This is a genomic window from Bacillus sp. P4_E1, from assembly GCF_056401715.1.
The window spans coordinates 171,624-229,294 of sequence record NZ_JBFUIV010000005.1; the positions used below are offsets into that span (position 1 = coordinate 171,624).

General features: G+C 35.2%; 54 protein-coding genes, 3 other RNA genes and 2 riboswitches (2 of these 59 cut by a window edge). Of the genes, 49 read left to right on the plus strand and 8 right to left on the minus strand.

All coding sequences use genetic code 11. From position 1 onward, the window contains the following. The 11 genes from AC1DS7_RS09360 to AC1DS7_RS09410 all read left to right on the plus strand — a co-directional run. Positions 1-957: the 3' portion of a biotin--[acetyl-CoA-carboxylase] ligase gene (locus tag AC1DS7_RS09360; protein WP_002086594.1), read on the plus strand. Its footprint begins 24 nt before the window's first position; the window shows 957 of its 981 coding nt (coding positions 25-981); the start codon falls outside the window, past its left edge; the stop codon is at positions 955-957. A gap of 342 nt (positions 958-1,299) precedes the next feature. Beyond that, on the plus strand, positions 1,300-2,136 hold the full coding sequence (gene panB / locus AC1DS7_RS09365; RefSeq protein WP_002011854.1) for a 3-methyl-2-oxobutanoate hydroxymethyltransferase: 837 nt from the start codon (positions 1,300-1,302) through the stop codon (positions 2,134-2,136). Next, entirely contained in the window at positions 2,136-2,984 is an 849-nt protein-coding gene (gene panC / locus AC1DS7_RS09370) for a pantoate--beta-alanine ligase (protein WP_016101475.1), read from the plus strand. The genes panB and panC overlap by 1 nt, the downstream gene beginning before the upstream one ends. Positions 2,985-2,996: 12 nt before the next feature. Next, entirely contained in the window at positions 2,997-3,380 is a 384-nt protein-coding gene (gene panD / locus AC1DS7_RS09375) for an aspartate 1-decarboxylase (protein WP_000490176.1), read from the plus strand. Positions 3,381-3,510: 130 nt separating this feature from the next. Next, positions 3,511-6,315 (plus strand): ATP-dependent DNA helicase DinG, encoded by a 2,805-nt coding sequence (dinG, locus tag AC1DS7_RS09380; RefSeq protein ID WP_002166066.1) that lies wholly within the window; start codon positions 3,511-3,513, stop codon positions 6,313-6,315. Between the two features lie 250 nt (positions 6,316-6,565). Next, on the plus strand, positions 6,566-6,736 hold the full coding sequence (locus tag AC1DS7_RS09385) for a YpmA family protein (protein WP_002086589.1): 171 nt from the start codon (positions 6,566-6,568) through the stop codon (positions 6,734-6,736). A gap of 7 nt (positions 6,737-6,743) precedes the next feature. After that, positions 6,744-7,247 (plus strand): cell wall elongation regulator TseB-like domain-containing protein, encoded by a 504-nt coding sequence (locus AC1DS7_RS09390; protein WP_002141044.1) that lies wholly within the window; start codon positions 6,744-6,746, stop codon positions 7,245-7,247. An 18-nt stretch (positions 7,248-7,265) separates the two neighbouring features. Next, positions 7,266-8,453, plus strand: coding sequence for an aspartate transaminase AspB (gene aspB / locus AC1DS7_RS09395; RefSeq protein WP_002011860.1), 1,188 nt, complete (start codon positions 7,266-7,268; stop codon positions 8,451-8,453). A gap of 121 nt (positions 8,454-8,574) precedes the next feature. Beyond that, positions 8,575-9,282, plus strand: coding sequence for a DNA replication protein DnaD (gene dnaD / locus AC1DS7_RS09400; protein ID WP_000728546.1), 708 nt, complete (start codon positions 8,575-8,577; stop codon positions 9,280-9,282). A 15-nt stretch (positions 9,283-9,297) separates the two neighbouring features. Next, positions 9,298-9,945 (plus strand): endonuclease III, encoded by a 648-nt coding sequence (gene nth, locus AC1DS7_RS09405; RefSeq protein WP_002030794.1) that lies wholly within the window; start codon positions 9,298-9,300, stop codon positions 9,943-9,945. A gap of 3 nt (positions 9,946-9,948) precedes the next feature. Further along, positions 9,949-10,467, plus strand: coding sequence for a YpoC family protein (locus tag AC1DS7_RS09410; RefSeq protein WP_002189007.1), 519 nt, complete (start codon positions 9,949-9,951; stop codon positions 10,465-10,467). Between the two features lie 25 nt (positions 10,468-10,492). Here AC1DS7_RS09410 and AC1DS7_RS09415 read toward each other — a convergent pair whose 3' ends face one another. Then, the gene (locus tag AC1DS7_RS09415; RefSeq protein ID WP_476998929.1) at positions 10,493-13,222 is read right to left on the minus strand and encodes a PBP1A family penicillin-binding protein; all 2,730 of its coding nucleotides are present in this window, start codon (positions 13,220-13,222) and stop codon (positions 10,493-10,495) included. Between the two features lie 66 nt (positions 13,223-13,288). Next, complete coding sequence (recU, locus tag AC1DS7_RS09420; RefSeq protein WP_016101472.1) at positions 13,289-13,891, minus strand: Holliday junction resolvase RecU; 603 nt, start codon at positions 13,889-13,891, stop codon at positions 13,289-13,291. Between the two features lie 103 nt (positions 13,892-13,994). On the opposite strand from recU, the gene AC1DS7_RS09425 reads away from it, so the two are divergent. After that, complete coding sequence (locus AC1DS7_RS09425; RefSeq protein WP_016101471.1) at positions 13,995-15,020, plus strand: DUF2515 domain-containing protein; 1,026 nt, start codon at positions 13,995-13,997, stop codon at positions 15,018-15,020. A 343-nt stretch (positions 15,021-15,363) separates the two neighbouring features. On the opposite strand, the gene AC1DS7_RS09430 is transcribed toward AC1DS7_RS09425, so the two are convergent. Beyond that, positions 15,364-15,510, minus strand: a complete 147-nt coding sequence (locus AC1DS7_RS09430; RefSeq protein WP_476998954.1) for a phage portal protein — start codon at positions 15,508-15,510, stop codon at positions 15,364-15,366. A 118-nt stretch (positions 15,511-15,628) separates the two neighbouring features. On the opposite strand from AC1DS7_RS09430, the gene AC1DS7_RS09435 reads away from it, so the two are divergent. Both AC1DS7_RS09435 and AC1DS7_RS09440 read left to right on the plus strand, forming a co-directional pair. Further along, positions 15,629-15,871, plus strand: a complete 243-nt coding sequence (locus AC1DS7_RS09435) for a hypothetical protein (RefSeq protein WP_002030820.1) — start codon at positions 15,629-15,631, stop codon at positions 15,869-15,871. A gap of 15 nt (positions 15,872-15,886) precedes the next feature. Then, a complete protein-coding gene (locus AC1DS7_RS09440) occupies positions 15,887-16,231 on the plus strand; it encodes a YppE family protein (protein WP_002011864.1) in 345 nt (114 codons plus the stop codon). Between the two features lie 25 nt (positions 16,232-16,256). On the opposite strand, the gene AC1DS7_RS09445 is transcribed toward AC1DS7_RS09440, so the two are convergent. Beyond that, on the minus strand, positions 16,257-16,448 hold the full coding sequence (locus AC1DS7_RS09445; protein ID WP_012260642.1) for a YppF family protein: 192 nt from the start codon (positions 16,446-16,448) through the stop codon (positions 16,257-16,259). Between the two features lie 177 nt (positions 16,449-16,625). On the opposite strand from AC1DS7_RS09445, the gene AC1DS7_RS09450 reads away from it, so the two are divergent. The 13 genes from AC1DS7_RS09450 to pbuX all read left to right on the plus strand — a co-directional run bounded on the left by AC1DS7_RS09450 (position 16,626) and on the right by pbuX (position 28,301). Then, positions 16,626-17,288: a YppG family protein gene (locus tag AC1DS7_RS09450; protein WP_476998930.1), complete on the plus strand. Its 663-nt coding sequence runs from the start codon at positions 16,626-16,628 to the stop codon at positions 17,286-17,288. 156 nt (positions 17,289-17,444) lie between these two features. After that, complete coding sequence (locus AC1DS7_RS09455) at positions 17,445-17,843, plus strand: CotD family spore coat protein (protein WP_215588889.1); 399 nt, start codon at positions 17,445-17,447, stop codon at positions 17,841-17,843. Positions 17,844-17,899: 56 nt separating this feature from the next. Beyond that, positions 17,900-18,454: an SLOG family protein gene (locus AC1DS7_RS09460; RefSeq protein ID WP_002030808.1), complete on the plus strand. Its 555-nt coding sequence runs from the start codon at positions 17,900-17,902 to the stop codon at positions 18,452-18,454. A gap of 97 nt (positions 18,455-18,551) precedes the next feature. Further along, positions 18,552-18,887, plus strand: coding sequence for a cell division regulator GpsB (gene gpsB, locus AC1DS7_RS09465; protein WP_000622426.1), 336 nt, complete (start codon positions 18,552-18,554; stop codon positions 18,885-18,887). A gap of 87 nt (positions 18,888-18,974) precedes the next feature. Then, an RNA gene (gene rnpB / locus AC1DS7_RS09470) (RNase P RNA component class B) lies at positions 18,975-19,365 on the plus strand. A 180-nt stretch (positions 19,366-19,545) separates the two neighbouring features. Beyond that, positions 19,546-20,685, plus strand: a complete 1,140-nt coding sequence (locus AC1DS7_RS09475) for a THUMP domain-containing class I SAM-dependent RNA methyltransferase (RefSeq protein ID WP_002011868.1) — start codon at positions 19,546-19,548, stop codon at positions 20,683-20,685. Positions 20,686-20,746: 61 nt separating this feature from the next. After that, complete coding sequence (locus AC1DS7_RS09480; protein ID WP_002126488.1) at positions 20,747-20,929, plus strand: DUF3921 domain-containing protein; 183 nt, start codon at positions 20,747-20,749, stop codon at positions 20,927-20,929. A gap of 138 nt (positions 20,930-21,067) precedes the next feature. Continuing rightward, the gene (locus tag AC1DS7_RS09485) at positions 21,068-23,005 is read left to right on the plus strand and encodes an ATP-dependent DNA helicase (RefSeq protein ID WP_002011942.1); all 1,938 of its coding nucleotides are present in this window, start codon (positions 21,068-21,070) and stop codon (positions 23,003-23,005) included. A gap of 118 nt (positions 23,006-23,123) precedes the next feature. Continuing rightward, on the plus strand, positions 23,124-24,641 hold the full coding sequence (gene ypwA, locus AC1DS7_RS09490; RefSeq protein WP_002030824.1) for a carboxypeptidase: 1,518 nt from the start codon (positions 23,124-23,126) through the stop codon (positions 24,639-24,641). Between the two features lie 48 nt (positions 24,642-24,689). Then, positions 24,690-25,163 carry a GNAT family N-acetyltransferase gene (locus tag AC1DS7_RS09495; protein ID WP_088292813.1) on the plus strand — a complete coding sequence of 158 codons (474 nt, stop codon included), beginning with the start codon at positions 24,690-24,692 and terminating at the stop codon, positions 25,161-25,163. Between the two features lie 154 nt (positions 25,164-25,317). Further along, positions 25,318-26,076: a type I methionyl aminopeptidase gene (locus tag AC1DS7_RS09500; protein ID WP_131245981.1), complete on the plus strand. Its 759-nt coding sequence runs from the start codon at positions 25,318-25,320 to the stop codon at positions 26,074-26,076. Positions 26,077-26,180: 104 nt separating this feature from the next. Next, positions 26,181-26,282, plus strand: a riboswitch (purine riboswitch). Between the two features lie 106 nt (positions 26,283-26,388). Continuing rightward, the gene (locus tag AC1DS7_RS09505) at positions 26,389-26,982 is read left to right on the plus strand and encodes a xanthine phosphoribosyltransferase (RefSeq protein WP_063217943.1); all 594 of its coding nucleotides are present in this window, start codon (positions 26,389-26,391) and stop codon (positions 26,980-26,982) included. Positions 26,983-26,984: 2 nt separating this feature from the next. Further along, positions 26,985-28,301 carry a xanthine permease PbuX gene (pbuX, locus tag AC1DS7_RS09510; protein ID WP_002168774.1) on the plus strand — a complete coding sequence of 439 codons (1,317 nt, stop codon included), beginning with the start codon at positions 26,985-26,987 and terminating at the stop codon, positions 28,299-28,301. A gap of 15 nt (positions 28,302-28,316) precedes the next feature. On the opposite strand, the gene AC1DS7_RS09515 is transcribed toward pbuX, so the two are convergent. Further along, positions 28,317-29,480: a DUF418 domain-containing protein gene (locus AC1DS7_RS09515; RefSeq protein ID WP_201034938.1), complete on the minus strand. Its 1,164-nt coding sequence runs from the start codon at positions 29,478-29,480 to the stop codon at positions 28,317-28,319. A gap of 354 nt (positions 29,481-29,834) precedes the next feature. Between AC1DS7_RS09515 and AC1DS7_RS09520 the strand changes: the two genes are divergently transcribed. Beyond that, positions 29,835-29,990 (plus strand): hypothetical protein, encoded by a 156-nt coding sequence (locus AC1DS7_RS09520; RefSeq protein ID WP_002011935.1) that lies wholly within the window; start codon positions 29,835-29,837, stop codon positions 29,988-29,990. Between the two features lie 218 nt (positions 29,991-30,208). Then, positions 30,209-33,868: a dynamin family protein gene (locus AC1DS7_RS09525; RefSeq protein ID WP_476998931.1), complete on the plus strand. Its 3,660-nt coding sequence runs from the start codon at positions 30,209-30,211 to the stop codon at positions 33,866-33,868. A gap of 3 nt (positions 33,869-33,871) precedes the next feature. Here the strand turns inward: AC1DS7_RS09525 and AC1DS7_RS09530 are convergent, their stop codons facing one another. After that, on the minus strand, positions 33,872-34,126 hold the full coding sequence (locus tag AC1DS7_RS09530; protein WP_000369740.1) for a DUF3931 domain-containing protein: 255 nt from the start codon (positions 34,124-34,126) through the stop codon (positions 33,872-33,874). 72 nt (positions 34,127-34,198) lie between these two features. Between AC1DS7_RS09530 and AC1DS7_RS09535 the strand changes: the two genes are divergently transcribed. The 5 genes from AC1DS7_RS09535 (at position 34,199) to ssrS (AC1DS7_RS09555) (ending at position 36,300) form a co-directional block, all read left to right on the plus strand. Next, positions 34,199-34,666, plus strand: coding sequence for a GNAT family N-acetyltransferase (locus AC1DS7_RS09535; protein WP_476998932.1), 468 nt, complete (start codon positions 34,199-34,201; stop codon positions 34,664-34,666). A 21-nt stretch (positions 34,667-34,687) separates the two neighbouring features. Beyond that, positions 34,688-34,960 (plus strand): YpbS family protein, encoded by a 273-nt coding sequence (locus tag AC1DS7_RS09540; protein ID WP_002030845.1) that lies wholly within the window; start codon positions 34,688-34,690, stop codon positions 34,958-34,960. A 2-nt stretch (positions 34,961-34,962) separates the two neighbouring features. Next, positions 34,963-35,796, plus strand: a complete 834-nt coding sequence (locus tag AC1DS7_RS09545; protein WP_016101461.1) for a sulfurtransferase — start codon at positions 34,963-34,965, stop codon at positions 35,794-35,796. A gap of 116 nt (positions 35,797-35,912) precedes the next feature. Beyond that, positions 35,913-36,095: non-coding RNA, 6S RNA (gene ssrS / locus AC1DS7_RS09550), on the plus strand. Between the two features lie 21 nt (positions 36,096-36,116). After that, positions 36,117-36,300, plus strand: a non-coding RNA gene (ssrS, locus tag AC1DS7_RS09555) — 6S RNA. A 55-nt stretch (positions 36,301-36,355) separates the two neighbouring features. Here ssrS (AC1DS7_RS09555) and AC1DS7_RS09560 read toward each other — a convergent pair. Then, positions 36,356-36,805, minus strand: a complete 450-nt coding sequence (locus AC1DS7_RS09560; protein ID WP_476998933.1) for a hypothetical protein — start codon at positions 36,803-36,805, stop codon at positions 36,356-36,358. A gap of 83 nt (positions 36,806-36,888) precedes the next feature. Here AC1DS7_RS09560 and AC1DS7_RS09565 point away from each other — a divergent pair, with 83 nt between their 5' ends. The 15 genes from AC1DS7_RS09565 (at position 36,889) to AC1DS7_RS09635 (ending at position 51,335) form a co-directional block, all read left to right on the plus strand. Beyond that, positions 36,889-37,200, plus strand: coding sequence for a hypothetical protein (locus AC1DS7_RS09565; protein ID WP_002126505.1), 312 nt, complete (start codon positions 36,889-36,891; stop codon positions 37,198-37,200). A gap of 3 nt (positions 37,201-37,203) precedes the next feature. Beyond that, positions 37,204-38,439 carry a glutathionylspermidine synthase family protein gene (locus tag AC1DS7_RS09570; protein ID WP_476998934.1) on the plus strand — a complete coding sequence of 412 codons (1,236 nt, stop codon included), beginning with the start codon at positions 37,204-37,206 and terminating at the stop codon, positions 38,437-38,439. Further along, entirely contained in the window at positions 38,436-38,822 is a 387-nt protein-coding gene (locus tag AC1DS7_RS09575; protein ID WP_002086561.1) for a DUF350 domain-containing protein, read from the plus strand. Before AC1DS7_RS09570 ends, AC1DS7_RS09575 begins: the two co-directional genes overlap by 4 nt. A gap of 203 nt (positions 38,823-39,025) precedes the next feature. Continuing rightward, positions 39,026-39,191: riboswitch (M-box (ykoK) riboswitch) on the plus strand. Positions 39,192-39,545: 354 nt separating this feature from the next. After that, positions 39,546-40,271 carry a P-type ATPase actuator domain-containing protein gene (locus AC1DS7_RS09580; protein WP_002011924.1) on the plus strand — a complete coding sequence of 242 codons (726 nt, stop codon included), beginning with the start codon at positions 39,546-39,548 and terminating at the stop codon, positions 40,269-40,271. Between the two features lie 132 nt (positions 40,272-40,403). After that, a complete protein-coding gene (locus AC1DS7_RS09585; protein WP_002135339.1) occupies positions 40,404-41,270 on the plus strand; it encodes a 5'-3' exonuclease in 867 nt (288 codons plus the stop codon). Between the two features lie 188 nt (positions 41,271-41,458). Next, positions 41,459-41,599, plus strand: a complete 141-nt coding sequence (locus tag AC1DS7_RS09590) for an FbpB family small basic protein (protein WP_001228050.1) — start codon at positions 41,459-41,461, stop codon at positions 41,597-41,599. Between the two features lie 332 nt (positions 41,600-41,931). Further along, positions 41,932-43,092: an acyltransferase family protein gene (locus AC1DS7_RS09595; protein ID WP_016101458.1), complete on the plus strand. Its 1,161-nt coding sequence runs from the start codon at positions 41,932-41,934 to the stop codon at positions 43,090-43,092. A 33-nt stretch (positions 43,093-43,125) separates the two neighbouring features. After that, on the plus strand, positions 43,126-43,869 hold the full coding sequence (locus tag AC1DS7_RS09600; protein ID WP_002141064.1) for a YveK family protein: 744 nt from the start codon (positions 43,126-43,128) through the stop codon (positions 43,867-43,869). Then, positions 43,856-44,476, plus strand: a complete 621-nt coding sequence (locus AC1DS7_RS09605) for a CpsD/CapB family tyrosine-protein kinase (RefSeq protein WP_002186267.1) — start codon at positions 43,856-43,858, stop codon at positions 44,474-44,476. Before AC1DS7_RS09600 ends, AC1DS7_RS09605 begins: the two co-directional genes overlap by 14 nt. 18 nt (positions 44,477-44,494) lie before the next feature. Then, a complete protein-coding gene (locus tag AC1DS7_RS09610) occupies positions 44,495-45,133 on the plus strand; it encodes a sugar transferase (RefSeq protein WP_002030867.1) in 639 nt (212 codons plus the stop codon). 83 nt (positions 45,134-45,216) lie between these two features. Further along, positions 45,217-46,653 (plus strand): oligosaccharide flippase family protein, encoded by a 1,437-nt coding sequence (locus AC1DS7_RS09615; RefSeq protein WP_002141066.1) that lies wholly within the window; start codon positions 45,217-45,219, stop codon positions 46,651-46,653. A gap of 3 nt (positions 46,654-46,656) precedes the next feature. Next, positions 46,657-47,871: an O-antigen ligase family protein gene (locus tag AC1DS7_RS09620; RefSeq protein ID WP_002141067.1), complete on the plus strand. Its 1,215-nt coding sequence runs from the start codon at positions 46,657-46,659 to the stop codon at positions 47,869-47,871. After that, positions 47,846-48,646: a glycosyltransferase family 2 protein gene (locus AC1DS7_RS09625; RefSeq protein ID WP_002141068.1), complete on the plus strand. Its 801-nt coding sequence runs from the start codon at positions 47,846-47,848 to the stop codon at positions 48,644-48,646. The genes AC1DS7_RS09620 and AC1DS7_RS09625 overlap by 26 nt, the downstream gene beginning before the upstream one ends. After that, positions 48,643-49,695 (plus strand): glycosyltransferase family 4 protein, encoded by a 1,053-nt coding sequence (locus AC1DS7_RS09630; protein WP_016101457.1) that lies wholly within the window; start codon positions 48,643-48,645, stop codon positions 49,693-49,695. Before AC1DS7_RS09625 ends, AC1DS7_RS09630 begins: the two co-directional genes overlap by 4 nt. A 92-nt stretch (positions 49,696-49,787) precedes the next feature. Continuing rightward, positions 49,788-51,335: a hypothetical protein gene (locus AC1DS7_RS09635; protein ID WP_476998935.1), complete on the plus strand. Its 1,548-nt coding sequence runs from the start codon at positions 49,788-49,790 to the stop codon at positions 51,333-51,335. A 298-nt stretch (positions 51,336-51,633) separates the two neighbouring features. Here AC1DS7_RS09635 and AC1DS7_RS09640 read toward each other — a convergent pair whose 3' ends face one another. Continuing rightward, on the minus strand, positions 51,634-57,671 hold the 3' portion of the coding sequence (locus AC1DS7_RS09640; RefSeq protein ID WP_476998936.1) for a DUF7507 domain-containing protein. It continues 8,995 nt past the right edge of the window; the window shows 6,038 of its 15,033 coding nt (coding positions 8,996-15,033); the start codon falls outside the window, past its right edge — the gene reads right to left on this strand; it ends in the stop codon at positions 51,634-51,636.

A 57,671-nucleotide genomic window follows, 5' to 3' on the forward strand; every position in this document is an offset into this window, starting at 1 on the left:
TTATTACAAGTTTTTTCTGAAGCAGATGGTGCATTTGTATCTGGTCAAATACTTAGTGACAAACTTGGTTGTTCGAGAACCGCTGTATGGAAGCATATGGAGGACCTTCGTAATGAAGGGTATGAACTAGAAGCTGTACGCCGCTTAGGGTACCGAATTGCTAGTAAACCAGATAAAGTAACTGCGAATGAGATTCAATTAGGATTACAAACAGAGCGTATCGGTAGAACGGTTTATTTTGAAGAATCGGTTGAGTCTACTCAGCATATTGCAGCGAGACTTGCTTATGAAGGCGCAGAAGAGGGAACAATTGTCGTTGCTGAAGAACAAACAGCAGGTAGAGGACGTTTAAGTAGAAAATGGTATTCCCCAAAAGGAACAGGAATTTGGATGAGTATTATTTTACGTCCCTCGATTCCAGTTCATCATGCACCACAGCTTACTTTATTAGCAGCGGTTAGCGTAGCGCAAGCAATTGAAAAATGTACCGGTGTAAACGTAGGGATTAAGTGGCCGAATGATATTTTAATTCAAGGTAAAAAAGCTGTCGGTATATTAACGGAGATGCAAGCTGATCCAGATAAAATTAATGCTGTTATTATGGGAATTGGCATTAATGCAAATCAGAAACAAGAACATTTTGATGAGGAAATTCAGCAAATTGCAACTTCATTAGCAATTGAATCGGGTAAGCCGATTGTTCGTGCGGAACTTATGCAACAAATTTTCTTGCAACTAGAGAAATTGTATGAAGAGTATTTAAAAAATGGCTTCTCTGTTATTAAAATTCTTTGGGAAAGTTACGCAGTAAGTATCGGAAAAGAAATTACAGCTCGAACGATGAAGGAAACTATTAATGGGCTAGCAAAAGGAATTACGGAGGATGGTGTATTGTTACTTGAGGATCATCAAGGACAAGTGCACCACATTCATTCTGCTGATATAGAAATTAAGTAAAAGAAGTTCCTATTTTGGAGCTTCTTTTTGTCATTTAGATACTAATAAATTTCACATACCGTAATAGGGATAAAAAATTATTTTTTCGAAAAAATGTAGCAATTCCTTTTCAGAGTTTGCTATAATTAGTTCGAATATGGGCAGTATCAAAGCGAACTGCACCATTATTTTACGCAGTATGAAAAAATAATAATTTGGATTCTGCCTTGATCCAATAATGGACTGGGACAGAGGGATGAATAATGCCGACTAACACACAACCCTTCTGCCCTTTTATGGCCAGAGGGGTTTTTTATATGATTTCGGCCATCTCCTCTCTCCTGCATAAAGGAGGAGTAGTTTTTGAAAACAAAAACAGATTTTTTGAAAATGAAAGAGCAAGGTGAGCCGATTACAATGCTAACGGCGTATGATTATCCATCTGCTAAATTAGCAGAAGAAGCTAAAGTCGATATGATTTTAGTGGGTGATTCTCTAGGAATGGTTGTACTTGGGTATGATTCAACAGTTCCAGTAACAGTAGAGGATATGATTCATCATACGAAAGCTGTACGCCGCGGAGCGAAAGAGACTTTTATTGTAACTGATATGCCATTTATGTCTTATCATGTCTCATTGCAAGATACGATGATTAATGCACGTCGCATTGTTCAAGAGAGCGGGGCACATGCATTAAAGGTAGAAGGTGCTGGAGAAGTTATATCAACTATTCACTACTTAACGAATGCGGGAATTCCCGTTGTGGCGCATTTAGGTTTAACTCCTCAATCTGTAGGAGTGCTAGGTGGGTATAAAGTACAAGGGAAAGATGCTGAAAGTGCAAAAAAATTAATAGAAGATGCAAAGAAATGTGAGGAAGCTGGTGCGATAGCACTTGTGTTAGAATGTGTGCCAATGCAATTAGCAGAACTTATTTCAGAGCAGTTAACAATTCCTACAATTGGAATTGGAGCAGGACAAAAAGTAGATGGGCAAGTTCTTGTATACCACGATCTTATCTCGTACGGCGTAAATCGTGTTCCGAAATTTGTGAAGCAATATACGTCTGTTCAAGAGGAGATTGTGCGAGGGATTTCGCAATACGTTACTGAAGTAAAGACAGGGCAATTTCCTGAAGAAAAACATTCATTTACAATGAAAGAGGAAGAGTGCTTAGCGTTATACGGAGGAAAACAATAATGAAAATCATAACTACAGTGCAAGAGATGCAGCAAATTACAAACGAACTGCATGCAAGTGGAAAAAGTATCGGTTTTGTTCCAACGATGGGGTATTTACACGAAGGGCATGCTACGTTACTACGTAAGGCAAGGGAAGAAAATGAAATTGTAGTTTTAAGTGTATTTGTAAATCCACTACAATTTGGACCAAATGAAGATTTAGATCGATACCCACGTGATATTGTTAGAGATGAAAATGTAGCAAAAGAAAATGGTGTTGATTATTTATTTTATCCGAGTGTAGAAGAGATGTATCCAGCAGAACAAACGACAACAGTAGAAGTTGTGAAGCGTACCGACGTTTTATGTGGCAAACAAAGACCTGGTCATTTCGCTGGTGTGGCGACTGTACTAATGAAACTATTTAATATTACATTGCCAACGCGTGCTTATTTCGGTATGAAAGATGCACAGCAAGTAGCTGTAATTGAAGGATTCGTAACTGATTTTAATATTCCCGTTACGATCGTACCAGTTGATATTGTAAGGGAAGAAGATGGATTAGCGAAAAGTTCTCGTAATGTGTATTTATCACTAGAAGAACGTGAAGAGGCTCCTCATTTATACGGCAGTCTATGTATAGCGAAAGAACGAATTGAGGCAGGCGAACGTAATCCGGAAATCATTATGAATCTTGTGAAAGAGCATATTGAGAAGTATACGAAAGGCACTGTAGATTATGCTGATTTATATGCATATCCTTCATTAAAAGCAATAAATAAAATTGAAGGAAGAATCATTTTAGCGATTGCGGTTAAGTTTGAAAATGTACGATTAATTGACAATATAACATTAATGGGGAAATAAGGGGGAGCATCTATGTTTCGCACAATGATGAGAGCGAAGTTACATCGTGCAACTGTAACAGAAGCAAATTTAAATTATGTAGGTAGTATTACAATTGATGAAGATTTAATGGATGCGGTAAATATTGTAGAAAATGAAAAAGTACAAATTGTAAATAACAACAATGGAGCTCGCTTAGAGACATATGTTATTAAAGGAGAGCGCGGTAGCGGTGTTGTGTGTTTAAATGGTGCAGCTGCAAGGCTTGTACAACCGGGTGATAAAGTTATTATTATTTGCTATGGTTTAGTGGCAGAAGAAAATATTCATAAACAAGAGCCGAAAATTGCAGTATTAGACGATGATAATCAAATTATTGAAATGTTAGGTGCTGAAAAAGCTGGCACGATATTATAAGTAGGAAGGCTATCTCTAATTAAGGAGATAGCTTTTTTGTGCATCTTTTCATTAAGATGAGGTAAAACGTGGTATAGTAACATTATATAATTTTTGTGTTTGATAGGTAAGAAATTGAGGTGTTACATATATGAGTAAGCGTTATGTCGTTGTTGATTTAGAGACGACAGGGAACTCCTGGAAGGATGGGAAGGATAAAATCACCCAAATTGCAGCTGTTGTAGTGGAAGATGGAGAGATATTAGAGATTTTTTCATCTTTTATTAATCCGAAGAGAGAGATTCCCCTATTTATTACAGAATTAACTGGGATTGATGAAGATCTTGTAAAACAAGCCCCGTTATTTCGAGATGTAGCCCCGATGATTGTTGAGCTATTACAAGGTGCGGCTTTTGTTGCACATAACGTTCACTTTGATTGGAATTTTTTAAATGAAGAATTAAGGCAAGCTGGATATACAGAAGTACATTGTCCTAAAATTGATACAGTTGAATTGGCGCAAATTCTTTTGCCGACAGCTGATAGTTATAAATTACGTGATTTAGCTAAGCAGCATGAACTAGAGCACGATCAACCACATCGTGCGGATAGTGATGCTCTTGCAACAGCGGAGTTGTTTTTACAATTTTTAAGTGAAATTGAAAAGTTACCACTTGTCACATTACAATCGCTTTATGAATTAAGTGATGTTTTCCAAAGTGATATAGCTGATGTACTTTCTGAAAATATTTTAAAGAAAATGATGCATGGTAAAGAAGAGGCAGAGGAGTGTGAGGTGTATCGAAATATTGCGCTTCGAAAGCGGAATTATTCTTTAAGCCTCAGTGAAACATACTCATCTAAATTTGATGCTTTCTTACATAAGACAATCGATAAACTTGAATTGAATATGCCAAAGTTTGAAAAAAGAGAAAGCCAACAGATTATGATGAAGGAAATATATACAGCGCTAAGAGATTCTAGGTTTTCACTGATTGAAGCAGGAACAGGTACGGGGAAGACGCTTGCATATTTACTTCCAAGTATTTATTTCGCAAAGAAAAAAGAAGAACCTGTCATTATAAGTACACAAACTGTACAATTGCAACAACAAATACTAGAAAAAGAAATTCCTTTATTAAAGAAAATAATGCCATTTTCATTTGAAGTAGCTCTTCTGAAAGGAAGAAAGCATTACCTTTGTCTACACAAATTTGAATATGCTTTGCAAGAGGAAGAGAAAAATTATGATATGGCGCTCACAAAGGCAAAAATTTTAGTGTGGTTATTGCAAACGGAAACTGGCGATCGTGATGAATTGAATATTCCTGAGGGCGGCAAGTTACTTTGGAACCGTATTTGTAGTGATGTACATAGTCCAGGCGGGATGCAAAGTAACTGGTATAGTCGTTGTTTTTATCAAAGAGCAAAGAATAAAGCATTATTTGCAGATATCGTTATTACAAATCATGCGTTATTATTTCAAGATTTTTCAAGTGAAGAACCATTATTTGCTTCATGTGAACATATTATTTTTGATGAAGCTCATCATATCGAGGAAGCGGCGAGTAGAACATTAGGTGAACAATTCTCATGCATGTATTTTCAATTAGCTTTATCTCGTCTTGGTACGCTAGAAACAGATGATGTACTTTCTAAAGTATATAAAATGATGAAAAAATCAGAGCAAGCATCGCGTTCGACTTTCCGTATGGTGAGTCATAGTTTGAAGGAATTGAAATTTGATGCGGATGAACTATTTCAAATGTTACGGACTTTCGTATTTAAACAAACAAAGCAGGAACAAGGGATGAGCAATATGCCACTCATTTATCGATATAACACGGAAGTAGAGAAAGGTAAGTTATGGGATAGCATTACCGAGTTAACAAATCGATTTGTGTATGATGTAAGAAAGTTATTGACTACACTTGAGAAGCAAGCTGAAATATTGCAAAGTAAATTAGAATGGGAGATGCACGTCGTTACAGGTGAATTTATGCATTTAATTGAGTTGTTGAGAAAGATGGCACAATCTTTACAATTACTCATTTTAGAAAAAAATTCATACGTGACATGGATGGAGACTGAAACGAAGGGAACGATTCATTCAACAGTTCTATATGCGCAGCCTGTTCATATTGGTGAAAGATTTGCTGATGAATTTTTAACCCAGAAAAAGAGTGTTATTTTCACATCAGCAACGTTAACAGTTAATGATTCATTCGACTATATAAAAGAGGAGCTAGGTTTACATGATTTTGCTCCCAATACATTAAAGGTTCCATCACCATTCCGTTTTGAAGAGCAAATGAAATTAATGGTTTCAACGGATGTACCTTTTATTAAGAAAGCAAGTAATGAAGAATATATTGAGTCTATATCGGCACATATTGCGAAAATAGCGAAAGCTACAAAAGGTAGAATGCTCGTTTTATTCACTTCGTATGAAATGTTGAAAGAAGCGTATACGAATTTGAAAAATGATGAGACATTAGAAGGATATTTATTATTAACGCAAAGTGTGAATAATAAGAGCCGAAGTCGTCTAATCCGCAAATTCCAGGAGTTCGACAAATCGATTTTGTTAGGAACAAGTAGTTTTTGGGAAGGGATAGATATACCTGGAGATGCCCTAAGCTGTCTTGTCATTGTCCGTCTGCCTTTTACCCCTCCTCATCAGCCGATGATGGAAGCAAAAGGAGAGTGGTTAAAAAATCAAGGAGAAGACGTATTCGATAAGTTGGCGCTCCCGCAAGCAATCTTGCGTTTCAAACAAGGGTTTGGTCGTCTTATTAGAACAAATACAGATACGGGAACTGTATTTGTATTAGATCGTCGTTTGACAAGTTCTTCCTATGGAAAACGATTTTTACAATCAATCCCAACTGTACCGCTCTATGAAGGACCGTTAGAAGAATTGTTAGTACAGTTAGAAGAATCGTCAAATGAATAAAACTGGAAGAAAAATACGCCTGAAGTACATTTAAACTTCAGGCGTAAAAAATGTGGGTAGGAGGAATTTTATTTTTCTTACTTCTTGTATACAAAATATATTGCTTTTCGATTTGAAACCTTTTTTTGCTGTACATGTCCTGCTATAATAGATGGGTGATGAAGCAGGGGTTGTAAAGAATGTACTCTTATTGTAACCGCATTGCGTTCTTCTATAATTAGAAATTTTTGTGTAACGGAGGAGTTTTTTCATGGATAAGAAAATCGAAGTCCTATCAACGACGCGTATTAAATATTCGTCTGACTTGTATAAAATTGTTGATGGTTTGAATCGTACGTTAAAAGAGCAGGACCTCATGTTCGGATTAGCATTAGACGAAAAAGATAAAGAAACAGCTGTATTTACGATTTACAGAACGTAGTGATACAATGAAAAAGTGGATCTTTACAATCATTATCGTTATCGTTGCTAGCGGAATATATGGGGCATATGTTTATAATAAAGCGATGGAAAAGAAAATTCCAAAAGAGTCAAAGTCTGTAGAAATTGCGAAAGAAAAGGCAAAGATTACAAAGGTAAATACCGTTGATTATTATAACGGAAAATCTTCATATACAGTCGTACAAGGTACAGATGAAAAAGGAGAACAACTTATCGTTTGGGTGCCTGATAAAAAAGGAAATGTCCTTGTGAAGAAAAAGAGCGAAGGTATTTCTAAAAAAGAAGCTTTGCAAAAATTGGCTGAACAAGCTACAGGAGAAGGTGCTGAGCCGAAGCCGAAACCAAAAGAAATTATAAAAGTAAAATTAGGTGCTCAAAACGATATTCCATTGTGGGAAATTACATATATTGATCAGGAAGATCGTTATACGTATTACTATTTAGAGTTTCAAAATGGGGTTTATGCTGGACACTACAGCATTGAAAAATAGATGTAGGGGGAACTACAAATGAAATTAGCAAAGCGAGTAGCTGCTTTAACACCATCTGCAACTTTAGAAATTACAGCAAAGGCACAAGCATTAAAAGCAGAAGGTCATGATGTAATTGGATTAGGAGCAGGAGAACCTGACTTTAATACGCCAAAACATATTATGGATGCTGCGCATAAAGCGATGTTAGAAGGACATACGAAATATACACCAACAGGTGGATTACAAGCGTTAAAACAAGAAATTGTGAAGAAGTTTACTCGTGATCAAGGAATTGCGTATGATCCATCTGAAATTATTGTATGTAATGGTGCCAAGCATGCATTATATACATTATTCCAAGTGTTACTTGATGAAGGAGATGAAGTTATCATCCCAACTCCTTATTGGGTAAGTTATCCTGAGCAAGTAAAGCTTGCTGGTGGTAAGCCAGTTTATGTAGAAGGTCTAGAAGGCAATGAGTACAAAATTACAGCAAAGCAGCTGCGTGAGGCAATTACAGAGAAAACGAAAGCTGTTATTATTAATTCACCGAGCAATCCAACAGGGATGATTTACAGCAAAGAAGAATTACAACAGCTTGGAGAAGTATGTTTAGAGCATGATATCTTAATCGTTTCAGATGAGATTTATGAAAAATTAATTTATGGTGACGCGGAATATACTTCAATTGCCCAGCTTTCTAATGTATTAAAAGAACAAACACTTATTATTAATGGTGTATCTAAATCACATTCTATGACAGGTTGGCGTATTGGATATGCAGCAGGAAATAAGCAGCTTATTAAAGCGATGACGAACTTAGCGAGTCATAGTACGTCAAACCCTACTTCAATTGCTCAATACGGTGCAATTGCTGCGTATGCAGGCTCACAAGAACCTGTAGAAACAATGCGTCAAGCGTTTGAAGAAAGATTGAACATTATTTATGATAAATTAATTCAAATTCCTGGTTTCACTTGCATTAAGCCACAAGGTGCTTTTTACTTATTCCCAAATGTAAAAGAAGCCGTAGCGTTAGCTGGGTATGATACAGTTGATGAGTGGGCAAAAGCATTATTAGAAGAAGAAAAGGTGGCTCTTGTTCCAGGTACAGGATTTGGTGCACCAAATAACGTTCGATTATCGTATGCGACATCTCTTGAGCAAGTTGAGAAAGCATTAGAACGAATTCATACGTTCATGAAAAGTAAAGTACAGGCTTAATCGTCTGTTTCTTGTAGTAAATGGCAAAAAACCTCCCTATATATAGGGAGGTTTTTTTGACGAATTGTGGCAAAAAGAAATGGCTAAAGGTGTGTTATACTAGAGAACGAGGTGTTTGGTGATGAAAAAGAAAATGATGTTACAATGGTTTGAACAGGGAAGCATAGCGATTCCTAAATTGCTTATGATGCATTATAAAAAGCTAGGTTTAAATGAGACGGAATTTATGGTAGTACTTCATGTACACACATTTTTAGAATCAGGTAATTCGTTCCCGACTCCTTCAGAGATTTCAGAACGGATGACGATAACAGAAATGAAATGCATGGAAGTGATTCAGACTTTAATCCAAAAAGGTTTTTTAGCACTAGAAGGTGGACGAAGATCTGAAGCGATGATGTGTGAAAGTTATTCTTTACAACCACTGTGGGAAAAAATATTGCACTTTTTAATGAATGAATCTATAGAGGAAGAGCAAAAAGAACAAAAACAAATTCAAGTAAATTTATATACAGTATTTGAAAAAGAATTCGGAAGACCACTTTCGCCATTTGAATGTGAAACATTAGGGATGTGGGAAGATCAAGATCAACACCATCCGAATTTAATTCAAGCGGCTCTTCGTGAAGCTGTTATGAGTGGTAAACTTAATTTCCGGTATATTGATCGTATTTTGTTTGAGTGGAAAAAGAACGGAATTAAAACGGTAGATCAAGCGCAAAATCAAGGCCAGAAATTTAGAGCAAATCAACAACGCACACAACAAACGACAAAACAAGAGACGAAATTTACTGGGAAAGTGCCTTTTTATAATTGGTTGGAGCAGTAGTGTAGGAGGAAAGATATGTTGAACAAAACGCAAATTCGTTATTGTTTAGATACAATGGCGGATATGTATCCAGAAGCGCATTGTGAATTAATTCATGATAATCCATTTGAACTTGTAATCGCAGTGGCATTATCTGCACAATGCACAGATGTACTTGTGAATAAAGTGACGAAAAACTTATTTCAAAAATATAAAACACCAGAAGATTATTTAAGTGTGTCTTTAGAAGAATTACAACAAGATATACGTTCCATTGGATTGTTTAGAAATAAGGCGAAAAATATTCAGAAATTATGCCGGATGTTACTAGATGATTATAACGGGAAAGTTCCAGAAGACCGTGATGAGCTGACGAAATTACCAGGAGTAGGGAGAAAGACGGCGAATGTAGTTGTTTCGGTAGCGTTTGGGATTCCAGCGATTGCTGTTGATACGCATGTAGAGAGAGTGAGTAAACGGTTAGCAATTTGTAGATGGAAAGATTCTGTGTTAGAAGTGGAAAAGACATTGATGAAGAAAATTCCAATGGATGAGTGGGGAGTTACACACCACCGTATGATTTTCTTCGGACGTTATTACTGTAAGGCGCAGCGACCACAATGTGAAGAGTGTCGATTACTAGAAATATGTCGTGAAGGAAAGAAACGAATGAAGGGGAAATAAAGGATGGAGCGAGTTATAGAAATACCGAAAGAGTTTCGGTGCGTACCATTTTTTAAAGAGAGTGCAAATTCGATTACGTATCACACAGACCAATCTTTTGAAGAGATAATACAAAATACTTACTTTATATTTGATATTGAAAGAAAATATGAGCCATGGAATGAAATTGAAACAAGTATTCCAGCGGTGTTAAATATATGGAAAAGCAAGCATGAAGAAATTGCTATACTATTTCGGAACAGAAAAAAACAAGAAGCTGAGGGTCCGATGATTCTTTTTGCAGCGCACTTTCTATCGGTTATATATTGGTTAAATGAGCAGCCTGTTCATAGTTTGAATGAGATGCAAGTAAATACGAATAAACTGGAAGTACAACCTGTTAATTTTATGGAGCGATATTCATTTATTATAAAGAAACCGAGTAATTACCATTCGTATATTCAATTAGTCCAGTTGTATATCGAAATAGAAAAGCTATATGTAAAGAAAATGATAACAAAAAAGAAGTCGGTTTCTCATTAAGAGAAACCGACTTCTTTTTTGTTTATTAAGACTCTGTTGTAACAACATTTCCGTCCGCGTGAGGTGTATCTTCCACGGTATTTTGTTGCTGTTGTTGCTCTTCAGCTTTTTTTCTAGCTTCTTCGTCAGCTTTTCTCTTAGCTTCTTCGTCGGCTTTTCTCTTAGCTTCTTCGTCAGCTTTCTTCTTAGCCTCTTCGTCAGCGGCTTTCTTTTGAGCTTCTTCTTGCTGTTTACGTTGTTGTTCTTGTTGCTGCTGTTGTTCTTGTTGTTTACGTTGTTGTTCTTGTTGCTGTTGTTGCTGTTGTTGCTGCTGTTGCTGTTCTTGCTGTTTACGCTGATCTTCGTCAGCTTTTTTCTTAGCTTCTTCTTGTTTTAGTTTATCTTCATTGGTCTTTTTCAGGGCTTCTTCGTCAGCTTTTTTCTTAGCTTCTTCGTCAGCTTTTTTCGCATCTGGAGTTCCGCCAGGCGCAGTGAAGGATGCACCAACTGCAGGGCTTGTTCCAGTACCCTTTTTCGCTACTACAGAGAAACTGTAAGTAACACCTGGTTTAATACCACCAAGAGTAGCTGTCGTACCGCTTACTGATAAGCTACCACTAGAACCGTCAGTAGCTTTATAGCTTGCTGCGTATGCATCAACATTTGATGATGGTCCAGACCAGTTCAGTGTCACTGTGCTAGCGCCATCGAAAGCGACATTAAGACCACTAGGTGGATCTACTTTAATTTCTTTAACTGCATCTTTTTTCGCACCTTTAATGTACAGTTCTCCATTTAATTCTTGTACAGAAGAAGGGCGCTCGAAACGAGATTTATCCGTAGCAAATTTGCTCATCATTGCTTGGAACATTTGCTGAGCAATTCTAGTAGAACGATCGCTAATGTAATTTTCTGGGCTATCTTTTTCATAACCAGTCCATACAGCCATTGTATATTGTGGTGTATATCCAGCGAACCAACTATCTCTGTTGGCATCTGCTGGAATACCGTATTTTTTAATAACAGATTTATCAAAGTTTTGTGTTCCTGTTTTACCAGCAACGTCGAATCCAGAAACATATGCTGTTGGACCTGTACCGCCAGAACCAGGTTTTACTACGTCACGAAGAACGTCAGTAACCATGTAAGCTGTATAGTCATGCATTGCGCGTTGTTCTTTCGGTTTAAAGCTTTTCTTTTTTCCATCTGGGAAAATAACTTCTTTAACGAAATGAGGTTTATTGTATACACCGTCATTTCCAAATGCTGCATAAGCTCCAGCGACATCTAACGGAGAGCCTTCATTACTACCGATTGCAGTAGATTCATATGCTTTCCCATCTTTAAACGTCATTCCTAAACCTTCAGCAAACTCTTGTGCCTTAGGAATACCGACTGTTTGAGCTGTTTTTAAAGCCGGGATGTTTAATGACTTCTTCAATGCTTCACGAAGTGAAACGTCACCTTTAAAATTACCCGTAGCATTTTTAATCTTTGTGCCATCAGAGTAAGTATATTCAGAGTCATTTAATTGATGATAAGTAGACCATTGAAGGTTTTCAATTGCAGGACCATAGTCGAAAATTGGTTTCATTGTTGAACCAACTTGGCGTTTTAAATCAACTGCCATATTATGACCTTTGAAAGTAGATTTACTTTCTTTACGACCAGCACCGATTGCTCGAACTTCTCCAGACTGAGTATCCATAAATACGAATGATCCTTGGAATTGATCGTTTGGATACTTGATGAGATTCCCATCCATAATTTTTTCAGCGTAATCCTGAGCATCTTGATCAAGTGTTGTATGAATCGTTAAACCATCTGAACCGATATTTACATCAGGGTATTCTTTTTCAACTTCCTTTACAGCAGCATCTATAAATGCTTGATACTTCATTTCAGTCACTTCTGAAGATGGAAGAAGTCCTTGTGTTACAGAGATTTGCATTGCGTCATTCATTTCTTGTTTCGTTATATACCCGTGTCGGTTCATTAATGTTAATACGATATTACGACGTTTCGTTGCTCTATCAACGTTATCTGGTTTTGTTGGATCATAAATGTTAGGACCTTGGGGTAAACCAGCGAGCATTGCAGCTTCGTGTAGTTGTATGTCTTTTAAATCTTTGCCGTAATATTTTTTTGCTGCTGTTGAAATACCGTAAGAGCGATTACCGAGGTTAATCTTATTTAAGTACATTTCTAAAATTTCATGTTTTGAGTACTGTTGCTCTAACTTATAAGATAAGTACCATTCCTGCACTTTTCTTTTTGCAGTTTTTTCCATCGTTAGAAAATAGTTTTTAACTACTTGCTGTGTAATCGTACTACCACCTTGTGATCCAAAACCACCAGTGACATTTTCCATGACTGCCATTCCAGTACGTCTAAAATCAATTCCATTATGATCGTAGAAACGAGCATCCTCAGTGGCAAGGAATGCACTTTCAATTACTTTTGGAATTTGATCGTATGTAACATGGGTTCGTTTTTCAGCACCGTATTCATAGAAGAAATTCCCGTTTTTATCAAGGAATTTTGTTGATAAAGGATTGACTAGCTTTGATTTGTCTAGTTTTGGAGCGTCCTTTACCATAACAAAGAAGGCCGAAACGCCAGCTACGAGACCGACGATACCAAGAAGTAGACAACCTATAAGAAATCTCTTGAAAAAGGAACCTTTTTTCTTTGGTTTTTCTTCTTTATTATTTGTTTCTTTCGTTTGATTTTTTACATGATTTCGTTCTGTACGAGAACGATAATTATCTGACATTATACTTTCTCCTACCTTTCATTCTCTCCCCCAAAAGTCGAAAAAAGAGCCTTAGTGATGACTCTATCACGAAAAATAAACCGTGTCTAGTACGCGGATATAATCAATTCGAGGGTGATAACCGCATGATAATAAAGACCCATGCTCTTCTATTTCTTGTTTTGTAATCGATTTACGTCCACCAGTATTTTGACGATTCCAAAATGCAATAATATGTTTTGCATCTAATAAATAAAATTCATCAAAAAGTGTAAATTTAATAATAACAAATGCAATTCCATTATGAGCGACTACTTGCTTCATATGTTCAATTTGGTGAAGGTGGAAGTTTTGAAGTGGAAAACTGGTTTTATTTTTAGTTTCTTTCGCTTCAAAATCGATGTATTTCCCTTTGTATACACCGTTGTAATCTGTTGTAGAAGGTTGTTTGAAATACGCTTCTTTTACCACTGCAGCACTTCGAGCGGGGTAATCTACTTTTACAATTTGAAGAGGTGTAGGTTTTTTATGTACGCATGCAATATTATGGGTTAAGTAATATTGATTGGTGTCATTCAATTCCTCTTCAAGGGACATACCTCTATTACTGTAAGTATGTTTTTTTATTGGTGTTTTATGAGGTTGTGAAGCTTGATTGTACCTTTTTCCATTTGGGTAACGAATGGTCATATTTTGTCCACTCCCAACTTGATAAGATTTACTTACAAAGGTGATTATATCAAAAAATGAAAAAAGATGTGACCTTTTTCAAGAAAGGTATGGTGACTTACTCATGTTTCGATGGAATGATTACGAAAAAATTAAACAGACCCGTAATGATATTTTTTGTACAGAAGAGGAAAAAGCTATAGTTCTTAATATTAAGGAGAGCACGGATGTAGCTAACGTAGATAATATTTCACGTACACAATCTTACCAAGAATATTATTTGAGAAATAGAGAAATTAGATGGTCTTTTTTAGCAAGCATGGTTTCAAGGAATGGGGGATGGAACATGACAGATTTAGAAGGAGAATATTATTCTAATCTTTTATCTCAAACAGTTAAGAGACGATTATTTCATTTGTATGAGAAAGCCAATTGGCTCATTTTTTTAGATGCATTTCCTCAACTTTTACTGTATGAGGAAAGTAAAAAGAGATGTGCGCCGCTCTTTCATTTGTTACAATTTTTCAACATATCAATTTTTATGGAAAAAGAATGGGGCGCGTTTTGGGAGAAAAAAGATATAAATAGGCTTATGACGGCACTTATTATTAATGAACAAAATAAAATTCAAAAACCAGTAATTGAGAATGCATACTTTCAAAAACATGTATTTGATACTGCACTATTCAAATTTCAAGAAATATTTCACGTTAGTGCAGTTATTTTTCCAATGGTGGAAGGGGGAATGTATGGATTTTCAGTTTATCAATTTGAAACGTTGCAAAAACGTATAGAACTGGGGAAACAATTAGCTTGGTTATTATTTCATTCAAAGTATAAGGCTTCTTTTTATAAATTTGCAGTGCAAACTAGGCATACAGGATCAAGGATGGATTATGAATGTAATATAAGGGGAATTAGAAAATCATGTACGCCGGCTCTTCGGGATGCGTATTCTATTGTCACTCATGAAAAGTTAATTGAAAAAGATTGGTTTAGTGAAGGGTTGGAAATAGATTCATTATTTTTACTTGAAAAACCTAAGGGGGAAATTAATATAACAGAATGGTATAGAAAGAAGAGGGAGCAAATACATACTCTTTCTATATTAAGTAGTTTTGTTAAAAGAATGGATGAGTTCATGATATAATAAAGAAGTCCCGCCTTCTTAAATGAGGGCGGGACTTCTTTATTAAAAGTAATATGCTCTACAACAAGTTACTTTCTAATCGGCTATTTGCCGGCAGTACGACTTTAACTTCAACACTTATCGAAAGCGAAGAGGTAAGGTAGACTAGAAAATAGTTGTTTGTAAAAGCCACTTTGGTTAAAGTGTCATTTTATCCCGCTATTTGCGGACAGTAAAACTCCCACCTCAAAATTTGGCTGGAGCAAAGAAGGTAGGTGGAAGCCCTGCTGTCCGTAAACACCCGATTGGTGCGGGCTAATAATCAGTGGGGGATGAATAAAACCCCACTGATTAAAGTTTCACTTTATGTAGCGGGGAGATTTGGACCATCAAGCTTTGGATTACCAGTCTCAGGTTTGTTTTGTTGTTTGTTTTGCTTTTTCTTTTTTTCGTTTTTATTTTTTGCCATCGTAATACACCTCCTTTTTGTATTGTTACCATTTCTAATAATGGCATACTAAATGATTTCTTTGACGAATATCAACTAGTTTTGTCATGTGAGAAGGAGTAATTAATCAATCGGCGAAATTACATGACAAAGGAAAGGCAAAGAAGGGGGCGTTTTAAATATGGCGATGGTTCAGAAGGAAGATGTTATGAAAAAAATGGATCAAATGTTAAGTTCTCTCGATTTGCTGGAAATGAAGATTGGGATTAGAATGAATCATGCATTGAAGGATAAAGGTGAAAAAATACGCAATAAGATAGAAATAACAGAAATGCATATAGAACATATGGAAAATAAATTAGTGCATCACGAAGAAAAAGGGAGCTGGGTAAAGACATTTCAAAACGTCGTAGTGAGTGCATAATAAGGTGGGAACAAAATGGGACATGAAGCATTAATCCAGTCTTCGGAGAAGTTAATGCAGTATAATGATGAAGCGAATGTGAAAAAAAGAGAGATGGCTGAATACGATTTTTATAAGGATATGAAGCCATTTGTTGATATTGTAGATGCGGAGTTAGAGATGTGGAAAGAATTAGCTTATAGGTGGATAAAGGAAGAACGACCTAAGTATATACATGTACAACAAATTGATCAAGTGTATGATAATTTACAAACTAATGTGCTACAATGTTTTGTTAATAAGGGAAAAGGCAAACGTTTCTTTGAAACTCATCAAGCTATTTCGTATACTTTGCAAAATATCGTAGATCAATGTAAATAACAAGAGGGAAAACCCTCTTGTTTTTTTATGCCTCGGTCACTGTTGTAGGTTTTGTTGCACCGTTTATTTCTAATTCACGTATTAATGTTCGGTAATCTGATATGCATATTTTTCCTTCAAGATAACAATGTCTTGCAAAGTCTAACAGTTCATTCGAATTTTCTGTGTAATACCCCTTTTTTTGAGAAAACGCTTGTTTTAAATCCCCTAATACCATGTTGATTCCTCCCCCATGAGAATCTTCTTCCTTATTATCATAGCATGGAAGGGTTTACTTTCTAATTTTTTTAAAAATTTAAACTTCCGACAAAAACAGACAGGTACTCCGTCACACATTTTATTTTATAGGTACATATTCTATATGTAGAAACTTATGCCAAGGAGGAGAGAATGCATGTTTCAACAACCTAATGTATATCAGCAAGCAAATCCATATGCACAGCAAAATATGTACCAATATAATGAGGATACATATTTGCGATATAATATGTATCCTTTCGAGCCTCATTATGGAAACCAAAATTATTATCAACCATTTGAAGTGTCGTTTGGGAATCAACCGCAGCAAGCGCATATGAATCAGCCGCAACAAGCATATACGAATCAACCACAGCAAGTGAATATGAATCAACCGCAACAACCGCATATGAATCAACCGCAACAACCGCATATGAATCAACCGCAACAACCGCACATGAATCAGCCGCAACAACCGCACATGGATCAGTCGCAACAACCGCATATGAATCAGCCGCAGCAAATGTATACGAATCAACCACAGCAAGCGTATATGAATTCACAAAACTACATGTCGCCAGCTCAATATGTAAATCAACAAGCTATGTTTTATCCACCAAAACAACCATATCCAACGATGAATAAACAAAAGCAACAGCAACAGCAACCAAGTCAGTTTTCTAGTTTTGTTTCACAATTTAAATCATCAGATGGTAACTACGATGTAAATAAAATGATGAACACGGCTGGACAAATGATGAACGCGATGAATCAAGTAACAGGGATTGTTAAGCAAGTCGGGGGCTTTTTTGGTAAATAATAGTAGGGGGTTGTCTATAATAGGTATTACGTATGAAATTGGATACTAGACAAATTTCCATGAAATAAATGGGTATATATAACAAGCGGCTTTACCCCCTCGCTCATATTGTAAAGTGTAGTCAGATTTTTTTAATGAGAGAGGAGAGAAAAAACTATGCATCATTGTCATCCTTGCTTTGGAGGGCATAAGCCTGTAGGACCTATTTGTACGACAGCTCCTGTCATTCACCCAACGAAACAATGCGTAACACATTCTTTTTCAACAACGGTGGTGCCACACATTTTTCCAACTCATACAACGCATGTTCATCATCAACAAATTAAAAATCAAAGCTTCTTCCCACAAACAAACTCGAACGCAAACGTTGTAGATCCTGGTGATCCAGGATTCGGCGGAGGATGTGGACCATGCGGTCATGGCCATCATCACCATGGGCATCAAATATCACCATATGGACCAGGACCGAACGTATCACCATATGGACCAGGACCGAACGTATCACCATTTGGACCAAATATCGGACCAAACGTTGGTGGAATGTTTAAAAAGTAAATGATATGTTAGAACTAGCGAAATGCTAGTTCTTTTTTTGTAATTGGAGTGTTGATATGAAGGTTGTTGCTGTAACAGGATATAAGCCGTTTGAACTTGGAATATTTAAAAATGATCACCCAGGAGTAGAGTGTATAAAAAAGGCGCTGCGTCGTAAATTAACTGTTTTTGTAGAAGAAGGTTTGGAGTGGGTTATTATAAGTGGTCAGTTAGGAGTAGAGCTATGGGCTGCTGAAGTTGTTTTTGAAATTCAAGTAGAATATCCAAATTTAAAATTAGCTGTATTTACTCCTTTTTTAGAACAAGAGGAAAATTGGAAGGAAGATAACCGTGAATATTACGAATTTATTCTTTCACAAGCAGATCATATTGATAGTATTACGAAACGGAAGTACGAAAGCCCAGAGCAATTTAAATTAAAGAATCAATTTTTTATTGAAAAAAGCGATGCACTTTTAGCTGTATATGATGAAGAAAAGTCTGGGAGCCCTAAATATATTGTAGAAGCAGCTAAGAAAAAAGGAGAAATAGAAAATTATCACAGTTATTTCATTCTTTTTTCTGATTTACAAGATATAATGGAAGAGGAACAGTGGAATAATGCAGAGTAATATGTAATATAGTACTCGTATATTTGATTGACAAAAGGCGTTGTTTCTGAAAAAATTTAGTTAATGAAAGCTTTGGCAAAAATTTGAGGTGAAGAAAATGATTTCGGATAAAATTAAATTAACAGCGAAAGATATTTTAGAAAAAGAATTTAAAACAGGTATGAGAGGTTATCAACAAGAAGAAGTAGATAAGTTTCTTGATATGATTATTAAAGATTATGAAGCTTTTCATAAGGAATTTGATCAATTAAAACAACAAAATGCTCGTTTGAAACGTGAATTAGAAGAACAAAAAGTAGCGGCAACACAAGTTCCGCAACAACCGGTACAAACACCAGTTGCACAACCAGTGTATAACAATACGAATACGGATATTTTAAAACGTCTATCTAATTTAGAAAAAGCTGTATTTGGAAGTAAGTTATACGAATAAATTAAGGTAACAAAAAGGTTAAAGCATTTTACATAGAAAAAAACATTGCAAAATCTTTTTGTTTCCACTATACTAATGTTTGTCATAACGTTTGGGTAATCGCTGCAACGCCAACGTTGTAGAGGAAAGTCCATGCTCGCACGGCCTGAGATGGCTGTAGTGTTCGTGCCTAGCCAAGTCATAAGCTAGGGTATTCTGGCTCAAGGCTGGTTTAACGGCAGGGAAAAAACCTAAGTCCTTTCGGATATGGTTTGACTACCTTTAAAGTGCCACAGTGACGAAGTCCTTGAAGAAATGATAGGAGTGGAACGAGGTAAACCCCACGAGCGAGAAACCCAAATAATGGTAGGGGAATCTTTTCCAAGGAAATGAACGACGGAAAAGGACAGGTTTTCGTAACCTGTAGATAGATGATTACCACCGGAGTACGAGGCGTGGGCCGTTTGCAGTACAAAGGAACAGAACATGGCTTACAGAACGTTATGAACCAACTATGAAATAACTCAGCTCTCCTTTGTTAGAGGAGGGCTTTTTATTTGTATGAAGTTATAAGTTGTGAGTTAAAATGGTAAGTGAGAATATTCTTCGTAATATGTGATGATTAATAGGACAACATGTTATTAATTATTGTTTGATTATACATAAGAGGTGAATGCAAATGGGAAAAGTTACTTTAATTGCAACAGCGGCAATGGGTATTGAAGCGTTAGTTGCCCGAGAAGTTCGCGATCTTGGTTATGAATGTGAAGTGGAAAACGGAAAGGTAACGTTTGAAGCGGATGAAAAAGCGATTTGTCGTACGAATTTATGGTTACGTACTGCAGACCGTGTGAAAATTAAAGTCGGCGAATTTAAAGCAACAACATTCGATGAGTTATTTGAAAAAACAAAAGCGTTAAACTGGGGAGATTATATTCCAGAGAACGGAGAATTTCCTGTTATTGGGAAATCTTTGAAATCAACATTATTTAGCGTTTCAGACTGCCAACGTATCGTTAAAAAGGCTGTTGTTGAGAAATTAAAAACAACGTATAGACGCACAACTTGGTTTGAAGAAGATGGACCGTTATTCCGTATTGAAATTGCAATGCTCAAGGATATTGCGACGTTAACAATCGATGCAAGTGGTGTAGGTCTTCATAAACGTGGATACCGTCTTGAGCAAGGTGAAGCGCCTTTAAAAGAAACATTAGCTGCGTCTTTAATTAAGTTAACAAACTGGAAGGCGGATCGTCCTTTCGTTGATCCTTTCTGTGGATCTGGTACAATTCCAATTGAAGCTGCATTAATTGGACAAAATATCGCACCAGGATTTAACCGAGGCTTTGCATCGGATGAATGGGGCTGGGTTGGTAAACAAAATTGGCGCGAAGCTCGTCAAGAAGCTGAAGATTTAGCTAATTATAATCAACCATTGCAAATCATTGGATCAGATATCGATCACCGTATGATAAGAGTTGCCCAAGATAACGCAGAAGAAGTTGGATTAGGGGATCTTATATCATTTAAACAAATGCAAGTAAAAGATTTCACGACAAAAGAGGAATATGGCTATGTTGTAACGAATCCTCCATACGGAGAACGTTTAAGTGAAAGAGCGCTTGTTGAAAAATTATATAAAGAAATGGGAGAGGTATTCCGCCCATTAGATACGTGGTCAATGTATTTATTAACAAGTTATGAAGCATTTGAGAAATGTTATGGGAAAGATGCATCGAAAAAGCGTAAACTGTTTAACGGATTTATCCGTACAGATTACTATCAATACTTCGGAAAGCGTCCACCGCGTAATTCATAGTATAAAACTCCTCCAGCACGCATATACTGGCTATTATGTAATGCGTAAAGGAGGAAGTGATATGGATAGTTTCCAATTATCGATGATTCAAAAAGCTATTCACCGTACGTATGATGAGCTCGGAAAAGAAGTGGATAGTCAAGGTGCAATTGTAGATGGAATACAAAAAGCGCAGGAAGAATATTTGTCAGCTCTTTCACATGAAACAGCGATTGATAAACGTTATTTAAGGTCATTAATATAGAAAAAAATTTTCCTTTTTCGAAAGGGAAATTTTTTTTCGTGTATTTCTATGTATTGTAACAGGGGAAAGTGGCTGCACATATGTGAGTAGCAGTTGCTATATCTTTTTATAGAAAAACTGTTTGGTTGGAGGCTAAGGATGTTTACTGAGAATAGGTTACCATTTGAAGTAGGAAAACAAGATAATTTTTATGATAAGTTGAATGAGTGGATTGGAGATGTGTTTTACGACATTCTTCCGGAAAAAGGCTTTGAAGAGCGTGATGAACAGATTTTTATGGCGTTTCAGTTAGAGCGCGCTTTCCAAGAGAAGAAAGTTATGTTTGCAGAAGCAGGTGTAGGAACAGGGAAAACAATTGTATATCTTTTATATGCAATTTGTTATGCACGTTATACAGGGAAGCCGGCTATTATCGCTTGTGCAGATGAAACGTTAATTGAGCAGCTTGTGAAAGAAGAAGGAGACATTGCTAAGTTATCTGAAGCATTAGGGCTATCTGTTGATGTTAGACTTGCGAAGTCAATGGATAATTATTTATGTTTACGTAAACTAGAAGATGTTATGAGTGGACGAGCTCCAGAAGTAATTGAAGATGTATATTACGAATTACCTCAGTTCGTATTCGATCATGGTACGATGCAGAACTTTACTCACTATGGTGATCGAAAAGAATTTCCACTGTTAAATGACGAGGAATGGTCAAAGGTAAACTGGGATTACTTCCAAGATTGCTTCACTTGTGATTCTCGTCATCGTTGTGGTCAAACTCTTTCGCGCGAGCATTATCGTAAAGCGGCAGATTTAATCATTTGTTCTCAAGATTTCTATATGGATCATATTTGGACGTACGAAGCTCGCAAACGTGAAGGACAAATTCCGTTATTACCAGAAAGTAGCTGCGTTGTATTCGATGAAGGGCATCTTGTAGAATATGCAGCTCAAAAAGCTTTAACGTACCGTTTAAAACAAACGATGATGGAGCAACTTTTAACGAGATTATTACAAAATGATATTCGTGAAGAGTTCGCACATTTAGTAGAAGAAACAATTTGGCAAACTGAACAATTCTTTGGGGTACTACAAGAGAATAAAAAGGAAATTGAAGGTTCTGATCGTTTAGAAATTACTGTGACAGAAAAGGTAACTGCAGAAGCGAAAAGACTTTATGCGAAAATCGGTGAAGTCGGTGATGCATTAGTATTTGAAAGTGAAATGCATACAGTAAACACATACGATTTAAATATTGTTGATGAGCATTTAGATGTGTTAGAGCATTCACTTCGTCTTTTCATGCACGAGAAAAATGTAATTACGTGGGGTGAAGAAGGCGATGGTGCTTTCACGTTAGTTATTATGCCGCGTGCAGTTGAAGAAGTGTTACAAGAAAAAGTATTCTCGAAGAAGATTCCATATATTTTCTCTTCTGCGACATTATCTGACAATGATTCGTTCGCATTTACTGCAAATAGTCTAGGGGTAAAAGATTACTTATCATTCTCAGTTGCTTCGCCGTTTGATTATGAAGAGCAAATGACAGTAAACTTACTTCCGTATACGAAAGAAAATGAATGGGAAAGAAAGTGTCAATATACACTTGAAAATATACAAAAAACAAATGGACGTACACTCGTATTATTCCGTACAACGCAAGAACTTGCAGCGTTTAAAGAATATGTAAGTAAAGAGCAAATGTCAGTTCCGTTCCTATATGAAGGAGATCAAGAAATTAGTCAGCTCGTTTCTCGTTTCCAAAATGAAGAAGAGACTGTACTTTGTGCCGTTCATTTATGGGAAGGTTTAGACATTCCAGGTTCATCATTATCACATGTTATTATTTGGTCATTACCATTCCCTCCAAACGATCCTGTGTTTGAAGCGAAGCGTAAACATGTGAATGATCCATTCTGGGACGTAGATGTGCCTTATATGATTTTACGTCTTCGCCAAGGAATTGGACGTTTAATTCGTACAAGTGAAGATAAAGGTGCTATATCATTATTCTTATCAGATAATGAAGATGAAAAAGTGATAGAAGCAGTGAAGAAAGTACTTCCGGTAGAAGGAAAAGTACTTTAAGCGAAAAAATGTTGTAGGGAAAAGTTTGGCATTTGCCAAGCTTTTTTTCTATTAGAAAAGGAATTTATGTTTCAGTGTCGAAATAAGTTTGAGGTAGAAAAAGGAGGTTTTTTATACTATGACAGTTGCTACATATGAAGTGGAAAAACAATTTTTAACATATGTCAAGAAGATAGAGAATTACGGAGAGGCATTAAGCTTAATGTTTTGGGATTTAAGAACAGGTGCACCAAAGCAAGGAGTAGACCAGCGTTCAGAAGTAATTGGAATGCTTTCATCCGAAGTGTTTGCGATGTCGACTTCAGATGAGATGGGGAACTATTTAACTGAACTAGAATCTTTAATTGTTGAAAATAAACTTTCTGAAACGACAAAGAAAATGGTTGAAGAGTGTCGTAAAGAATATGATAGAAATAAGAAAATTCCACAAGCGGAATATGAAGCGTATGTGAAATTAGAAGCGAAAGCGGAAAGTGTATGGGAAGAAGCTCGCGAAAAATCTGACTTCGAAATGTTCCGTCCGTATTTAGAAAAAATTGTTGAATTCAAAAAGAAGTTTATTACATATTGGGGTTACGAAACGTACAAATATAACACGCTATTAGACATGTATGAGCCGGGAATCACAGTAGAAGTGTTAGATCATGTATTTGGTCAACTACGTGAACGTATCGTTCCGCTTGTGAAAGAAATTTCTGAGTCTAAAAAAGAATTAAAAACAAATGCCTTAGCTGAACATTTTTCAAAAGAAAAACAAAAGAATTTTACTTTAGAGTTATTAAAACAATTGAACTATAACTTTGAAGCGGGTCGTCTTGATGAAACGGTACATCCTTTTGAAATTACATTAAATAGAGGGGATGTTCGTATTACGACTCGTTACGATGAAAAAGATTTCCGTATGGCAGTGTTTGGAACAATTCATGAATGTGGCCATGCTGTATATGAACAAAATATTGCGGAGGAATTTGAAGGTACACCGCTATGTAGTGGAACTTCTATGGGTATTCATGAGTCACAATCATTATTCTTTGAGAACTTTATCGGTCGTAATAAATCATTCTGGAAGAAAAATTATGATTTATTAAAAGAGTATAGCGATGGTCAATTCAATGATATATCAGTAGATGAGTTTTATGATGCGATTAACGAATCGAAGCCATCGTTTATTCGTATAGAAGCAGATGAGCTTACATATCCGCTTCACGTCATGGTTCGTTATGAACTTGAGAAAGAATTATTTGATGGTACATTACAAGTGAAGGATTTGCCAGCGGCTTGGAATGATAAGATGGAAGCATATTTAGGAATTCGTCCGGAAAACGATGCACAAGGTGTATTGCAAGATGTTCACTGGGCTGGTGGTTCATTTGGATACTTCCCATCTTATGCGCTTGGTTATATGTATGCAGCGCAATTTAAACATAGGATGCTAAAGGATATTCCAAACTTTGATGCATTATTAGAAGAAGGAAACGTGACACCAATTCGTGAATGGTTAACAGAAAATATTCACCAATATGGCAAAACGAAAAAACCACTTGAAATTTTAAAAGATGTGACAGGTGAAGGTTTAAATGCAAACTACTTAGCTGATTATTTAGAAGCTAAATATAAAGAGATTTATGAGTTATAAAACAGGAGCTGCTTAATTGCAGCTTTTTTTTATGAGGGAGTGAGAGAAATGGGTTATATGTTTACAGTAATGTCGCAAGCGGAAGCAGAAGAAATTGCATATAACTGGCATTATGAAGGGGAGTATTCCTTTTATGATATAGAGGCAGATGAAGAAGATTTAGCTGAGTTTTTAGAGGATGAGAGTAGAGGGAATCATACATTTTCTGTGGAGGAAAATGGTACTCTCATTGGTTTCTTTAGTTTTAGTAACATAAATAATCAAACGGTTGATATAGGTCTCGGAATGAGACCTGATATAACTGGGAATGGATTTGGTCTACAGTTCGTAAAAGCTGGACTAGCTTTTAGTAAAGAAAAATACGGATGCAATTATATAACGCTATCAGTAGCGACATTTAATGAAAGAGCGATTAACGTGTATAAAAGAGCAGGATTCGAAGCTGTTGGAACGTTTATACAGAAAACAAATGGTAGTTGTTTTGAGTTTTTGAAAATGAATTATATATGTAAAAATGTTTAAAAAACAGAGGAGAGCTTCTGTTTTTTTATTTTGATGTAGAAATAAATGATGTTTGTTTTTGTACTTGTTGTAATTAGAAGTTTTGAAATTTTGGAAGAGGATGTGTATGATTGAAGTTTAGTAGCAAATAGCAAGTTTAGTAAGGAGAGGTAGTATGATTACAATTAAAACGAAAAATGAAATAGATTTGATGCATGAATCGGGGAAGTTACTAGCTTCTTGTCATAGGGAAATTGCCAAAATGATGAAACCAGGAATAACGACACAAGAAATTGATACGTTTGTTGAAGCGTATTTAGAAAAGCATGGTGCAATATCTGAACAGAAAGGTTACAACGGGTATCCATATGCGATATGTGCATCTGTAAACGATGAAATGTGTCACGGTTTCCCTAGTGATGTACCTTTACAGGAAGGAGATATTGTGACAATTGACATGGTAGTAAACTTAAATGATGCGCTCTCGGATTCTGCATGGACGTATATAGTTGGAGATATTTCTGATGAAGCAAAAAGGTTATTGTTAGTAGCTGAGAATGCTTTGTATAAAGGGATTGATCAGGCGGTAATCGGTAATCATGTAGGAGACATTGGCTATGCAATTGAAAGTTATGTAGCAAATGAAGGTTTTTCTGTCGCAAGAGACTTTACGGGACACGGGATCGGTAAAGAGATTCATGAAGAACCAGCGATTTTTCATTTTGGTAAACAAGGACAAGGGCCTAAGTTACAAGAAGGAATGGTAATTACAATTGAGCCCATAGTAAATGTAGGTATGCGATATTCTAAAGTAGATTTAAATGGGTGGACTGCAAGAACGATGGACGGTAAATTATCAGCTCAATATGAGCATACAATTGCGATTACAAAAGATGGTCCAATCATTTTAACGACGCTTAAATATGAAATGTAAGAGTTTGCAAAACTCGAACGAAAATAGTATTTTCATAAAATTCGTACGTGTTTTTTTAATAAATGCTTTCCGAAATTTAAAAAGTGCGTTATAATCCTTCTATAAAATAAATAGTTAGCTACACTCATATAATCGCGGGGATATGGCCTGCAAGTTTCTACCGAAGTACCGTAAATACTTTGACTATGAGTGAGGACGAATATATTTGCTTGTTTAGCATTCTTTTTTGCGAAACTCCAAAAGCGCGTCTCTCACTTGTAACGAGTGGTGGCGGCTTTTGGAGTTTTTTATTGCATAAGAGGGGGAACAAACATGAAAGTATTACAAGAAAAGATTTTGAACGAAGGAAAGGTTTTATCTGGTGACGTATTAAAGGTAGATGCATTTTTAAATCATCAAATTGACCCAGTACTTATGCAAGAGATCGGAAAAGAATTTGCTAAACGTTTTAAAGAAGAGAACATTACAAAAATCGTGACGATTGAATCTTCAGGCATTGCACCAGCAGTTATGGCTGCATTAGAGCTTGGTGTAAAAGTAATCTTTGCAAGAAAGCGTAAATCGTTAACGTTACAAGATAATATGTACGTTGCAAACGTATATTCATTTACAAAACAAGAAACGAACGAGATTTCATTATCTCGAAATCATATTGATGAAAATGATCGCGTTTTAATTATCGATGACTTTTTAGCAAACGGTCAGGCTGCTTTAGGTTTAATGAGTTTAGTAGAGCAATCTGGAGCAAGTATTGCCGGAATTGGTATTGTTATTGAAAAAGCATTTCAAGATGGAGGAAAGAAGCTGCGTGAACAGGGTGTTCGTGTTGAATCACTAGCAGAAATTGCATCACTTGATAACGGCACAGTTACATTTGTACAGCAAGAAACTGCGGAGGTGAACTAACGATGAAGCAGCACCCATTTAAAATCGCATCGCTTGGTATTCAGCACATGCTTGCCATGTACGCTGGCGCAATTATTGTTCCTCTTATTGTCGGCGGGGGACTTGGTTTAAATCAACAAGAATTAACGTATTTAGTATCGATTGACTTATTAATGTGCGGCGTAGCAACGATTTTACAAGCATTATCAAATCGCTTTTTCGGTATTGGGCTTCCGGTTGTACTTGGTTGTACATTTACAGCGGTTGGACCGATGATTGCAATCGGAAAACAATACGGGGTGTCTTCTATATATGGAGCAATTATTGCTGCGGGATTATTTGTTGTTATTTTCGCGAAATTATTTGGGAAGCTTGTAAAACTGTTTCCTCCTGTTGTAACAGGATCTGTCGTTACAGTTATTGGGGTTACACTTGTTCCAGCAGCTATTAATGATATGGCTGGAGGAGTTGGAAGTAAAGATTTCGGAAGTCTAGAAAATTTAGCGTTAGCATTTGGTGTTTTATTATTTATCATCATTATGTATCGTTTCTTTGATGGATTTATCCGTTCAATCTCTATATTACTAGGTCTATTGTTCGGTACAATCGTTGCAGCATTTATGGGGAAAGTAAGTTTGCAAGCGGTTGGAGAAGCGGATTGGTTCCACGGTATTCAGCCATTTTACTTCGGTACACCAACATTTGAATTAACGCCAATTATTACGATGATTTTAGTTGCTTGCGTAGGGATTGTAGAAGCAACAGGTGTATATTTCGCATTATCTGATATTTGCAATAAAAAGATCGGTGAAAAAGAATTAACAAAAGGCTATCGCGCAGAAGGATTAGCGATGGTTCTAGGTGGTATTTTTAACGCATTTCCATACACAACATATTCTCAAAACGTAGGACTTGTTCAATTAACTGGAGTAAGAAATCGCGTCATTATCTATACTTGTGGTGGTATGTTAATTGCTCTTGGGTTTATTCCTAAAATCGCAGCCATTACAACAATTATTCCGAAATCAGTACTTGGCGGTGCAATGCTAGCAATGTTCGGCATGGTAATGGCGTATGGCATTAAAATGTTAAGCAGTGTTGATTTTGGAAAACAAGAAAATTTATTAATTGTTGCATGTTCTGTCGGAATCGGACTTGGAGTTACAGTCGTTCCAACGTTATTCTCACAGCTTCCGGAAAACATCCGTATTTTAACAGATAACGGAATTGTACTTGGAAGTGCGTCAGCAGTACTATTAAATATCGTATTTAATATGGTGCCACAGCGTAAAGTAAAAGAAGAGCCAGTGTCTATGCAAAGTGCAGTAAGAGAAGCGTAAAAAAGCAAGGTCTCATTATGAGACCTTGCTTTTCTTTTTAAGTGGCATCATTTTCCCGTACGTACCAAGACGCCAAATGTACTCAAGTGGCCCATATTGATAACGTGACAGCCACCAGCGGCTAATAAAGATTTGCAACGTGTAGAAACCGATGCAAAATAGTGGTCCTACCCATAATGGAGCGGGATAATAATTTTTGAAAAATAGGCCGAATACAAGTAACGTAATAATCGTATGCGTGATGTAATTTGTTAACGCCATTCGTCCGACATATTGGAACGGACGTAATAATGTTTGCCATCTTTCTTTTTGTAATAAACGCATGAGCGTGAAAATGTAGAATATGAATAATGTTTTTCCACTAAACATTGTAAAGGCCTGCATATAAAATGGTTCATAAGATGGTTTTGATAAGAAGTAACGGACCATGAAGAACCACATTGGTAATGTCAAAATGAACATAATGATTTGCCATTTTTTAAGCTTTGAATCCAACTCTTTCGTGCGGCGAAAAATATCTTTTTTGCCGGCGTATAAACCAAGTAAAAATAGTCCAACTGTTTCTGGGAGCATGAATGCGTTTAGTCCAATTCCTTCAGAGTAAAATGCATGGAAACGATTTTGTATTTGTGACACCCAGTCTTCAAGTGGCATGATCGGTAAGGAAAACCCTAACTCTGCCTTTGGTACTAAGGCAACCACTATACTAGCGATTAGCATGAAAAACTGAAAAATGCTTAATAAAACGATTGCCCATATTAAAATGGTACGAGGTTCTCTCTTATAAAATAAAAATAAGAAAAATCCAGCGATGGCATAACTATGTAAGATGTCTCCGTCCCATAAAAGAACGTAATGCAAGAACCCAAATAATAATAAAATAAGTAAGCGACGAACAAATAAAGTTTTTGGGCGATCTGTTTTCGCTTCAGCACGAGTCATAAAAATGTAAAAGCCTAGGCCGAATAAAAACGAAAAGATTGTATAAAACTTTGTTTGGATAAACATATCGTAAAATAGACGGATATAGCTATCTAGCCCCTCATAAACTCCTGAAAGATCACGTGAGTCAATCCCAGCGATAACAGGCCAGTTAACAAGAAAAATACCTAGTACAGCTATTCCTCTAATAATATCGATGGAATGTATCCTCTCGCCTTGTGAAATATTTTGTGTCATTATTTTCCTCCTTGTTAAGTAATTCCCTTTTATCCCGCATTAACAAGTAGTAAGACTCCCACCTCAAAATTCAGTGAATACGAGGAAGTTAGGTGGGGGATCAACTGCTTGTAAAAGCCCGATTGGTTCAACTAATAATTAGTGGGGATGGGAAATATCCCCACTAATTACAGTTTCACTCTATTATACAAAATGTAAAGAGGAGGGTATATAGGTTATTTCCAATTTTTAAAACTGCTAAGATGTGTATTATGAGATATAATAAGAGTGCACAGCAAGTTTTAAACTTCTTTAAAACAGGCAGTAAAGCTCCTTTTCCCGAAGGAGCTTTCTTTTTTTAGAAATTTGTTGATAATGATTCTCTTTAATGATAAAATGTATTCAAAAGTGATAATCATTATCAAAAAAGGTTGGTGTGTTAATATGGTGTATGCACTTGTTGCAGGAACAATTGCTATATATGTTGGTGTTACAAAGTATGTATTAAATGGAGTAGGAACAACAAAATGAATAATATTACATAAAATCCCTTTCATTTGTAAAAAGAATGAAAGGGATTTTTTATTTTTGATGTGAATATGCTGAAAATTTAGTATGATAATAAAGTGAAACTTTAATCAGCGGGGAGGTCTATCCCTCACTGATTACTAGCCCGCACGAAACGGGTTTTTACTGCCCACAAATAGCGGGATAAAGYATATACATCTTGGATAAAGGGGAACAAGGGGATGACAAACATAGTACAGACAAACGGTATGAAAAAACTTGTTTGTTTTTATGAAGAGTGGCAAAAAAACGGCGATGTAGAGAATAGTTTGAAGTTGTTTGAAGTGATTCAAAAATATAAACAAGAGCAGCTTATGCTAGCTTTTTGTGGTCATTTTTCTGCGGGGAAATCGACAATGATGAATCACCTATATAAAGCGCAATTATTACCGACAAGTCCGATTCCAACGAGTGCTAACGTTGTTAAAATTGAAAGAGGATCTGATCGTGTTGTTGTAACGATTAAGTCTGGAGAACAGTATGAATATGACGGCGCATATTCAGCAGAAGAATTAAAACAAATATGTAAAGACGGTGATGAAGTAATTGGTGTTCATATTTATCGAAATGATGCGCCAATTCCTGATGGGGTTATGTTAGTTGATACGCCCGGAATTGATTCTACGGATGATGCCCACCAATTAGCGACGGAATCAACACTACATCTAGCTGATGTTATTTTCTATATGATGGATTATAACCATGTCCAATCAGAGGTTAACTTACAGTTTGTTAAAGAATTGAAACAACGTAATAAAACGGTTTATCTCGTTGTAAATCAAATAGATAAACATAAAGCAAATGAGTTATCGTTTGAAGAGTATAGAGATAGTGTAAAACAGTCTTTTTCTAACTGGGATATTGAAGTAGATGGTATTTTCTATACATCATTGCGAATGATGAATCATCCATACAATGAAATTCAAAGTTTAGAAGCATTAATCTTTTCTATCATGAAAGAAAAAGAGCAGTATGTAAGAAAGGGAATGGAGCGAGAAACAGAATATTTACTGCAAGAACATTGCTCGTTTATTCTTTCTGAAAATGAAAAATATCTCATGAAATATGAAGAAGAATTAACATCACCACTGTCACTTTCAGAGATAGTTGAAAAAAAGGAAGAGTTAACTGAAAATAAAAATCGGGTGGCTAGTAAAGAATCTGATGTGAGAAATGAATTTATAAAAGGTTTACAAGCCATATTAGATAACGCATATTTAATGCCATTTGAAATGAGAGAATTGGCAAATAAATATTTAGAAACGAAATTAACGAAGTTTAAAGTTGGTTTGTTATTTGCGAAAGGAAAGACGGAGCAAGAAAAACAGAGACGTGTAGATACTTTTTATTCTGCTCTTCAAAAGACTGTTGAAACGCAACTTGATTTTCATGTGAAAGAATTTATTGTAGCCTTCTTAAAAGAAGAAGGGTTATTTACAGAGGAAATAGGGAAAGACATATATGCGTTAGAAATTGCTTTCGGACCGGAAGTGTTGGCTGAAACAATTAAACAGGGGGCTGGATTTACCGGTGATTACTTACTTCTTTATACTGCTGACGTTGCAAATGAGTTAAAGAAAAGATACTTTATGAAATCTCAGCAAATCTTTGGAAAAAGTACGGGTATATTGCAGAAGAAAGTGAAGATAGAGATTGCTCGTATTGAAGAAGAAATTGAAAAATACACGATGTTACAAACAGCAAAAGAAACAAAATTACAATACATTAAGACGTATGAGGAATATGAGAGCTATTTAGGAGATATTTGGAATGAAAATGTTTCTATACCAGATGGATTGAAAATAGACGAAATATTACAAAGTAAAAAACAAGTTGTTAGTGAGAAGTTTACACTACAAGAGCAAGAAATTGTAAATGATAACGTAGCGGCTAGTGAAGCAGAGATTAAAGGAACGAAAGCTTTAAATATTCAGCGTATATTAGAAAAAGTGAAGAAAGCTGAAATGATATTAGATCCATTGCCTACACTGAAACATCTACAGCAAGAAGTAGTTGGAAAAAGACAGCGTGTAGAAACGAAGCAATTTACAGTAGCGTTATTTGGAGCTTTTAGTGCTGGGAAATCATCATTTGCTAATGCATTGCTCGGTGAAAAGGTACTTCCTGTATCGCCAAACCCAACGACAGCAACAATAAATCAAATTTTGCCAGTTACAGAAGATAAACAACATGGAACGGTAATTGTCCAGTTTAAATCAGAGCAAGCGCTGTTAGAAGATATGAAAGCTGTTTATAAAATGTTTCACTATGAAATTGCTACATTGGAAGAAGCGTTAACGAAAATTGATCAAATTATGAAATACCCTTCACCAAGCGGGAAGCAAAAAACAACATTTAGCTTTTTGCGAGCGGTACAAAAAGGATATGAGGCAGTTGCTAATCATTTAGGGGAACAATTACAAGTTACGTTAGAGGAGTTCTCTGATTATGTAGCTAATGAAGAAAAATCATGCTTTGTTGAGTATATGGAGCTTTATTATGATTGTGCTTTAACAAGGCAAGGAGTAGCTCTTGTAGATACACCAGGGGCGGATTCTATTAACGCGCGTCATACGGATGTTGCATTCCAGTATATTAAAAACGCAGATGCTATTTTATTCGTAACATACTATAATCATGTTTTCTCTCGTGCAGATCGTGAGTTTTTAATTCAGCTCGGTCGTGTAAAGGATACATTTGCACTTGATAAAATGTTCTTCTTAATAAATGCTGCCGATTTAGCGCAATCTGAAGAAGAACTTGAAATGGTAAAAGGTTATATTGCGGATCAGCTCCTGCAATACGGTATTAGAAATCCACGTTTATTTGCAATTTCAAGTTTATGTGCGCTTGAAGAAAAGCAAGGGAAAAGTATTGATAAAGAAAAGTATGGTATTTTACAAAACTCCGGGATTACTAAGTTTGAAGAATCATTTACGTCCTTTATGATGAGGGATTTAATGCTTGTATCTGTGCATGCTTTATATGGTGCATTACAAGGAGCGAATCAGCTTCTTGTAAATATGATAAATGGCGCAAAGCAGGGAAATGATGAGAAAGAGAAGCAAACAAAAAAATATGAAGCAGAGCGTAATCAGCTACTTCATATTATTTCATCATATAGTGTACTTGCTGAAGAGCAAGCAATGCAAAATGAAGTGAAAGAATTGCTTTATTATGTACACCAACGTCTATTTTTACGCTATAACGATGTGTTTACTGAATTTATTAATCCGGCGTCGTTACGAACAGATGGGAATGTGAAAATGCAGTTGCAGCAATGTGTAATGGAATTAGTTTCATTTATTCAACATGATTTATTACAAGAAATGCGTGCGACATCATTACGTCTTGAAAAATGGATAGATGAAGCGATGAAGCGTGCAAAGGATGAAATTGTTGTGAATTGCAAAGTGGAAAATGAATCGATTTCTATGGGTGGAACAGTGGATTATGAATATAAAATTATTACACATAAAGAGCCGTTTCCTTCAATAGAAATAAAAGATTTTAAAAAGGCACTAGCACATTTTAAAAATGAGAAAAGCTTTTTTGAAAAAAATGATAAAGCTTTTATGCAAGAAGACGCTAAAGGAGTGTTAGAACCTTTCGTATCAAACTATGTAGTTGATGAAGAAGATTTATTCGTTCATCATTATAAGCAAGAGTGGGATGCAAAATGGAACCTATTCCAAAAGGTGATGCAGCAAGATGTTGAGAATTATTATGAAAGTATATTATTCGCTTTAGCTGAAACAATTGATGTATCACTATACGAACAAAGTAAAGAAGAGCTACAAAAGCAGTTAGTAGAAATTGAAAAAGAAATTTATATTAAATAGCTGTTATGAAAAAAAGATTCGTTCAATTTTCTTTTGTAGTACAGTATCTAAAGATTTTACAAACCCAGCAAATTCATCGGTAGAAATCATATGAGTAAGAACGAGGCGTCTGCCGTCTGGTGTTTCACCGCATAAGACGAATGAAGAAAATTCATATGTTTTGTTTTCTACTACTAATTTTGGGTAGGAATACGTGTCGCTTTTCTTCTTCTTTCCATCAATAGAGATGACGTTGCACTTTTTTTCATTGTTGTCCATGGTGAATCCCTCCTTTCTATTATTTATGGTAGACAAGGAGGGTTTAGAACAATAGAGAAAGGGGAGTTTTTTATGTGTGCAGTAATAGAGTATATTTCGAAAGAAGCTATACCGAAATCTTTATTACTTCTTGCTGATCCAAGTGAAAGCCAAATTGATGCATATGTACAGAGAGGGTTTACGTATATAGCTAAACAAGAAGAAAGAATCATCGGTGTATATGTGCTTTTGGAAACAAGACCAAGGACAATGGAAATTATGAATATTGCGGTTGTAGAGCATTTGCAAGGAAAAGGGATTGGAAAGCAGCTATTAAGTCATGCCGTAGAAACTGCTAAAGGATATGGTATGTCAAAACTTGAAGTTGGTACAGGCAATTCTAGTGTTTCACAACTTGCTTTATATCAAAAATGTGGATTTCGTATTTTTTCTATTGATTTTGATTACTTTTCAAAGCATTATGAAGAAGAGATTATTGAAAATGGGATTGTATGTCGCGATATGATTCGGCTTGCAATGGAATTGAATAAGAACGTATAACTTATTTAGGGGGAAGAGAAGATGGAAGTACATAAAGCAATTACAGCACATTCTCGTAAACAAAATGAAAGTGTAAAAGCATGTTTACAATTAGATGCGCAGCGTGAAGCAGCTATTGAAGCAGCCGTATCTCTTGCGTCAAAGGGGAAAGAATTTTCGGTTGATATCATTAATGTTGTAACAAAGCAAATTAATGATCTTGCAAAAAATGGTGTTACACTGCAGCGTAAACTTGTTACAAAAGATATGGTTATGGAGTATGTAGGTCGTTTGCAAGAGAAAGAAGGTCGTTAAAGATGGTTGTTACAGTCGAATGGTTACGTGAGCATATAGAAGATGAGAATGTCCGTATAATCGATTGTCGATTTGATTTAGCGAATCCTAATTGGGGTAGAGAGAAGTATGAGGAAGAACATATTCCTCATGCGTTATATTTTGATTTAAATTTAGATTTATCAAGTCCTGTAGCAGAACATGGTGGCCGCCATCCGTTGCCAAATATTGAGGAGTTTGCAGACAAGCTTTCACAGGCCGGAATTGATGAACATACGACAGTGATTGCGTATGACAGTCAAGCTGGTGCAATGGCTTCTCGTTTATGGTGGTTATTAAACTATGTAGGACATGAGAAAGTGTATATATTAGACGGTGGATTTCCAGCTTGGAAAGAGAATGGATTACACACAACGCCGAATATCCCAGTTATTGCACGAAAACCTTTTATACCGGAAATACAAGAAAATATGCTTGTAACGATGGAAGATGTGAGAGGGAAAATTCGTGCAGGTGCAAATATGACATTAATTGATTCTAGGGAACCAAAACGTTATGCTGGTGCGGAAGAGCTCGTTGATTCGAAGGCAGGGCATATTCCGACGGCAGTAAACTATTTTTGGAAAGATGGGATTTTAGAATCGGGACACTTTAAAAACGAAGAGGAACAGCAAGGGCGTTTCCAAAATCTTGATAAGGAGAAGGAAACAATCGTATATTGTGGTTCTGGTGTTACAGCGTGTCCGAACATAGTTGCATTAAAATTAGCTGGTTTTCAAAATGTTAAATTGTATACAGGTAGCTGGAGCGATTGGATTTCTTATCCAGAAAATCAAATTGCAAAAGAAGAAGATTAATCACTTGCATGCAAAAATAATTTGTATTAAAATAAGGTCACAAGCAAGAGATTGCTTCAAAAAAATTATATTTTACACATTGGAAACAATGTGATAATATAACGACAAGTAAATAATACATCCTGCGGTGTGCGTAACTTATTTATGTCTAAAACCGATGTTAGTTTTACGGAAGCTCAATATTTAGTGACCATTATCAAGCCTTCCTTGTGGAGGAAGATATACGGTAACTGTGAGGGCATCCACCTGCGAGTAGCGGGTTTTTGGACATTTACGAGAGACGGCACTTGCGGGGGTCTTATTTCAACTAATAGTATATAAAATTCCTACGGTGTACGTAGCTTGTGTATGTCTTAAACCAATAAGTATAATGCGGAAGTTCAATATTTAAATGTAGATAGCAGGCCATCTTTTTAAGAAGGAAGTTACAAACATTTGTGAGAACATCCACCTGTGAGAGCAGGTTTATGGACATCTATAGATAACGGCATATGTGGGACTATATAAAAAACCTTACGTTTTATACGTAAGGTTTTTTTGTTGAATAAATATACTCATGTTATCTCGATTTACCTGTAAAGTTCCCATAATAAATATAGCACTTGCGGTCTTCATCAATTTCTCTTGAATCGAGGGTGAATTCCAAATGTATTCCATCCCGTTGAATATATATAATATCTGAATGGAGAGAGGGTAATATATCCTCGTAATTCCAAATATCTTTACTTTCTATCATAATTGAGCAGGTTTCCTTTAGTTCTCTAATTTCAAAACCTATGTGCGAGTATGTAGGATCTGAAGGGTCGTTGGAAAAAACATCTTTTTGTATATATAACACTGCTGTTCCGTCTGGATCTACTGAAGTTGCAGTAACGATATATGTATTTCCATCTTTTATAAAATATTCACAAGTCATGCGCGCGACAATTTCAGAATTAGAAATATTTGCGTAGTTCCATAAAGCTGGATACCCGTTTGTTTCATCATTGAGCCGATATTCCAATCGCATTTTATCCCTCTTCTTCCTTTTTCTTCTACTTTATCATGACATCTTATATAATAGAAATATAATATAAAAAGGGGAGTGCAAAGGTGACAAAAACGAAATGGCTAGTAGGTGGTGTCCTAACATCTTTAATGACGGGCACTTTATTTGGCTGCGCGCAAGATATTCCCCCCGAACCGAATGATAATAGTTGTTCTGATTGGGATTGGGATGATGAGCTTGGTGTTTGGCAGTGTGATGATAGTAGTTCAGGTTATCGTGGACATTACTTTTATGGTGGTACATACTATCAAAATAAATCCACCTTCAAAAATTCATCAGAGTTTAAAACTTATCAATCTTCGGCCGAATTTAAAGGTGGAATTGGAAGCGGTTCAAAGGGAGGATTTGGGGGCTAACATATGTCGCAATACATAAGGGATCGAAAAGAGTTTTATTCGAAATATCCGAATTTTTGGTCGGATTTATATGAATGTGAGTATAGTTTGTTTCATGTTTTCCCGATAACAGAGCAAACGATGAAACAATTACAAGTAGCAACTGAACGAATGGGGAAAATATTTTTTAAGACTGCTAGACTTCTTCGGAATGTATCTAATGAACAGCTTCTTGAACTCGGTTTTCCAACTGCAAGCTTGCCTTTTATTAGACTGAAAGGGATGTATCCTGAATCTGTTATTTCACGATTTGATTTTGCTTTAACAGAGGATAATCGTATTAAAATGCTTGAGTTTAATAGTGATACTCCAACTTTTATTGTGGAATGCTTTCAAATGAATGGAAAAGTTTGTGAAGAATTAGGCTATGATGATCCAAATGCAAATCAAGAGCGCTTACTTTCTTCTGGTATTACAAAAGCCGTAATGGAGTTTACAAAAGGAATGGAAGATCCAAATGTTGTTTTCACAGCTCATCCTGAACATATAGAAGATTGGAATACGACTATGTATTTGAGTGGGCTATGCCATGTTGAAAATAAAGTGATGCCAATGACAGAACTTAGAATTACAGATGATGCTTTAGTAGATAGAGATGGTGTACCAATTGATGTTTTGTATCGCCAAACATATCCAATTGAAGACTTAATTGAAGATCAAGATCCCGAAACGGGGGATTTGGTGGGAGTAGAACTTTTGCAACTTGTAAAAGAAGGAAAGCTTTTTATTATAAATCCTTTGTCGGCCTTTTTACTTCAGCCGAAATCAATTCAATGTCTTATTTGGGGATTAGCAGAAGAAGGTGCTTTTTACACAAGTGAGGAACAAAAGTGGATTAAAGAATATATGCTTCCTACATATTTAGAGCCAGATTTATTTTTGGGGAAAAGTCCTTTCGTTCAAAAACCTTCGTTCGGTAGGGAAGGTGACACGATTACGATTCGTAATAAGGATACAAATATTATGATTCGAAATGCACATAAAACGTATAAATCGTCATTGCCTATATTTCAGAAATATACAGAGCTTCCAGTTGTATTTTTGGAAACTGAAAAAGGAATTGAGAAGCTGTCGTACGTGTTTGGGGCTTTTTTAATTGCTGGAAAAGCGAGCAGCATCGGTATACGTGCCGGAGAAAAAATTACGGGAAATGAATCGTATTATTTACCGGTAGGTATTAAGAAGGAGGAAAATAAATGATTAATTTTTTACTATATTTAGCAGTATCACTTGTACTTTTGTGTATCGGTCTTTTTCTTATGGAAGTGACAACGAAAGTTAAGGAATTTAAGTTAATGGCTCAAGGGAATAAAGCGGTAAGCTATGTACTTGGAGGAAGACTACTTGGTCTTGCTATCGTTTTATATTCAACGGCTGCTAATTCTATTTCAATTCTTGATATGGTTTCATGGGGAGCTGTTGGGATCTTAGCTCAAATTATTGTCTTTTATTTAGCGGAATGGCTTACACCACGTTTTAATATTAATAAAAGTCTTGAAGAAGATAATCAAGCAGTTGGTCTTTTCCTTATGTTTTTATCACTTTCCATCGGAATTGTAATTGCTGGTTGTGTAACGTATTAAAACCCTTACATTTTAACGTAAGGGTTTTATTTTTCATTTGCTAATTTTTTGCAATATGTGTTCAATTAATTTATGTAGCCGAACGCTGAGCAGGATGCGTATTAGTGTACTAAACTCGAGATAGTTATTGTAATAAGGACAAGTTTCCATACAAAGTGTTGACATCTATTTTAAATAAGAGTAACATTTTCTATGTAATTATAATAAGTCTCTGTTAGGTGAGGCTCCTGTATAGAGAAATGCTACTGCCCAAAAATGTCGAGAGACGCCAATGGGTCAACAGGAATGATCGAATTAAGGTTTTTCTTAACGTAGCTGGTAATGAACCTATGCTATACAGTGCTAAAACTCGGCGAGGGAGAGGTCCATAGATTTCTAATTGTATTATATTAGGAATCGCTTATTTGTGTATGCAATGACCTTTGCTCTCTTATGAGTAAGGGTCTTTTTTGTTAGCAAACTATGAGTAATTTCATAGTATAGATTATAACTAAAAAATTAAAGAGGAGGTGAGGAGCATGTCAAATTCTGACTCGGTTCCGTTACCCATATACTTCAAATCAAAAATATATGATGTAGGCAGGAAACGACTTGTTCCTCCCTCTATATTTATCATAATGTAGCGCTTATTCGAGTATTTAAGCGCTAGACACTTTCACAGTAAAGTGGATAAATTGAGAAACAAAGCGTTTCTTCCTATGTTGTAAAGGAGGAGACGATAATATGTTATATGTAAATAAAAGTGTGGGTAACACTTCGTATAAATTAAGTAAAAAAGCAATGAAAGAACAAACAATGCTTCAAAAAAATAAAGATTTATTAATTGAAATCGCAACAAGAGATGTAAAATCTGTATTTGCGTATTTTAAAACAACAAGAGACGGACTATCTATGAAAGAGGCACAAAAGCGTATTCAAGTATACGGACGAAATGAATTAACTTCAAAAAGAGCGCGTATTGCGGAAGTAATGATGAAGCTAAGTGGAATGATCCCAGGTCTTTCAAAACAAAATATGGGTGATGAATTACAATGTGAAACAGTTACTGTTTCTAGAGTAGCTGGCTGTAGCGTAACAGGGCTAAACAGTGAACTAAAAATGATGAAATTACCAGTACAAGAGCTTGTACCTGGAGATATGATTTTTCTTGCAGAGGGCGATACAGTGCCAGCAGATGTACGTATTATTTATGCAAATGATTTATTAGTAAATGAATCTATGCTGACAGGAAACGATGCTAGTATTGAGAAATTTGAAAGTTGCTATCATCTTGAACGTAAACGATTTATTCCATTAAAACGGATGAAAGACTATAATCCACTTGAACTTGAAAATGTATGTTTCAAAGGTACGTATATTGTTGACGGAAATGCAAAGGCTGTAGTTGTTTCGACAGGTAAAAATACGTATTCAGGAATACTTCATACTTGTTGCGGTAGAATGTCTTAATGTGTTAATGATGCTAAATATACAAAAACAATGTATAATAGACAAAGTTGAACAAAAACGTAGAATGGTAATCTATATATAACCTTACGTGATAACGTGAGGTTATTATTTTTTGTTAGTAGGAGAGGAATTATGAAAAAAGTATTATTAGTTGATGGTATGGCACTATTATTTCGTGCTTTTTACGCAACAAGTGTATATGGACAATTTATGAAACGACAAGATGGTACCCCGACGAATGGGATTCATGGTTATATGAAGCATTTATTAACAGCAACACAAGCAATCGAACCAACGCACATTGTAACGTGCTGGGATATGGGAAGTACGACATTTAGAACGGAATCTTTCTCGAATTATAAAGCAAATCGTGCAGCACCGCCGGAAGAATTAATTCCGCAATTTGATTTAGTGCAAGAAATGACTGCGAAATTATCTATGCCTGTAATCGGTATGAAAGGTTATGAAGCGGATGATTGTATCGGTACGCTTGCAAAACAATATTGCAATGAAGCGGAAGTTTATATTTTGACAGGTGATACAGATTTACTTCAACTTGTTGATACGAATGTTACAGTTATGCTTCTTCGTAAAGGAATTGGAAATTACGAGTATTACACACCGGAAAAAATCATGGAAGAGAAAGGTGTAGAACCTTGGCAAATTGTTCATGCGAAAGCTTTCATGGGAGATACAAGTGATAATTATCCGGGTGTAAAAGGTATTGGTGAAAAAACAGCGTATAAGCTGATTCAAGAATACGGGACAGTATCGGCAGTGCTAGAAAATATAGCATCATTAACGAAAGCGCAGCGCACAAAAATTGAAAGTGATTTAGAGAATTTAAATATCTCTTTACAATTAGCGCAAATTCATTGTGAAGTTCCAATTTCATGCTTATTAGAAGAAGGGTTACACACAATGGACGAAGAAAAACTACGCTTTGTTTGTAACGAAATGAATTGGGGAAGACCTGAAATATTAATTAATATGCTTTAAAGAGCATGGAAAGGTTGATCAAATATATTTTTGATTAACCTTTCTTTTTTTTGTTCACAAAGTTGTCAGAAAATAAACGGAATTTTCATCTGAAGTTCAAATGGAATTCACAACAATCAATTATTATAAGGACACACAGATAATTCTTTATCTTTTATATAAACCATCCCCCAAGGAGGAAAATAAACATGCGAAAAAAAGTGAGAAAATCCTTTAAACAATTATTAATAGAAAATAAACAATCCCTACTAACTAATAAAGAGAATATGAAAGAAATTGAAGAACGGATTGAGAAACGACATGTAGCATATAATGGTGCTAATAATTAAATAAAATAAAAAAGATAGCCTATAAATAAAGGCTATCTTTTTTATTTTATATTGAAAAAACACTAGTCCTCTCTTTAATTTTGTAAGTATGCAACATATTTTTATAGTGTTTTTCTAACAATATTACCCATTTTTCGAGGTTGAAATTGGTATATACCAATTTTTAAGATTTACTATTCATAATATTACAAAAAATGTTACAATACACTCAAATTTATACTATAAAATCATTTTAATATGAAAAATTGGAATGAAAAGAAAGGAGAGGAATATGAATAAAGATGTCGCTTTGAAATGATTATTATCATTTCATTAGGAGTTGATGTAAAACGATGGAGAGGCATGAAGAACTGGATTCTATAAGAGGAATTTCTTCATTGGTAGTAATGATTGGTCATTATTTGATGATTTTCTCAGCATTTCAAAATTACAGTTATGAAGATAATAAACCATTTGTTGTATATCTATTAAAAGAAACGCCTGCACGTCTTATTTTTAGTAGTGGTAACGAATCTGTTATTATCTTTTTTGTTTTGAGTGGATTTGTTTTGTATGAATCTATTCAAAAAACAAATAGTAGCTATGGATCATACCTTTTAAAACGTATATGCAGAATATACATTCCATATATTGTGGCAATAGTCATAGCTATTATATGCCAGACTACAATAAGTAAATATGGTATTTCTTATTTAAGCGAATGGTTTAATCGCTCATGGACGATTGAAAGTTCTTTAAGTCTAATAGCACAGCATGTTTTATTGGTTGGGAAATATAATACAGATACATATAACAGTGTGATTTGGTCACTTGTACATGAAATGCGAATATCTATAATTTTCCCGTTAGTTTTGATGGTTTGTTTACGCAAAACAGTAAGGGGTTCATTACTATCATTGTTTAGTTTTAGTATATGTTCTGTCGTGATATTATTTTTATTTCGCTCGAGTTTAACATTAACAAGCTATGTATTAACGTTGCATTACACAGTGCTGTTTTTACTAGGAGCACTAGTTGCGAAGTATAAAAATAATTTAATAGCTTTTTATAGTAATTGTACTAAAAATACGAAAATTACATGGTTTTTATTTGCGATTTTACTTTATATGTATGAAGGGCTTATTGGAGAAATTAAAGTGCTCAATAATTTTATATTTCGAGACTACGTAGTAGCGATAAGCGCATGTCTATTTGTCATATTAAGCCTTTCAGTGTCAACATTTTCAACCTTGCTACGCAATAAATACTTGTTGTATTTGGGGAAAATTTCTTACAGTCTTTATTTGTATCATCTTATATCATTATTTTCCTTAATATACATGCTCAATGAAGTATTACCGCTAACTATTATTTTGATTATGTCGCTCATTCTTTCTTTTATACTTGCAACGATTTCATATTTGTTTGTAGAGAAATTTTCATTCAGATTAGGAAAGTATATAACAAAACAAGCAGATATAGAAAAGAAAGGGTTATCTGTACAAAATGATTAACAGGATGCTATTCATAAAAAGGCGGTGGAATCATTGAAGCAAGAAATTAGTATGAAAGATTTTCAACAGTTACTGAAAAGAAGATTCGTAACGATCATTTTGACGATGTGTTGTTTAACCGTTTCTCTAGTTCTTATTTCTATGTATGTGCTAAAGCCTTCGTATCAATATTCAGCGCAAATTCTTGTTGGAAATTTAGATGAGTTTAATAAGGAAAATACAGCGAATAAAACACAAGAAAATAAGCAACTTGTAACATCGTTTGTTGACATTTTAAAAAGTCCACTTATTATTTCGACAGTAAGAAACACTTTGAAATTAGAACAATCAAGTTATGAATTAGCACAAAAAATTTCGGTGTTGAATACGGACAACTCACAAATTGTTACTGTTACAGTAAAAGATTCGGATCCTAAAATCGTGAAAGAAATTGTAAAGTCATTGGCAGAACAATCTCAAAAAAGCTTTCAACAGTATACGAATGTACAGGGGATAAAAATATTAACTGACCGAGAGTTACAGGAAGAAGCTGAAAAGCTGTTTCCGAAATTTCAACTTATCATTCCTATCTCTTTAATTGTTAGTTTTTTTGTTGGTGTAGGTTTAGCTGTATTTCGAGATTATTTTGATGAACGTATATACGTGGAACAGGATTTAGAGAAAATAACGACAGTCTCTGTTATTGGTCATATAAATATGAAACCGAAAAGAAAAAAGAAACCTACAGAGGTTGATAAGCAATCATCTATATATCGAGGTGAACATGTCGATGTTTAAGACAAAGAAAAAGCTGCCATTCGATCCGCATGATGCTCTGATGAAAGAGCAATTTTATACTATATATCATGAATTGAAAAAATCAGGAAAACGAGTATTCACAGTTAGCTCAACGAAGGATAGAGGTGTTGTTGCTTCACTTATAGTAAATATGGGATTAGTTTTTGCGGAAATGAAAAAAAAAGTATTACTTGTCGATATGAATTTTTCTGATCCTAAACTCCATCTACTATTACACAGCAACCATATGACAACAGTAAACGATATATTAAGCTCTTCCGCCTTAAATTATGAATCTTTTTCTAGTTCTTTTTCTGAATATTTATATTGTATTCCCGCAAAAAAAAATGTACATACTGGGACGCCCTTAGTTGCTATGGATGAATTTGATAATGTAATAGACAAGTGGAAAGTAGACTTTGATTATATTTTCTTTTATTCATCCGAAGTATTTGAGCTTCCTGCTACGTATATTATTGCGGAGAAATGTGATGGAGTAATTTTGGCAGTCAAAAAACGAAAAGATTCGCTGCGTACAGTGAAAAAAGTAATAGCGGACATAAAGAGGAAAGAATGTGAATTGCTAGGTATAGTTTTATATTCTTGAATTTGGGGGTAACGATCCATGATTCGTGAAACAAATCAAGCTAAGTTGTATGCTATTCCGGCTCAAGAAAAGGATAAGGTTTTGAATCGAAGTGTAAAACGCTTGTTTGATATTATATTTTCACTCATATTGTTACTTTTTACGATACCAATTATGTTGTTTTTTTGTATTTTGATTGCTTTAGAAACATCAGGGGCTCCAATCTATTTTCAAGAGCGTTTAGGAATCAATGGAAAGAGATTTTATTTATTTAAATTAAGATCGATGGTTAGCGATGCTGAAAAGAACGGACCACAATGGGCAAATGAAAATGATCCGAGAATTACAAAGGTTGGATTGTTTATAAGAAAAACGAGAATGGATGAATTACCACAACTTATAAATATTTTAAAAGGTGATATGTCTTTTGTTGGTCCTAGGCCAGAGAGAGAGTATTTTTATGAAAAATTCGAAGTTAATATTCCAGAATTCAGGCACCGTTTATTAGTAAAACCAGGGTTAACAGGGTGGGCACAAATAAATGGAGGATATAATCTTGATCCGAAAGAAAAGTTGGAATTGGATATGGAATATATTGAAGTGAAGACGATTAGAATGGATATTCGTATTTTATGTAAGACAGTTTTTATTGTATTGAATGGGAATGGCGCAAGATAAAAAACATAGTAAATATAATTTTATGTAAATATTAAATTAATACACAACAAATATAAGTAGGTTACATGCAAAGGAGAACTGGTATGGGTAGATCCATTCTAAACAATATTGTACATCTATTTTATAGTACGATTTTAGCTAATCTTCTTCAAGCCATTAGCTTAATTGCTTTAGCCAACTTTTTTAATGCACAAAATTACGGGATGTTTAGTGTTGCGATAGCATTTACGTTTGTAATGTTATTTTTTACAGATTTAGGGCTTAGTAATACATTTCTTCGAGAAGGGGCAAAGGATGGAGTAGATTTAGGGACGATTGTATCTTCATACATAAAGATAAGGATACTTCTTCTTATTTTTATTTCTGTAATTGGTTATATAGCTATTCATTATGTGTACGAGGATAAGAATTTAATTTATATGATGTTAAACGTAATGTTCCTGATGTTAATAGGCCTTACATGTCAAAATATAGGGATTGCCTACTTTCAGCTTATGGAACGTATGAAATATATAGCACTAATTAAAGTTGTATCCGCAACAGTTGTCATTATAATTACATGCTTTTGCATTTTCGGAGAATTACCAGTGTATATAACAGCTCGCTTATATGGTTTTGGTTATATGATTGGCGGTTTATTTAGCATATACGTTATGAGAAAAAAGACGAACATTAATATGAAAGTAGCAATTCATAAAGGATTGTTTTGGAAATTAGGTCCTTTTATTGTTAGTGGGTTTTTAATAATGAGTACGCCACAATTAGCACCCATCTTACTCAATTATACATTACCATTAAGTATGGTGGGTGTTTTCGCGGTAGCTTATCGGATGCCAGCGGCTTTATATCAAGTGCCAGGGGTAATTGCAGGGGCATTTTTCCCAGTGCTCTTTAAACACTATAACCAGAATAATTTAGAAGAGCATACGAAATTAAATATGATTCAAATAAAATCAATGGCGGTCGTGGGAATATGTATGACGATAGGTTTATATAATTTAGCACCCTATTTTATTTCTATATTTTTTCATGCGGAATGGAGTAATGCAGTAGAGCCGCTCCAAATACTATCTTTTCTCATTGTATTACAAAGTTTAAATGTTGCTATTGCCGATGGTTTAACAACGAGTGGATTTCAAAATAAGAGAACTGCCGTACAGTGTGTTGCTTTAGTAATTGGAGGAATTATGCTATATAGCTTCAGTAGCATTGGTGGAGTTAGAGGAGCGGCTTACGCTATGGTTTTATTTGAAATAGTGGCTTTGATTGGATATACAGCAGTAAGTACAGTGAGGAAAAAAATTGTATTCCAAATTGTAATACCGTATACAATTTATTTTGGTGTAACTTTTATTGGAGTGCAATATGTATTAAAGACATATAATTTGATTGCACTTGTTCTTAATACGTTTATCGTAGTAGTTGGTATATTCCTATATGATTATGAGTTAAAAAAACTTATTCTTTCATTTATAAGAAAAATACGAGAAAAGGATTATATTACGAAGCAGGAGATATAGCCTATGGAAAATAATATGCAAATTTCAATGAAATGGACTTTTCTTCTAATCTTGTTTGTTATGTTAAGTAAATACAACATATATATAGGGTTTTCTTTGAAGATATATATGATTTTTCTAGTCATTTATTTTTGTTTAACAATTAAAGATTTTTATATTCGAAAGCTATATTTTCATGAAGTTGTATTTTTACTGTTTTATTTCATCTATTGTTTAAGTGGCATTCTTTCTATATATTTAAGTGCTAGTATTCGTATGATTTTCGGCGTATTACTTGTTTTAGGATGTTATTTTATTATGAGGAATTTACTGGGGAACACCGAAATAGTAGTACTCGAGTCAGCCATTGTCTATGTAGGATTAGTATTTAATATTGTAAGTCTCATACTCTATATAGTTGGATTACAACATTTTGGATTATATGGCGGAGAAGAGAGAGAGATTTATGCTGGATTATTAGTAGATAGAGGATATCCGAGATTAATTGGATTATTAGATGATCCCAACATCTTTATTTTTTATAATACAATATTTTTTATGTATTATATGACAAATTTATATAATATCACCAACGTAATAGGATTGATTCTATGTGTTACAACGAGTTTATTAACTTTTTCAAGAGGTGGTATTTTAGCAATTGTGCTCGTCATTTTTGTATATGTATGCATGTCCAGTTTTGCCAAAAAAGTAAAAATAATAATGGGCTTAGTATTGTTTAGTGTTGTTATTTTTAGTTTAGCGAATGTAGTAATGGGTGGACAACTAGATGATATATTGAACGGTCGAATTTCTGATTTTTCACGCGATAATGGGAGTGGCAGATTTACACTATGGGAAGCTGCTTTCAAATATTTTTTATCTAATCCATATATCGGTATCGGTGCTTTTAATTTTTCGAATTATTATGAGTATCAGTTCAATGAAAAACTATATGTGCACAATACATTTTTAGAAATTTTATCTGAATCGGGTACAATTGGTTTTCTTTTATATAGCGCTTTTTTATGTATTTTAATGGTGAAGTTGACTAAGTATAACTTGTTTTGTGAAAAGCCATATCTTTTATTGACTATGATTGCATTTTTATTTCAGATGATGTCATTATCACTTATTATTAACGAAGCTTTCTTTCTATTTTTAGCAGTTGTTGTGAAGTACATTTCAACATATGAAGGAAGGGGAATGATAGATGGTAAAGTGTCTATCAGTACATAACGAGGTGCCTTGTATTTCTATAATAACACCTTCTTATAATAGTTTACGTTTTATTGGTGAGACAATCAGATCTGTGCAGAGTCAATCTTATAAAAATTGGGAAATGCTTATCGTTGATGATGCTTCAACGGACCACTCAGCTGTAAAAATTAAAGAGATGATAGAAGGGGATTCACGAATTCGGTTATTATCATTAGAAGAAAATATGGGGGCTGCTAAAGCTCGGAATATAGCGATTAAAGAAGCGAGAGGAAGGTATATTGCTTTTTTAGATAGTGATGATATTTGGCTACCAAATAAATTGGAGACGCAATTGTTATTTATGGAAGAAACACATGTTGCGTTTTCGTATACGTCCTATAGTTTAATAGATGAAAATAATAATGATCTGAATAGAGAGGTGAACGTACCGGAATTTGTTGATTATCATTATTTAGTGGGAAACACAATTATTGGGTGTTTAACAGTGATGCTTGATCGTGAGAAGATTCCTTGTATTGAAATGCCCAGTGTGCAGCCTGAAGATACAGCGTTATGGCTACAATTGTTATATAAAGGATATGAAGCGAAAGGGATACAGCAGGTATTGGCAAAATATAGAATTGTTACAAATTCTGTTTCAAGAAATAAAATAAGGGCGGCCTTCCGATATTGGAAGCTGTTAAGAGCACAAAAACCACTTAATTCATTGCAAATCTTTTTTTATTTTAGTAAGTATGCTTATCATGCTTACAGAAAAAATAAAATCAATGTAGTTGGGAAGACGCAAGTATGAATATATTGTTGATGACAGATAAATTGATAACTGGGGGAGCCGAGAGTTACTTTTGTAAATTGGAAAACAATTTGCAATATGAAAACATTACGGTTTATACAGCTGCAGGTGAGGGAGAATTATATCAATCTCTTACTAGAAAAGAAAATTTTATGTTACTTAGTCGATGGAATCATTTGAGAAATATTCATTACTTACGAAAAGAGATTTATAAACGAAAGATAGAACTTATTCATGCAAATAGTTTGCGAATGGTATTATATGCTTTTCTACTTCAAAAGTTTATTAAAAGAAAGATAAAAATCGTGTATACGAAACATAATGTAACAATACTAGAAAAGAAAATGCCAATTCTTTTTCGTTATGTCATGAATAAATATGTGAACAATATTATTACAGTAAGTGAATTTGAAAAGAATAACTTAATTTCAATTCATGTAGCTGAAGAGAAAGTAAAGACAATTTACAACGGTGTGGATATTGAAAAATTTTTATTCCAGCAGAAAAAGAAAGAATCTACTTATAAAGTAGGTATATTAGCTAGATTATCCAAGGAGAAAAATCATCAACTATTTGTTAAAATTGCAAATGTGTTAAAAAAGAGAAATGATTTTATGTTTTATATTGCTGGTGATGGACCAGAGAAAGAATCTATTATGAAAGAAATAGAAAAATATGACTTGCAACAAAGTGTAAAGATGTTAGGAAATATTTCAGAGCCACATAAGTTTATAGGAAATATGGATGTATTACTTTTATTATCTTTTCGTGAAGTGTTTCCAATGGTAGTAATTGAAGCAATGGCTACAGGAACACCAATGGTTTCAATAGATGTCGGCGGAATAAATGAAGCGGTAATAGATGGAGAATCAGGTGTTTTAATATCTGAATATTGCGAATCTGAATTCGCAGACGTGCTGGAGGAATTACAAGGAAATGAAGAAAAGGTGAATGATATTAGAGTGAAAGCGCGAGAAAAAGCGGAAAGAAATTTCTCGTTAACTAAAATGGTAGAAGAAACGAAGGATGTATATGAATTAAACAAATGACCGTGGAGGTCGTTTGTTTTTTTTATGATACAAACTTTTAAGAGAGAACTCACATATTATATGAAAAAGGCAATATGAGGAGTGAATTTATTTTGTCAGAATATATTTCTTCACAAGAGGAGTGTGTGCCAGAAAATAGTGTTCATATTGATTGCTTTGGTGCAGTTCCGAATTCAGGAAGTGATAGTTCGTTAGCGATTCAACAAGCGATTAATTATTGTGTAGCGAACCGAATTTCGACGGTAAGAATTACAGGGGTTAATACGTATAAAATATTGAAGCCGATTGTTATTAAATCCAACGTAAGATTAGAGTTAGATCCTACCGTAACGCTGCAAATTGATGGAGATTTTAATGCGTTTGAGTTACAAAGTAATGCTTCTATAACTGGCGGTACTATTCAAGTTATTAATCAAGTATTTCAGTCATCTGTTATTTATGTTTCCGGTTCACAACAAATAGAAGTGCCTAATCAATCTGTCATATCAAATATAAATATAATAAATACCACACCATCATATAAAGGAAAAGCTATACATTTTTATTGTCAAAAAGCGTGGGATTATATTAGTTTCTTTCAAGTTAACTATGTTCAAGTTAAAAATTTTCAAACTGCAATATATTTAAAAACGGAATATATAGACAATATAAATACACCTTGCTGGATTAACGCAAATGTATTTCAATCTATATTTATTGATGGATGTCAGTATGGAATAGAAGTAGATGGGAATAGTGATTTACCAAATGAAAGTTCAGGAAATACGTTTCATGATATTCAAGTGCAATGTAGACAACAAACGAAAAAAGCAATTCGTTGTTCAGGTGCTTATAATACATTCAACTGTATGATTTGGGATACGTACAGGATGAGTAGTGAACAAATAGTAATTGAATTTTCTTCCAATTCCCATCGTAACTACCTTTTTTCAAATTTACTTTCAACAACTATTGTAGATAACGGACAATACAATGTTTGTAAGTCTACTTATGAAGAATCACTTCGGATTCAGTTACCTTTGACGCTGAATAAACCACATTTAATAGGAAATCAAGATGATATTTTAGTAAATGCTCAGCGGAAGTATAGTGTTAAGCAAGTAAGTGGGAAATTACCTTACGGAGGAAATATCGCTAATTGTTTTAATTTAATAGATGAACAAAGTGTGAATTATATTGATGTTCCAGATAGTAATCCAGTTGTTATTGAATTGGACTTTACGAAAAATCCGATCAAAATGTTGAATTGTATTGGGATGTACTTTGGGTGGGGAGAGAGCCCAAAGAAAATTAAAATTGAATATGCATTAAGTGCAACTGGGAGTTGGATTATCGCGGCAGATGTTCCATTAAATGTTGGAGATACAGTTATATCGAATATGAAAGCTAATCAGTTATATAAAGTAAGAATTACATTGAGTGGTTACTCTCAAGACCATAAGCGTTTTCGAATTAATCGTATTTTTGCAAGGTCTTCTATGGAAAATGGAAATGCTTGGTTAGCGACAACTGGCGGAAGAATGTTTGGAGATATTGAGCTGGAAGCAAGTCAAGGTGTAATTATGAAGACTGCTAGTGGAGCGAAATGGAAAGTTACTATTAATGAAGTTGGTCAGCTTATTACGACTAAAATAACGTGAGATGATCCTGTCTTTGTATAATTTTGGACGAGTACTAGGCGACGTGATAAAGTGAAACTTTCATCAGTGGGGTTTTGTCCATCCCCCACTGATTATTAGCCCGCATAATGGGGCTTTTACGGGCATCCTGACTCCACCTAACTTCCTCGCATTCGCCGAATTTTGAGGTGGGAGCCTTACTACCCGCAAATAGCGGGATAAATTCAATTTAAAAGAGAAATGTGTAGTCTGTGGAATGAAAAAAAGATTGTAATTTGGTCCAAATCAACCAAAATACAATCTTTTTTGTTGTACTGAATTAACGCCACCAAATCCAAGTCCAAAAGTAATTTCGTATATTTCGAGGAGTAATGCGTATGAAACGTTCACCGTCAAAGAAACAATTTAAATTTGGAAGTGTTTCATCTGGATTTTCTGGAATAAAGGTGACGATGTTTTCGTTACTTGTAATGGTTACTGTGATTGGTGGATCGGTAGGAGAGATTTGAAGTTGTAAAGAAACGTTTGCCGTGTTTTTAAATTCATTATTAATAGGTGGGCTTATCACTTGTACTGTGAATAACACGATAATTGTTTCGTTCGGTTCCAAATTAGTAGCGACTAGGAAACCGATATTCGGATTCGCTAGTGGAGAGCGTTCCCCATTAATGAAGACCGTACCGTTCATAAATTGTAAACCTGCTGGAATGGTGTCTTGTAATGAAATATTTGAAAGTGAAATCTCGGAAGTATTCGTAATACGCACTGTATAATCAAAATATTGGTTTAAATAAGCAGAGCTGACGGAAGCATTTTTTATCACTGCTGCCGTTATAAATTGAACTGGTATGCGAACAATGTTCGAATTAACGATGAAAGTAATAATCGGATCCTGTGGTGTCAATTGGAAAGCAGCTGTAACTGTTGCGGAATTGATAATTGTACTGTTTGAAGGGATAGAAGTTACGAGAACTTTAAATGTTATAGTTGCTACTCCATCTGCCGATAAGGAACCAATGTTAATACCAGTGTCTGGTCGAATATTTGGAACCGGAGTACCGTTAATTGTTACACTGTTTTCTATAAATGTTGTACCAGCTGGAATCATATCTAAAACGGAAGTACTTACTGTAGGAATTGGGGAATGATTAAATACCTCTAATGTGAATGTAATAATATCTCCTATAACGACAGAAGATTTGTCAGCGTTTTTCTCAATGCGCACCATTGGATCAACGATCGTTGTTGTAACGGTATTTGTTTGCTTTGTAATTGTAATAGGTGGTTCATTCGGATCAATGGTAACAGTATAGGAAACAGAAGCGTCGTTATTGATTGCAGTTTGAAGAGTCGAAGAAGATATTGTTACTTGGAACGTAATGACAACAGATTCATTAGGAGCAAGGTTTCCTAATGGAATACCATTTTCAGGATTCGCATTAGGCTGATTGATCCCGTTAATCGTAACACTGCCAGTAATGAAAATTGTATCTACTGGTACGGTGTCTATGGCAAGAAGGTCTTCAATCGTTACATTACCGCTATTAGTAATTGTAATTGTATACGTTAAAGTTTGACTAGGTAATGCATTCGTGGCATTAACAGATTTTATGGCAACGACATTATCATTTTGGACAGTTGTTGTGACAGTATTTGTTGTAGTCGTATTTGTAACAGGTAAGTTATTTGGATTGACTATATAGTTAAAAGTAGTAATTGCTTTGTTGTTGAGTTCATTTGGTGTTGGAATAGAAGTTACAGTTACTTGGAAGGAAGCGATGGCATCTCCACCTACAATTATAGTACCAATTGGTATGCCGCTTACTGGATTAACTCCCGGAACAGTTTCTCCGTTTACAATGACACTATTTTCTATAAACGTAGTACCTTGAGGAATAATATCTTGAATGACTACATCATCTGCTGAAACATTACCAGTTTGATTTAGTGTAATCGTATACGTTAACGTATCACCGACCGTTGCAAATGCAAGGTCAACAGTTTTATTGCTATTTAAATTCGCGTGATGAATTTCTGTTACGGCAGCTGATGAAATAATAGTTGCGGTAATAGGTGGCCTATCTGGTACCGTGTATTCATATTCAATTGTACTCGTGTTAGAGATTGGATTTGTTTGCGGAATGGAAGTAACCCGGACTTGGAATAGAATAGTTGCTGTCGTATTAGGCGGAATGTTATCAATTTGTATACCGCTAAGTGGATTGTCATTTGGACGAGCGGTGCCATTCACAATAACACTGTTCTCTATAAATCTCGTATTTGCTGGAATGATATCAGTAACGATAATGTTTTCTACTTGTATATTCCCATTGTTTGTGATGGAAATTGTGTAAGGGATGATAGTTTGTAGGTCAGCATATTGGATAGGCGTTGTTTTTGTTGCAATTACATTAGCAGAAATAACTTCAGTGAAGGTAATATTACTAGTCGATATTTGTTCTTCACCATTAATTGTATAACGAGAAGTGGATTGATTTTGAATACGACCGCTAGCTGGAAGAGCTAACACAGTAACGGAAAACGTGACTGGAATAGAAACGTTAGGTGCAATCGTTCCTACAAGTATACCAGTACTTGGATTCGCGTTAAGCTGAGGAATATTATTTACTAAAACGCTACCGTCTATAAAGGTTGTTCCATCAGGTATGTTGTCTGTAAATACAACAGCAGTAGCATCTGTATTTCCTATATTCGTTAAAGTTGTTGTATAAGTTAAAATGTCGCCAATCGTTACAGAAGTCGAATTAACAGTTTTCAGTGAAACGATATCGGCATCATTAATTTGGACGAAAGTAGTATTGGAAGTAGTAGATTTTTGAATTGGTGCAAAGTCAGGATTGAAAATAAAGTCGTAGACGATGTTTGCAGTATTAGGCGTTGGATTTAAAGCTGGTAAATTCGTAACGGAAACTTGGAACGTTATTGTAGTCGCTTGCCCTGACGCAATATTAGGAATGAAAAAGCCGATATTCGGATCTGCTGCAGGAAGTACAGTGTTGTTAACTGTTACACTTCCCGGAATAAATACTGTTCCATCTTCTATAGTATCTGTAAAAAAGATGGAGTTAGTTGTAGTAGATCCGTTATTTTGAATGAATACTGTATATTCAATGGTGTCATCAATGTTAGCTAATACTTTATTAGCGGATTTTGTAGCGATAAGAATAGCATCAATAAATTGTATATTTGTAGTATTGGAAGAGGTCGTTTCTGAAATTGGTGGTGCGCTTGGTTCCGGTTGATATTCATAGTGTATAACAGCGATATTATTAATAGTATTTTGTGCAGGTATAGAGACTACATTTACTTGGAACGTAACAATAATCGTATTATTTGGAAGGATAATACCAAGATTGATACCGGTAATTGGATTTTCGTTAGGTCTTGGTATGCCATCTACAAGGATGCTATTTGGAACGAATGTGGTGCCAGCAGCAATTGCGTCAATTAGGAGAGTATTTGTAATAGGTACTGTACCAGCGTTTGTAACGGCGACTGTATATGTGATGATTTGACCGATGCGTGTAATGGATCTATTGGCGGATTTAATTGCACTAACATTTGCCGTCCGCACTTCCGTGTTTACTGCATTTGATAACGATCTACGCTGAATAATCGGAGAGCTAGGGTCAATTTGGTATTCGTACGAAGTGTCTGAAATATTAATGACTGTATTGCCGGACGGTATATTTGTAAGTTGTACTTGGAATGAAATAGTGACTGTTTCATTTGGTTGTATCGTGCTGAGAGTTACTCCGTTTTCAGGATTCGCGCCAGGCTGAATCACATTATTTATTGATAAGCTATCTTCAATGAATATAGTACCTTCTGGAATGTTATCAATAAACACGGTATTGTTAGCTGGAATGGTTCCTATATTTTGTAGTGTATTTGTGTAGGTAATAATTTGCCCAATTGATACGAAAGTTACATCCGCGCTTTTAACAGAAATAATATTTGCATTTTGAAGTGATGTTGTAACAATGTTAGAATTTGCAGAGCGATTCACCGGTGGAGCTGTAGGAATACTTACATATTGGTAATTTGCAGAAGATTGATTTACAATTTCGGTTTCAGTAGGTGGATTGTTTGTTTGCACTTGAAATAGTATCGTTTTGGAACTGTTTGCTGGAATTGTTCCAAGTGGTATTCCGTTTTCTGGATTTACACCTGGCTGCAGGACACCGTTAATTGTGACACTATCGGAAACGAATGTAGTCCCAGTTGGAATAGAATCTGTAAAAATAATATTTATTGCGTCAACATTGCCGATATTTTTCACTTCAGAAATATAAAGTATAGTTCCACCAATATCTACAGTTATTGGATTGGACGTTTTTGTAATTGTCAATTGTGCTTGCACGAAATTTGTAATGACAATATTACTTGTAGATGTTTCAGTAATAGGTGGCTGGCTTGGATCTGGTTGAATTGAATATGTTGTATTGGATTGATTTGTAATCGATTGTTGCGAGAATGAATCGTTAATAAGAATTTGGAACGAAATAAGGTGAGTAGCGTTTGCTACTAGGTTAGGCAAAGCAACCCCTACATTTGGATTTGCACCAAGTATAGCTGTTCCATTAAGTGTAAAACTATTTTCTACGAATGTAGTCCCTTCTGGAAGCGTATCTGAAAATATGAGATTAGTAGCTGGAATATTTCCGGTATTTTCTAGCGTTATCGTATAGGTCAAAATGTCACCGGTTGTTGCTTGTTGTGCATTGACTGCTTTTAAAGAAAGAATATTCGCATCCGAAATTTGTGTGAAAGCTGGATTAGACGTAATTGTTCGAGAGATGATAGGAGAGGTTGGATCGGCGATAAAAGTATAGTCAATACGGGCTATATTAGAAATTGGATTTACGTTTGGAATGGATTGAACGATAACCTGGAATGTGACGGTGACGATTTCTGACGGCGCGATGGAGTTTAATGGTATCCCTACATTTGGATCGGCACCTGGAACTGAAACGCTATTAATGGTCACGCTATTCGGAATAAATGCAGTTCCTTCTGGGACCAAATCTGTTAAAGTAACTGTATTTGCAGTAGTATTTCCGTTATTTTGAACGACTACTGTGTAAGTGATTGTACCGTCGGTAGATTGTACGAGAGAATCTGTATTTTTAATTGCGGATAACGATGCATCAACGACAGCTGTATTAACCGTATTAGATGAGGATGTTGCTGTAACTGGAGGTTGATTTGGATCGACAATATACGTGTAACTTGTAATGGCTTGATTTATAATCGTCCCTTGCGGTGGAATAGAACTTGCAAGAAATTGGAACGTAATAGTAGCAGAATCACCTGGTGCGATAATACCAACTGGAATACCGAGAGTTGGACTTGCATCTGGAAGTGAAATCCCGTTAAGCGTGACACTATTTGGAACAAATAATGCCCCTTCAGGAACTCCGTTAATGAGTAATACAGAATTTGCAGGGAAGTTTCCAGTATTCGTTAATGTTGCTGTATACGTAATTATATCTCCGATAGATACGATTGCTCGATTTGCTTCTAAAACAGTTGTAACAGTCGCGTTATTAATTTGTGTGGAAGCACTATTAGAAGTTATTGTGCCTGTAACAGGAGGAGCTGCCGGATCAACAATGAATGCGTATTGAATAGATGCAACGTTTGTAATTGGGTTTGAAGGTGGAGTAGATGTAACTATGACTTGGAAAGTAACAGTTAAGGAACTGTTCGTACTAACGGTTCCGATATTAACTCCGGTATTTGGATTTGCCCCTGGAATGATACTTCCATTTACAGAAAAGCTATTTTCAACAAAGGTCGTTCCAGCTGGAATAAGATCTGAGAAATTTAGATTCGTAGCGTTTGTATTGCCGCTGTTTTGAATCAAAACTGTATAAGTGATTGTGTCTCCGATATTCGCAAAGGCTGTATTAGCAGTTTTTACAGCTGAAAGTATTGCTGAATTAATAGAAGTAACGAAGACGTTCGTCTCCACATTTCCAGGCTGAGTCTGTAATGAATTGCCTACGTTATATTGGAAGTTAACAAATCCTAAGTTTTGGAGTTCAGGTGTGAACGTTGTTGGATTGCTTATTATTTGGACTTGGAACATAATTGTTACGATTTGATTTGGAGTTATCGTATTTATGCCAACACCGTCAATGATAGAAGCGGATGGTAATGAAGTGCCATCAACAATGACTGATCCTGCAACAAATTGTGTCCATGTCGGTATAGGGTCTGAGAAAACAACGTTGTTAGCAGAGATATTTCCTGTATTCGTAATAGTGGTTGTATACGTAATCGTATCACCAATCGTTGCAAAAGCTTTATCTCCTATTTTAATAGTGTTTA

Bases quoted from the DNA above. Each gene is read 5' to 3' on its own strand.
- panC (WP_016101475.1), top strand. From the start codon at position 2,136: ATGAAAATCATAACTACAGTGCAAGAGATGCAGCAAATTACAAACGAA.
- panD (WP_000490176.1), top strand. From the start codon at position 2,997: ATGTTTCGCACAATGATGAGAGCGAAGTTACATCGTGCAACTGTAACA.
- dinG (WP_002166066.1), top strand. From the start codon at position 3,511: ATGAGTAAGCGTTATGTCGTTGTTGATTTAGAGACGACAGGGAACTCC.
- AC1DS7_RS09385 (WP_002086589.1), top strand. From the start codon at position 6,566: ATGGATAAGAAAATCGAAGTCCTATCAACGACGCGTATTAAATATTCG.
- AC1DS7_RS09390 (WP_002141044.1), top strand. From the start codon at position 6,744: ATGAAAAAGTGGATCTTTACAATCATTATCGTTATCGTTGCTAGCGGA.
- aspB (WP_002011860.1), top strand. From the start codon at position 7,266: ATGAAATTAGCAAAGCGAGTAGCTGCTTTAACACCATCTGCAACTTTA.
- dnaD (WP_000728546.1), top strand. From the start codon at position 8,575: ATGAAAAAGAAAATGATGTTACAATGGTTTGAACAGGGAAGCATAGCG.
- nth (WP_002030794.1), top strand. From the start codon at position 9,298: ATGTTGAACAAAACGCAAATTCGTTATTGTTTAGATACAATGGCGGAT.
- AC1DS7_RS09410 (WP_002189007.1), top strand. From the start codon at position 9,949: ATGGAGCGAGTTATAGAAATACCGAAAGAGTTTCGGTGCGTACCATTT.
- AC1DS7_RS09415 (WP_476998929.1), bottom strand. From the start codon at position 13,222: ATGTCAGATAATTATCGTTCTCGTACAGAACGAAATCATGTAAAAAAT.
- recU (WP_016101472.1), bottom strand. From the start codon at position 13,891: ATGACCATTCGTTACCCAAATGGAAAAAGGTACAATCAAGCTTCACAA.
- AC1DS7_RS09425 (WP_016101471.1), top strand. From the start codon at position 13,995: ATGTTTCGATGGAATGATTACGAAAAAATTAAACAGACCCGTAATGAT.
- AC1DS7_RS09435 (WP_002030820.1), top strand. From the start codon at position 15,629: ATGGCGATGGTTCAGAAGGAAGATGTTATGAAAAAAATGGATCAAATG.
- AC1DS7_RS09440 (WP_002011864.1), top strand. From the start codon at position 15,887: ATGGGACATGAAGCATTAATCCAGTCTTCGGAGAAGTTAATGCAGTAT.
- AC1DS7_RS09445 (WP_012260642.1), bottom strand. From the start codon at position 16,448: ATGGTATTAGGGGATTTAAAACAAGCGTTTTCTCAAAAAAAGGGGTAT.
- AC1DS7_RS09450 (WP_476998930.1), top strand. From the start codon at position 16,626: ATGTTTCAACAACCTAATGTATATCAGCAAGCAAATCCATATGCACAG.
- AC1DS7_RS09455 (WP_215588889.1), top strand. From the start codon at position 17,445: ATGCATCATTGTCATCCTTGCTTTGGAGGGCATAAGCCTGTAGGACCT.
- AC1DS7_RS09460 (WP_002030808.1), top strand. From the start codon at position 17,900: ATGAAGGTTGTTGCTGTAACAGGATATAAGCCGTTTGAACTTGGAATA.
- gpsB (WP_000622426.1), top strand. From the start codon at position 18,552: ATGATTTCGGATAAAATTAAATTAACAGCGAAAGATATTTTAGAAAAA.
- AC1DS7_RS09475 (WP_002011868.1), top strand. From the start codon at position 19,546: ATGGGAAAAGTTACTTTAATTGCAACAGCGGCAATGGGTATTGAAGCG.
- AC1DS7_RS09480 (WP_002126488.1), top strand. From the start codon at position 20,747: ATGGATAGTTTCCAATTATCGATGATTCAAAAAGCTATTCACCGTACG.
- AC1DS7_RS09485 (WP_002011942.1), top strand. From the start codon at position 21,068: ATGTTTACTGAGAATAGGTTACCATTTGAAGTAGGAAAACAAGATAAT.
- ypwA (WP_002030824.1), top strand. From the start codon at position 23,124: ATGACAGTTGCTACATATGAAGTGGAAAAACAATTTTTAACATATGTC.
- AC1DS7_RS09495 (WP_088292813.1), top strand. From the start codon at position 24,690: ATGGGTTATATGTTTACAGTAATGTCGCAAGCGGAAGCAGAAGAAATT.
- AC1DS7_RS09500 (WP_131245981.1), top strand. From the start codon at position 25,318: ATGATTACAATTAAAACGAAAAATGAAATAGATTTGATGCATGAATCG.
- AC1DS7_RS09505 (WP_063217943.1), top strand. From the start codon at position 26,389: ATGAAAGTATTACAAGAAAAGATTTTGAACGAAGGAAAGGTTTTATCT.
- pbuX (WP_002168774.1), top strand. From the start codon at position 26,985: ATGAAGCAGCACCCATTTAAAATCGCATCGCTTGGTATTCAGCACATG.
- AC1DS7_RS09515 (WP_201034938.1), bottom strand. From the start codon at position 29,480: ATGACACAAAATATTTCACAAGGCGAGAGGATACATTCCATCGATATT.
- AC1DS7_RS09520 (WP_002011935.1), top strand. From the start codon at position 29,835: ATGATTCTCTTTAATGATAAAATGTATTCAAAAGTGATAATCATTATC.
- AC1DS7_RS09525 (WP_476998931.1), top strand. From the start codon at position 30,209: ATGACAAACATAGTACAGACAAACGGTATGAAAAAACTTGTTTGTTTT.
- AC1DS7_RS09530 (WP_000369740.1), bottom strand. From the start codon at position 34,126: ATGGACAACAATGAAAAAAAGTGCAACGTCATCTCTATTGATGGAAAG.
- AC1DS7_RS09535 (WP_476998932.1), top strand. From the start codon at position 34,199: ATGTGTGCAGTAATAGAGTATATTTCGAAAGAAGCTATACCGAAATCT.
- AC1DS7_RS09540 (WP_002030845.1), top strand. From the start codon at position 34,688: ATGGAAGTACATAAAGCAATTACAGCACATTCTCGTAAACAAAATGAA.
- AC1DS7_RS09545 (WP_016101461.1), top strand. From the start codon at position 34,963: ATGGTTGTTACAGTCGAATGGTTACGTGAGCATATAGAAGATGAGAAT.
- AC1DS7_RS09560 (WP_476998933.1), bottom strand. From the start codon at position 36,805: ATGCGATTGGAATATCGGCTCAATGATGAAACAAACGGGTATCCAGCT.
- AC1DS7_RS09570 (WP_476998934.1), top strand. From the start codon at position 37,204: ATGTCGCAATACATAAGGGATCGAAAAGAGTTTTATTCGAAATATCCG.
- AC1DS7_RS09575 (WP_002086561.1), top strand. From the start codon at position 38,436: ATGATTAATTTTTTACTATATTTAGCAGTATCACTTGTACTTTTGTGT.
- AC1DS7_RS09580 (WP_002011924.1), top strand. From the start codon at position 39,546: ATGTTATATGTAAATAAAAGTGTGGGTAACACTTCGTATAAATTAAGT.
- AC1DS7_RS09585 (WP_002135339.1), top strand. From the start codon at position 40,404: ATGAAAAAAGTATTATTAGTTGATGGTATGGCACTATTATTTCGTGCT.
- AC1DS7_RS09590 (WP_001228050.1), top strand. From the start codon at position 41,459: ATGCGAAAAAAAGTGAGAAAATCCTTTAAACAATTATTAATAGAAAAT.
- AC1DS7_RS09595 (WP_016101458.1), top strand. From the start codon at position 41,932: ATGGAGAGGCATGAAGAACTGGATTCTATAAGAGGAATTTCTTCATTG.
- AC1DS7_RS09605 (WP_002186267.1), top strand. From the start codon at position 43,856: ATGTCGATGTTTAAGACAAAGAAAAAGCTGCCATTCGATCCGCATGAT.
- AC1DS7_RS09610 (WP_002030867.1), top strand. From the start codon at position 44,495: ATGATTCGTGAAACAAATCAAGCTAAGTTGTATGCTATTCCGGCTCAA.
- AC1DS7_RS09615 (WP_002141066.1), top strand. From the start codon at position 45,217: ATGGGTAGATCCATTCTAAACAATATTGTACATCTATTTTATAGTACG.
- AC1DS7_RS09620 (WP_002141067.1), top strand. From the start codon at position 46,657: ATGGAAAATAATATGCAAATTTCAATGAAATGGACTTTTCTTCTAATC.
- AC1DS7_RS09625 (WP_002141068.1), top strand. From the start codon at position 47,846: ATGGTAAAGTGTCTATCAGTACATAACGAGGTGCCTTGTATTTCTATA.
- AC1DS7_RS09630 (WP_016101457.1), top strand. From the start codon at position 48,643: ATGAATATATTGTTGATGACAGATAAATTGATAACTGGGGGAGCCGAG.